Genomic DNA, 56,313 nt, shown 5'->3' with positions numbered 1-56,313 from the left:
ACACAAAATCCTCCGACCGATCCATGCCAACACCATGCTCTCGCCTGAATACCCGCTGCCCGTGGGCAACGGCCGAGCATACGCCGCCGCGCTGACCTACTCCCGCGTACATTTCTACAACGAGTTCAACGACAACATCGACGGCACCACCTACGACTCCGCCAGCATCGGCCCCGGCTACGTACGACGCGGCGCGCTGATGGACATCAACCTCTGGGGCCAGAACCTGTTCCGCTTCTTCACCTACACCGAGGTCACACCTCTCCGGCTGACACCCCCAACCCTGCTCGTGGCGGACGTGACGCACTACTGAGGGCTATCGACATGAACATCACCGAGCAACAGCTGCAGCAAATCTTCCCCAACGCCCGCGAACAAGCGGGCGTTTTTGTGTCGGTGCTGAATGACGCTATGGGGCGGCGGGAGATCAATACGCGACAACGACAGGCGGCGTTCCTGGCGCAGATTGGGCATGAGTCTGGGCAGTTGCGGTATGTGCGGGAGCGGGGGAGTGATGAGTATCTGAGTCGGTATGACACCGGGGCGTTGGCGAGGCTGCTGGGTAATACGCCGGAGGCGGATGGGGATGGGCAGCGGTATCGGGGGCGGGGGTTGATTCAGATAACGGGCCGACGGAATTACCTCAAATGCAGCTTGGCGTTGTTTGAGGATCTGCGTTTGCTCAAGCAGCCAGAGTTGCTGGAACAGCCGCAATGGGCGGCGGAGTCGGCGGCTTGGTATTGGTGGGCGAATGGGTTGAATGCGCTGGCGGATCAGGATGATTTCACCGGGATTACCCGGCGGATCAATGGAGGCACGAATGGCCTGGAGGCGCGTATCGAGTTGTGGATCTGGGCGAGGGCGGTTTTGTGCTGAATGTGCGGGGAGTTGTTCTTGTCGTTTTGTTTATCGTCGGTGCTGCTGTTGGTTGGCAGATCCAGACTTGGCGGTATGAACGGCAACTGGCAGATCAAGCACGGCTCCACGCTGAAACGCTCAAAGAACTGGCCTTCGCCTCATCGTCGCAACAGCGCAGCGAGGTCGACAGACGCTACGCCCTGGAACTGCGACTGCAAACCAAAGACCAAATCCACCAGAGGGCTTTGACCGATGCAAAACAACGCCAAGCACGCCTTATGGATCGCCTGGCTACCGCTGATTTGCGGCTGTCAGTCATCCTCGCCCAGCCGCCCTTTGCCGGTGGTGATGCAGTGCCTGCCACCACCGGCCCCGGCGGCGTGGTTTATGGAGGAGAGAGAGCCGAACTTGACGGAGCGTTTGCTCAACGAATTGTCAGGATCGCCGAGGAGGGGGATGAGGGATTGATTGCGTTGGGGGCGTGTCAGGCATATGTGAGCATGCTACGTGACAATGCTGCTCGATATCAATTTGCACCTGGGCTCTAGCCGTACCTTGAAATCATCAACGATGTGTTGCAATGCTTACTTGCACCGTCAAGATCCGGAAATAATGAAAGATGGTTGACATTCATTCTATTTAAAGACTTAAGGGCAGTGAGTCGGTCAAAAGATGGAATGTATATCTTTAACAGGCAGGCTCCATTTGCTGAAGAGTCATCATAATTTTCGCGTACCCATTCATCTACGGTTACAAAGTCAGGTGTCCTAGTAAATAGCCCTCTTTGGCTGATTAGACGAGGATTTTCATCTGTAAATGGACGGACGAATTGGATGCAGCCCATATTGTTTATGTCATCAGACTTAGGGGCTTTCAGTAAGAGTGCGTTTTTTCTTTCGCATGAAGTACGGCTCAATGCGTAAATTACGACTGACTCGTCAAACTCATTGAACTCGGGTAGAAATGCAAAATAGGCGGAAACAAAAGGTGATTCAGACCAGTCTAGGAGTGGCGTGAGTAAGCCATGATGCTGGCCCAACGCCCACCAATCATTTTCGCACATTTCAAGTTTTGGATTTGCGCCTCTTCTTCCACGTGTAGCGTGCTTGAATTTTTCAAGATGCTCTACTCTTCTGTCTTTTCCAGGTTTGAACTTTCCTTCGTCCGCCAAAATACGATCAATTGTAGGTTCTAGTTTCCAGTCTGCCCGTGCGTGTCCACGGAAAATATATGAATCGTAATCAACTAGGCGTTGATCAACAAATGATGTAAATCCATTCCAGGATTCACAATGAATCTCTCTCGTTCCTGATATGACCTTTGTGGAGGTCCAGCCCTGTCCTTTTAGTTTCTTATCCATAAGGCTTCTCTGTAGAGATATTTATAATTAAATCGAGTTTAAGTTTTTGCTTTTTTCTGTTTGTCTGAAATTAGTGTTTTTAGACCTGGGTGAATTAATACTTTGTTCTCCATCCGTTCTCGCAGATCGAGGCAGGCACACCCAGTGCGAGCCTATCATCCGCATCTACACGCAGAGAAGGCTTTCCATGACCAATCCCATCATCCCCTGGATGGGCGGAAAACGACGTCTGGCCGACCGCCTCATCCCGCTGTTCCCACCCCACGAGTGCTACGTCGAAGTCTTCGCCGGCAGCGCTGCCTTGTTCTTCCTCCGCCCCCAACCCGCATCTGTTGAAGTCCTCAACGACATCAACGGCGATCTCGTGTGCCTGTACCGCGTCGTACAGAACCACCTGGAAGAATTCGTCCGCCAATTCAAGTGGGCGCTCAGCTCACGGCAGGTATTCGAATGGCAAAAGATAACCCGCCCGGAAACACTCACAGACATCCAGCGAGCAGCTCGATTTTTCTACCTCCAACACCACGCGTTCGCTGCCAAAGTCTCCGGTCAGACGTTCGGCACGGCAACAACAGCGCCACCGATCAACCTGCTACGAATTGAAGAAAACCTCTCCGCCGCCTGGCAGCGGCTCGCCGGAACCTATGTGGAAAATCTGCCATGGCTCGATTGCGCCCAACGCTACGACCGGCCACATACCTTTCACTACATGGACCCACCGTACTGGAAGGTCGCAGGCTACGGTGTGGAGTTTACCTTTGATCAATACGAGCAGATGGCCGAGTTCATGCGGCGGTGTGAGGGGAGGGTGATGGTCAGTATCAACGACCACCCCGACATCCGGCGGGTGTTTGATGGCTTTCACTTTGAGACGCTGGATGTTCGATACACCTCAGCTAACCAGCGTCAGGCGAAGACGGAGCCGAGCGGTGAACTGGTGATCATGAACTGGGAGCCCGAGGTGCTGGGCGGCTTGTTTTAAAGCAAGCATAAATCGGATAGCCGCTCTTTGGCGACACGGCTATCCGGGTTGGGTTGCTGTCAGTTCGCAGATGGGCTCTCTCGCTCCAGCACCATGTCGATCAGGAGCCGAGCGTTCTCAACCAGTTGAACGACACCGAACACTTGCTGACGCTGTGCGTCATCCAGCTCGAAGACGCATTTGTAGGCGAGCGCGGTGGCTGAATGGAGAAACTCACTGGCATGAACTAGCGCTTTTTCGGTGGTGATATCTGAGCGGACGGTGAAAAGGCCCTGTGAGGTATCTGCGTTGTTGTCGTTGGTGTTCATACGCAAACCTCCCGTTGCGGGTGGCGGTTTTTATCGCGGGTGGGTGGGAATTTCAGTCGGCTGAATTGGCTGACTGAAAATTCCGATATATGTAACGAAGTATTGATTAGACGTAATGGGCGGTGCCCTGGCGTGAAAGGGGGATAAGTCATCTCCTTAGCTCCTTGGTTTGATTAAGGAACCAACCACCCATCGTTCTGACCCGATGTAGGGTGGCGGACCGCACGGGGGTCAGAATACCGGAACCAAGGGACCGGCCAGGCCGAAGCCTGCCCCGCGCGGGCCGCCATAAGATGCAGCGGAAGGCATAAAAAAACGCCTACAGCTGAGCTATGGCGCATGGGGCCGCGCCTTGGTTTGGTCGGGATCTGACACCCGGTCACAGTAATACTGCAACGTATAAATACTAACGTCCTTGACACTAGATAATCAAGTACCTGTCAGATTAGTATAGTTATGAGTAGGGTTTCGAGTATGTGTTTATTGATAAAATTACTATTACTTAGTAGGACTATTACTTGACCTATAGGTGGACTCCATATCGATATAATCAAGTTGGACAGTCCACCAATATATAGCTTCATCGATCAAATCCCTGCCATCTTCACCCTCATATGTACCGCTACTCATAGGCTTATAAATGTTTTCACCAATCAAAGTTACACGATTTAAGCTGAGGCTTGTATCGCAATCGCCCGGGATATCTACAATTGATACTGGGCCTTCAGTGACGCCGAACTGATACTCTTTAATTATATTGTTTCGTTCTAGTTCTATGAAGTCACGAAATATTTTATTTTCGGCGCTTTCTCCTTTCCAGTTCGTATGCAGTTCGTTTGCTATTTGCTTTACTGTCGGCGATCTTTCTCCGTCAACTTTTAGGAGGACGTGGCCTGTTGCACGTAGCAAAACAATTGCAGTGATCCAATAAATGCGCCATTCAATATCTCTAGTTTCTTCTTCAAGGTGTATGCGCACATGCTTCAGATCTGCGAGGACTTTACGGGCGCTGGATGTATAATTCATATCATGCTCAGTAACATTAAGACAGCGTAAATGCAGATGTTCTATGGGGGAAAAGTAGTAATGAGGGTTTTTTGCAAACCCTCTACTTTATAAAGTCCAGCGCTACTTTTGGAAATAGGTGTTTATATTTACAGCCGCATCATAATGCTCGCGAAGTTTTAGAAGGAGATTTCTCATTTCTACTGGTCCCCAGACTTTCTTCTGACGGTCCTGAAATATAGGTATTCCCTCTATGTTGGTAGTGGTGCGTGCATGCGCAAATTCGATTCGATGCTGGTTTATTTCATTTGCAAAGTTAGAGATAATCTGATGGCAGTTCAGACTGAGCTGTCCTCCATCTTCCTCCAAAAGTTTTAACAGTAAATCTACCTTAACTCTCAGATTAAGTTTTTTTACGATTTTTTCAGTTGTCATGTTATCGAAGCCAGGGAGTTTTACATTTTGAAGTTCGTCGATGAATCCCTGAAGAGAGGCTTTCGCCATGTCTCTGACTTCATCAGTTGAAGGTGAGCCCTTTTTGGCAATTATTGAGTTAATGGTGTCTTCAAATAGCCCTTCAAGCTCGCCTACCGATCCTACTACTAAACCGCGCATATAGTTAGGGTGAACTACACGCCGTATTGCGTTTTGCGCTAACGAAAAAACCTCTTGAGCTAGAGAAGCTCGTTGCATGCAATATACGCCATCTACTTTTTCTCGGTATAACTTTTCCCTAAGCTCTTCATCTGGAGCTGAACTGTAAAACACCATGTCACCATAAGTTTGGCTCCTTATTTGCTTTGTAAGTCGATGTCCAATCTTTCCAACACCGAGATCATAATCAATCATTATGAGATCGTACGGTGAGTGCTTTCGTAAAGACTCAACTAATGAACGGATACTGGCATCATCAAATTTCTCTTGCCATGTAACATGAATTTTTAGTCCGACGCTGTAAAGACGGCTTTCAAGATTTTTCAAAACGCCATGTAGCTCGTCTTTTTGGTCGTCGAGCCAAAGTATGCAGTAGGTAGCGTCCATTAGTTATATATCCTGATTTCAAAAGTAGTGCCGTCAAAGCCGGACTCAATTAATTCAATAGTGCCGTTTATATTTTGTAAAAGCTGTCTTACGTTGTACAAACCTAATCCTGAGCCACTTGTCGTTGTAACACCTTTGTCGAAAATTGTCTCTGGTTTAAATATATCTGCGGAAAGCCCTGTTCCGTTGTCTTTTAGTGTTATGGCTAGTATGTTAGGTTTAGGTTTGCTTATTTCTATATTGATTGATGAGGCCGTCGCCTTGATCGCGTTATCTATCAAGTTGTCTATTATTATAGAGACTTCAATAGGCTTAAATTGGATCTTGAAATCTTTAGCTGTTCTAGACGTGTTGATAGTAATTTTGCTTTTATAAACTTTGCAGATTTTTTCGATATATTGTTCGGCGTATAATGCAAAATCTTCGTTGATAGAGTTTGAGTCTAGTTTAAAGTTTGCTTTCGTTGCAAATCTGGACGCCGCAATGACTTGCTGATTGAGAAGAAGCAGGCTCTCAAAAGTCTCTACTGTTTCCTCTTGAGGTATTTGTCTCTTATGGTGCATGGAGAAAAGGCTTGCCTCAATCAAGTTTATTGCGTTACTTGCGTATATGATCACTTGGTGATGTAGGCTTTCCAATACATCTTTGTCATGGCTTTGTAGTGAGGTTAGAAATAGGTTTCTATCTTTTTCGGTTTTAAGTTCTTTTTCGGCTTTTAAGGCTAGAGCCTCTGCCTTCTGCCGTTCTTCTCGTTCTCTCTCAGCGTACTGAATCGCTTCAGTTTCAGCTTTGAGCATTTCCTGATAGCGAACTTTAGCAATTTTGGCTTCTTCGAAAAGCGCTTGGTTACCAGTTTTTTCAGCGATGTCTGAAAGATTTTCTATCGTTCTATCAAAGTCTTTAGCTTTGCTGTCGATGAGGGTGAGAAAGTCTTCTGCAAAATAGTCAACGGTGATGCCTGGTGAATTTGAAAGTTTGTTAATGACTTCGATTATTTTTGAGCGCATTTCATCTCTTGTGAGATGGCTCGAATCGACTAAGTCTGAATCGTATTTGACTCTCCAGTTTACTCCGACCACATAGTTTTCTAGTCGTGTTAAGCACTTTTTCCAGAAAGCATCTTTAAGTTGAAGGTATGCAGGAGTTTCTATTAGTCCCTTGTCACGACTAGATGATTCTTTGAATTTTGAGTCGTCACCATACACGTCGATTTTTCCAAGTATATCTCGGGTGCCTAGATAGCGTGAGTAACCTTGTTGTTTTCTTCTGTCGATACCAAAACTATCATCAGCTTCCTCACCTAATGGATAAACTCTAAATCCGTTCTTAAATAAAAATACGGATCCAAATGAAATCGAATTTATACCCATTCGGCGAGCAAAGGTAGATTTAGCTGAGCGATTCAGGAAAAATAGATTACATTCAAATCCGGAGTTATTTAACGCTTTATATTCATTGGGCTCTGAAACACGATAGATTATCTTTCCACGATCAATTAGCTCGGTGTGAATTTTACTATCGTCAATCGTGGTTCTAAGCCATGTTGTTTTTTCTTGAAGTGTCTGAAATATAAAATTGTCTACAGGTCCGTTAATTATTTCATTTGGATGAGGATCTTGGTTCTCGTTTAATATGCGTTTGTCTTCAGCAATTTCGCTTTCTGCATACACGTTTACTGAGAAGTTTTCTTTATGAGCCCCGAAAGGATTGATTAGTTTTGCAAGGGATGATTTCAGATCTTTAAGTTTTGCGCGATTCCATTGTTCTCTTAATATTCCTATTTCGAGTATTGTCCCACTTGTATGATTAAATTCTATATTTATTGGTAAGGAGAAGTGATGTCTAGTGCTGTGCTGGATGTCAATGTTTATAAAGTCGTTTTTTGCTGATGTCTCGAAGTCCGACCAGATGACATCCAGCCTGTTGATGTCGGTACTATCATTTTTTTTTGTTTGAAGTGTAAGAAGCTCTCCAAGTCGATCACAGGAAAATCGGCCAACACCTTTGCTTCCTGCGTATCGTTTCGAATTTATTGATTCTCTATAGTTAGCAGCAAAAGAATCCTCTGTACCATCTTGTTTGGCGGAGTATGCGACAAATAGCCATTTATTAATTAGGTCGTCGTAGGACATGCCCTTACCATTGTCAATGATAAATATGCTGTCCTGAGTGAAGTGAATATTTACTTCGCTGGCATTGGCGTCGAAGGAGTTTTTTACAAGTTCAAAAACGGCAACGAAATCATCCGTTATTAAATCTCTACCAATTATAGACTTTAAATGGGAACTCACCCTAAAGTTAAGAGCCTGCATTTATTGCACCTTCCTGAGCTAAGTCATATTCGTTTTCTAATTGGCCGAGGCTCCGAACTTTTAATAGAGAACCTATGGCTTCGGCCAGCAGGGGAGGGACTGCATTTCCGATTTGAGTATAACGTGGGCATTCTATTTTTCTTTTTTGGCCGCCCGTAGTGTATTTTCCCGTAAATTCAAACCAGTCAGGGAATGATTGAATTCGAGCGGTTTCCCTTGCTGTGAGTATTCTTAACTCGTTGTAGTGAATTATGTCGTCAGGAAGAGTTGTAATGGTTGGTGAGGGCGAGTTTTTGGTAAGCACAGTTATAGCGTGTTTTTTTAAGCCAAGTTTATCTCTTGCTTCTTTAGACAAAGATTTTCCTGGTATCGACGCGCGCTGTATTTTACTAAACTGTATGATCGTGTCTGGCTTGTGCCTCGGTAGACGCCTGCTATTTGGAGCCCCAGAATAGCCCTCACGCATAATTGCCAAATAAGGCGAGTGTATTTTTGGGGCGTCGTAAACGGCTTCTACAAATCCAGAAATTCCTGAGTCTTCATTCTGAGTTAGTTTTCTATCCTTAGTCTGTAAGTCAGCAATTGCTTCGTAAGCTGATACAGGTCTAGATGTCGGAAGGCCCTTGGTATCTAAGAATTTTTCTTTGCTATTTAACAGTTCTGCAAGTAGATTTGAATTTTCACCTAGTGTGCAAACTATCAAGTAGCGGTGCCTATTTTGAGGAACTCCAAAGTCTGCGCAGTTAACTTTTCCTCTCGAAACCGTGTAGCCCACTTTTGAAAGTTCGTTGCTTATGAATTCTGCGTAAGACTGTTTGTGGTGCGATTCGTTATTTTCGGAATTGGATTTACTTTCGTTAAATTTAATGTTGAATCCACTAACATTTTCAATGACTATATACTGTGGTAGTATGATCTTTACTATCTCTAAGTATTGCTCAGCCATTTTGTTTCTAGGGTCCGCTGGATTTCTCCGACCTGCGGTAGAGAAGCCTTGGCACGGTGGCCCTCCAACCATCAAATCAATTTTACCTTTAAGGCTACGAATCTCTGTGGCATGGTTGCTCAAAAAATCCTCGCAACTCATTGCTTGTTTTGGGAGCCAGCTTGGCCAACTGAACTGGTATCGCTTCCCATCGATAAGGTTGTGACGTAGAGTTTCAAAAGCCATGGGGTTTTTCTCAATCGCAGCAATACCTTCACAACCCGATTTCAATAACCCTAGGGACAATCCGCCACACCCAGCGAAAACATCAATAAATCGCATGCTTTCTTTTCCTAAAATTATTTCAATAATGAGTTGATAGTGGTGCAGAAATAAAATATAACATTTGACTGATTCATGGTCTCTGCACTATGTCATTTTTTATTAAATATATAGCGCTCATTTTTCTTACGATGCTGAGTTGTAAGGCGTGGCTTCGACCCATGAATTCGTTTAATTCATCTGGTCGCATTGTTTCACATTCGCCATAGGTCTTTATCACATGACCAATTGTGTCTAAATATGTTAGATATGTGTTCGTTAATTCGGTATTTCCGAGTAGCATTACGTATGATTTAACTGTGGTATGTTTGTGGAGTGAAGTGATTGCTGTTTGGAAGCGCAGAGCGATTACTTCCTGCTCTGTTTCTGGCCACGGATCGTCATGAATAAGTGTGTCAACTTTAGCAAATAGCATAATTCCAAAAGCTGTAAAGTTGTCGTGTAGGCTATTTATGTCTAGGATACATGACTTGATAAGGTCTCCTGTTCTGGAGTTTCGTTCTTGTTCCGTGTCGTGTATATACTGCATCTTTTTAACGAATAAATTTTGTTTGTGGCCCCACCAGGCGAGTATCAAACTGCTTAGTGTTCCGGCTAAAGCCACTACTGATGGTATTCCGATTTTAATAAGGTCTGAAATAAGTTCGTTGTCATTCATTTTTATGGGTCCGTCCTGCTGTTGCGCTCCATATATCGGCGCTACAAAGCTTCGCATCCTATTTGAAGCGGAATCCTACCCTCTTTTGTTCAAATAATGCAGGGGGGATGCTAGCATTTTGCCAAGAAATGAATCGAAGGATGATTTAATTCTGGTTTTTGTCAGGAAGTCAATCATAAATTTCAGGCTTCGTAGGTGGTCTGTGTGCGGCTACTTGTGCATTTCCGCCAGAGAATCATGTTCATGCGTTGCTCTACACGTTGCGCTACATCTGAACAGGTTTCTCGGCTATGAGGCTCTTTTTTTCTTTGGAGAACTTACTACGGCCTTCCATTCGATCCTGAAATTCGTTCATCCGCTCAGCTAAACTCCCTGCTTCTAGCGCCTCAAGATAATCCGAATACCACTGCACCATCCTCTGTCGCTGCGCCAGAAAAACCGCCTTGTCATACACCCCCTTCAACCCCGGTTTCTTATGCGCCAGATGCATATCCCGCCAATCCTCCGGCCACCCATGCTCCGAGAGCAACGTGTCGCACGTATGCCGACTCCCATGCCCAGTCATACGCCCCTTATAACCAATCAACGCGAAGCACTTATTGATCGACCCATCAGAGATAACCGGCACCTTTTCCCCACTGGACGGAAACAGATACCGGGAACAACCGGTCCGTTTTTGCAGCTCCCTGAGTAGTTCAACCGCCTGAGTAGGCAACGGCACCAGATGATCCCGCTTCATCTTCATCTTCGCCCCAGGAACGCTCCACAATCCGTTATCCAAGTCGAACTCCGCCCATTCCGCCCAGCGCACCATCCCCGGCCGTGACGCAGTCCACACAGTCAGCCAAGCCGCCGTTTTCACAATGGCGCCGCTGTCTGACGCACGCAGCGCCTTGAGAAAGTCTGGCAGCTCCTCTTCTAACAAATGCGGATACTGGTTCTCCGGTGGCGCCTTCTCAGCAATCGCGAGCAGATTGCTGGCAGGATTGTTCTCCGTCATGCCCTTGGCGATGGCCAGCGCAAATATCTGATTCACCCACACCCGCACCTTTTCCGAAGTGTTATGCGCCCCACGTTTCTCGATACGCGCCTGCAGGTTGGCGCAATCGCCACGGGTGATGTGATCGAGAGGTTTATGCCCAAGGGCAGGGAGGATGTCGTTCTTCAGGGCGCCGCCAATCCCCTTGAGGGTTTTCTCAGCGCGACCATCTTTGATTTTCTTTTCCAGCCACAAATCAGCCGCCACTTTGAACGTATTAGCCTCAGCGACGGCCTGTGCCGCTTTCAGGGCAGCTTTGTGCGTAATGGGGTCTACGCCATCAGCATTAAACTTCAATGCGGCCCGTGCCTTTTCTCGGGCGTATTTTGCGCTGACATCAGGATAGGTCCCCAACCCATGCCAGCTCCATTTCCCATTGGGCTTTTTGTACCGCAGCACCCAGCGCTTACGACCAGCACTGGTCACAAGGAAGTAGAGGCGGTCAGCCCCGTAGTTTTGGTAGTAGTCCTTCGCCTCAGGCTCCAATGCAGCCAACACCGTATCGGCCAGGGGCAGGCGCTTGATATCAGTACGTTTCATGGCGTTTGTATAGCGTGGTTCGATCTAACTCCACTATACAAACCGCTATACAAAAAATTCCAGACTGAAAAGACAAGCGGCGGAGTGCGAGGGAACGTGCGGAATCGCTGAAAGCCCCGTATTGACTGGGCTGGTCGCTGATGTGGAAGCGTGGGGGATGATGCGGAAAAACGAGGGAAAAGCAGAAGTGGAGCGGGTAGAGGGAATCGAACCCTCAACTAAAGCTTGGGAAGCTTTCGTTTTGCCACTAAACTATACCCGCTCAGAGCGGCTGACTTTGTACCAGATGTTCGCCTGGATTTGAAGTTTTTCTTTGAAAAATGTGTGGGTTGCGTTCATCAAGCCAACCGATGAACGGGTACAACGCGCGTGCAAGCTGGTGTGGGAGCTGGCTTGCCGGCGATAGCCTCACCTGAGTGTGACTGCCACACCAAGGTGCCTGCATCGCGGGCAAGCCCGGCTCCCACACAAGCGGTTACTTCAAATCGCAAAGGCATGCTGCGTCTGACCCTGGTGATAGCGCAATCGGCTCACCTGCCGCTCAGGTTTCAAAAACCCCACCACCGCTTCCTTGCTGTCACGGCACGCCGCCTTGTGCTCCATATCCAGAAAATGCCCGGTCGCCTGAATGGTGCTGAAGCTGCTGTTCGGCACATATTGGCCGAACTGCCTGGCGTCCTGGGCGCTGGTGTATTCGTCCCATTCGCCATTCAAAAACAGCACCGGCACGTCGATCTGCCGCGCTGCCTTGAGGTAGCACAGCCGGTCGCTGTGCAGCACCTGGCTGATGTGAAAGTGCATCTGCCCGTATTCGTGCTCGGCCAGGCTGCTTACGTGCTTGTAGTTGAAGCGCTTGAACAGCGACGGCAGGTGTTTGCCGATGGTGCTGTTGACCAGGTGCCCGACGCTGTGGCGGTCGAGGTTGCCGAGGTAGTCGACGCCGCGTTCGAGGTAATCACGCATGGGCGTGTTGATCACCGGGGAGAACGAGCTGATCACCGCCTTTTCCACGCGCCGGGGGCGGTGGGCGAGGGCGACCAGCGCAGCGGCGCCGCCCCAGGAGAACGACAGCACGTGTTCGGCGGCGAAGTGGTCGATGAGTTCCAGGAGGATCTGGCCTTCAACTTCCTTCGTCAGCATTTGCTCATGGCGGTTATGGATCTTGGAGCGACCGGCGTAGGGCTGGTCGTACAAAACCACGTTGAATTGCGGGTACAGGCTTTTCACGGTTTGGGCGAAGGATGCCGTGGTGGCCATGGAGCCGTTGACCAGGATGATGGTCTTTTGAGCAGCGTCCGCGCGATAGAACTCCGTGTAAACCCGATACTGACCCTGTATATCCAACACAGCGATTTCTGGCCTCATGTCGTAAGACTCCTGGCAAGCGGGTAGGGCGCGCAGATCACTCTGCACGAGCTTTGTGACAGGTAGGCATACGCCTGAAAGATGAGGGCCCATGTCGGTCCGATGACGGCTGGCCGACGGGTGTTGTTATGGCGGGCTGGTTGCCTGGGAAGCCCGTGAATCAAGCGCGGGCGGGGCAAGGTGTTTCTTGGAGGTTATAGGCGACTCGCCAGTCATAATTTGGCTGACGTTCTGATTCAAGCAGCAGAGTCGGAATGTCGCAAGTCGCAGAAATAGGTTTTTGCCATCACCGGCCGAACGGTCGTCAGACCTGTCGGATTTCACTGTCAGTCAATGCCCGGTACTCGCCCGGCGCAAGGGCTGCATCCAGCGCCAATGGCCCCATCCGCTCACGATGCAGGCCGATCACCTTGTTATTGAAGTGCCCGAACATGCGCTTCACTTGGTGATAGCGGCCTTCGATGATGCTCAAGCGCGCCGTCCTCGGGCCGAGCAATTCCAGTTCGGCGGGTTGGGTGGTGAGGTCTTCAAACGCAAAATACAGGCCCGCCGCAAAGGTAGTGGCGTATTCGGGGCCGATGACCTGTTCGGTTTCCACCCGGTAGACCTTGGGCAATTTGGTCTGTGGTTGCGTCAGGCGCCGCGACCATTGGCCATCGTTGGTGATCAGCATCAGCCCGGTGGTGTTGAAGTCCAGACGGCCGGCGATATGCAGTTCGTCCGTGTCCGGCTCATCCAGTAAATCCACAACGGTCGGATGCTGCGGGTCCGACGTGGCGCTTACGCAACCCTGAGGTTTGTGCAGCATGAAATACCGCGCCGGTTTGCCCGCCTGCAGCACGTCATCATCCACGCAGACGCGGCTGAATTCGCGCACTTCATGGTGCGGATCGCTGACCGTCATGCCGTCCACGCTGACCCGCCGTTCAACCAGTAGCCGCCGAACTTGTTGACGATTGAACCGCGGCAAATTGCTGAGGAAACGATCAACGCGCATTGCGCATCTGCTCATCGACCTGGGCGCAGCGCGGGCACAGGCAAGCCTTGTTGCGCAACTCATCGGGCAGCGCTTCAAGCACCGCCGGGTCGATGGTGACGCTGTAGCACCAACAGGGCTGGTCGGCCGTGCGCGGGTCGGCCAGGGTGCAATCGTTGCGGGCACCGCAGGCGGGGCAGAGGGTAGGTGTGGTCATGGGTGGTTATGCAGGGTCCCGGAAGTCCCTGCACGATACAGCGCCGCTCAGTCGCGTTCCAGCACCACGACCCGCTGCCCGGCACCGATGCCGCTGCCGGGCTGCACCGGAATCTCCCGCACCACGCCGGCAAACGGCGCCAGCACCGGAATTTCCATTTTCATCGACTCCAGAATCACCAGCACATCACCGGCCGCCACGCGCTCACCGGTTGCCACCTGGACCTGCCAGAGGTTGCCCGCGATATGGCTGTCGATGCTGTACTCATTGGCCTGCAATGGTGTGTCTTGCCCGGGCGGCGGCGCCGCTTCTTCGCTGTCGAAATGCGCCTGGCCGCTGGCAATCCAGCGTTCACGCTCAGCGTTAAAGGCATGCTGCTGGTGCTCACGGAACGCGCCGATAGTCGCGGCCTCGCGCTCCAGGAAAGCCTGGTAGTCCGCGAGGTTCAATACGCTTTCTTCGATGCTCAGCTCGAAGCGCCCTAGGGGGAAATCCTTGCGAATCCGCACCAGTTCCTCACTGCTCACCGGGTAGAAGCGAATCTGATCGAAAAACCGCAACAACCACGGTTTGCCGTCGAATGCCGCGACTTCCCGATAGCGGTTCCACATCTGCAAGGTACGGCCTACAAACTGATAACCGCCGGGGCCTTCCATGCCGTATACGCACAGGTAGGCGCCGCCGATGCCCACCGAGTTCTCGGCGGTCCAGGTGCGCGCCGGGTTGTATTTGGTGGTCACCAGCCGATGGCGCGGGTCCAGTGGCGTGGCCACCGGTGCACCGAGGTAAACGTCGCCCAGGCCCATCACCAGGTAGCTGGCGTCGAACACCGTGTGGCGCACTTCATCGAGGTTGGCCAGGTCGTTGATGCGGCGGATGAACTCCAGGTTGCTCGGGCACCAGGGGCGTCCTTGCGCACGGTGGTCATGTATTTTTCAATCGCCAACTGGCACGCCGGATCATCCCAGGACAGCGGCAAGTGCACGATACGCGAGGGCACTTGCAGGTTTTGTCGGGTGCACACGGCCGTCCAGTCGCTGGCGATCAGGGTCAGCAGGTCGGCCAGGGGCAGTTGCTCGGGTTGGTAGTGGATCTGCAGGGAGCGGATGCCTGGGGTCAGGTCGATCACGCCCTGCAGCGTGCGGCTCTCGAGGGCTTGCATCAGGGCATGGCCGCGAAAGCGCAGCACCAGGTCCAGTTCGGGCGCGCCGATTTCCAGCAGCAGGTGGGTGTCGCCGGCGAGGCGGGCGACCAGGCGGGTGTCGGCGTGGCCGATGTCCAGGATGATCGGGGATGCCAATGGCTTGAGGCTGGCTGGGGACTGAGGTGCTGCCATCGCGGGCAAGCCCGACTGCCACAGGGTTTCAGGGGCCGGTTGATCCCATTTCAGGGCGAGGTCGCGGGCGGCCTTGAGGTCTACCGGTTCAAAGCGAATCTTGTCCCCCGCTTTCAACTGTCCGAGCTGCCAAAGGTCTGCCTCGATCACCGTCACCGGGCACACGAACCCGCCCAGGCTTGGTCCGTCCGGCCCGAGGATCACCGGCATATCCCCGGTGAAATCCACCGCACCGATGGCATACGGGTTGTCATGGATATTCGACGGATGCAGCCCCGCTTCGCCGCCGTCGGTGCGTGCCCACAACGGCTTGGGGCCGATCAGCCGCACGCCGGTGCGGCTGGAGTTGAAATGCACTTCCCACTGGGTGGCGAAAAAGGTCTCGATGTACTCGGGTTTGAAGTATTCCGGCGCGCCATGCGGGCCGTAAATCACGCGCAGTGTGCGTACCGCCGCCAGCGGTTGCGGGGTCAATTGTTGCCCGACGCGCACATCCACCAATGGCAGCAGATGCAACACATCACCGGCCCGTAAAGCCCGCCCGCCATGCCCGCCAAACTGCCCGAGGGTGAAGGTGCTTTTGCTGCCCAGATAGTCCGGCACTTGCAGCCCACCGCGCAGGCACAGGTAGCTGCGCGCACCGGCTCCGGCGAGGGTGCCAAGGCTCAGCACCGAACCTGCCGGGATCAGCAGCGCGGTGTTCATGGGGACCGTTTGATCATTTAGCAGCAACGGAATTTCTGCGCCCGTCACCGCCACCACCGCCGCGCAATTGAAGCGCAACAGCGGCCCGCCCATGGTGATTTCCAGCGCGGCGGCGCCGTCGGAATTGCCCAGCAGACGATTGCCCAGGCGTAACGCCCGGCTGTCCATCGGCCCCGACGGCGGTACACCCACGGCCCAATAGCCCAGGCGGCCCGGATAGTCCTGCACGCTGGTTTGGGTGCCCGCGCTGAGCACCTCAAAGGTGTCGGCGGCGTAGACCAGGTCTTCCAGGCAACGCGTCCATGGCCGGCCACTGGCGAAGGGCGCGGCGAGCAGGATCTGGCGCAGGTAGTCGCGGTTGGTTTCCACGCCGTAGAGTTGGCTGTCGCTGAGTGCCTGATGCAGATCCAGGCGCGCCTGTTCGCGGGTGGGCGCCCAGGTGATGAGCTTGGCGATCATCGGGTCGAAGTACGGCGGGATCTCGCAACCGGCCTCCACCCAGGTGTCGATCCGCAGGCCGTCAGCCGCCGGGAAGTCCACACAGGTCAGCAGCCCAGGGCTCGGCTGAAAATCCCGTCCCGGGTCTTCCGCATACAGCCGCGCCTGAATCGCGTGGCCCTGCGGTTTCAATGCCAGGGTATGCAATGGCGGCATTTCCCCTGCCGCCAATTGCACCATCCAGCGCACCAGGTCCACGCCCCACACCTGTTCCGTCACGCCGTGTTCCACTTGCAGGCGGGTGTTCACTTCGAGGAAGTAGAAGCGGCCATCGGCGCTATCAAAAATAAATTCCACGGTGCCGGCGCTGCGGTAATTGACCGCCTTGGCCAAGGTGATCGCGGCCGAGCACAGCGCCTCGGCCATGCCTTGCGGCAGGTTCGGCGCCGGGGTTTCCTCAAGGACTTTCTGGTTGCGCCGCTGCACCGAACAGTCGCGCACGCCGAGGGCGATCACCGCGCCTGCGCCATCGCCGAACACCTGCACTTCCAGGTGGCGGGCGTGCTCGATGTACTTCTCGATAAATACGCCGGCATCGCTGAAATTGTTCTGGCCCAGGCGCTTGACCGCGTCGAACGACTCGCTCAATTGCGCCGCATTGCGGCACACGCGCATGCCGATCCCGCCACCGCCGGCGGTGCTTTTGAGCATGATCGGGTAGCCCACGTTGTCGGCGGCCAGCAGCGCGGCATCGAGGCTGTCGAGCAGTTCGGTGCCTTCCAGCAGCGGGATAGCGTGTTGCTTGGCCAGCGCACGGGCGGTGTGCTTGAGGCCGAATACGCGCAACTGGTCTGGCGTCGGCCCGACAAAGGCAATGCCTGCATTTTCACAGGCTTCAGCAAAGGCGGCGTTCTCCGAGAGAAAGCCGTAGCCTGGGTGGATTGCCTGGGCGCCACACGCCTTGGCGATGGCGAGGATTTTTTCCACCGTCAGATAAGTACCGGCCGCCGCGCCTTCGCCGAGGCTGTAGGCTTCGTCGGCCTGCTGGATATGCAGGCTGGCCGCGTCGGCTTCGGAGTACACCGCCACGCCCTTGACCGAAAGTTCACGCAAGGTGCGCAGGATGCGGCAGGCGATGGCGCCACGGTTGGCGATCAATAGTTTTTCGAACATGGCAAAACCCTGCGGGCCGTCCCGCAAAGTGGGGTAGGCGCTGCGGTCGTCCGCAGCGCAAATTCCGAAAGCAGTGGAGGTCAACTGTGGGAGCCGGGCTTGCCCGCGATGGCGGTCGGTCAGTTAACCCATTGCTAGGCTGATACACCGCTATCGCAGGCAAGCCAGCTCCCACAGTTGAGCTTCATTGTTTTTAAGGCACTGCCCGGCGCGGGCCTGGCATAGGGTGAATAGCCATTGGCGCAGGCGCTTTAGCTTCAGTTCCATACCAGCACCTGCGCCGGGGTGGGGTTGTAGCCATTGCACGGGTTGTTCAGTTGCGGGCAGTTGGAGATCAGCACGATCACGTCCATTTCCGCACGCAGGTCGACGTACTTGCCGGGGGCGGAAATGCCGTCTTCAAACGTCAGCCCGCCGTCGGCCGTGACCGGCACATTCATGAAGAAATTGATGTTCGGGCCGATGTCGCCTTTCCCCAGCCGCCCGTCGTGGGCACAGGCGCGCAGGTAGTTGTCGCGGCAGCTGTGCATGTAGCGTTTTTCCAGGGCGTAGCGCACGGTGTTGCTCTCTTGTGCACAGGCGCCGCCGAGCGTGTCGTGGCGCCCGCAGGTGTCGTCGACGATGGTCAGCATCGGCTGGCCGAGGTTGGAATACAGCACGCTGCCGGTGCTCAGGTACACACGGTTTTGCCGGCGCAGGGTGCGCTGTACGTCATAACGCTCGCGAGGGTTTTTGGCGCTGTAGAACAGCGTATCCACCGCCTGGTTGCCCTCCAGATCCAGGATGCGCAGGGTCTGCCCGGCCTTGACCTCCATCAGCCATGGCTCGCCCGCGGGAATAGTGGCGCGGTAGGTGGCCGCATCGGGTTGTTTGAGTGCGATAGACATTGGCAGCTCCTCAGGCGAACAGGCGATCGGTGTTGATAAAGCCGCGCTCGTTTTCCGGGCGCGAGGTGCGGCAGTGTTCGGCGACGCTCGGGTCGGCGTTCATCCAGCTGAGTTTCAGCGGCTGCGGGGCGTAGTCGGGGTTTGGGTCCAAGGGGTGTTGCAGGGCGGTCAGCACCACGAGCGTGTCCATCGGTGCGTAGAGTTCGATGTAGTCACCAGCCTTGGAATTGCCCGGCACAAAGTGCAATTGACCGTCGTCGTCCACGCTGACTTTGCTGAACAGGTTGAGGGTCATCAGCAGGTCACTGAGGCCCAGGCCCCACTTGCCCAGTTCCACCAGCAGGTTGTCGGTGCCGTTGCGGAAGAAGCCGTTGCGCAGTTCCTGGTAGCGGCCCTGGCCGTACTTCTCGGCCACTTCGGCTGCGCTCAGGACGCCGCCGAGGCTGTCACTCCAGCCGCAGGTGTCGGTAGTGATCGCGGCCAGTACGCGGCCCATGTCCGAGTACAGGCAATGGCCACTGGTGAGCTTGGCGGTGTGTTGACATTTGAGGCTGTCGGGGAGGTTCAGGCGTTCGGTTTTTTCATCGGCATTGAGCAGGGTCAGGCTCACATTGGCGCCGCCGCGAATGTCGGTGAGGCGCAGCAATTGGCCGCGCTTGAGCACGAAAGAACGATGGCCGCCGCCGGGCAGTATTTCCTCGGCGAACGGGGGGAACAGTGGGGTCGAATCGGTCATTTGGAAGTGGCTCCAAGTTCGGCGGCGAGCACCTTGCGACGCTCGCTGTTCAAAGGGATGTCGTAGGTGATGCGGGCGCCGTAGGCACCGGGGGCGTGGGGGTCGACGCGGACCTTGTCGAACACCAGCAGGCGCGTGCCGAGGCTGAAGCCTTCGCTGAGGTCGTGGGTGACCATGAACACCGTCAGCCGGGTTTCGCGCCACAGCTCCAGCAGCAGTTGGTGCATGTCTTTGCGAATGCCCGGGTCGAGGGCGCCGAAGGGTTCGTCCAGCAGCAATACGCGGGGCTTCATGATCAGGGCCTGGGCGATGGCCAGGCGCTGTTGCATACCGCCGGAGAGTTGTGCGGGGTACTTGTCCAGGGCGTGGCCGAGGCCGACCTTGTGCAGTAGCGCGGCGGCCTGTTCGCGAGCAGCCTGTTTGGCCTTGCCGAACAGCCGGCCCAGCAGCGGCGAGCGCGGCAGTTCAAGGCCGAGGGCGACGTTATCCAGCACAGTCAAATGCGCGAACACCGAGTAGCGCTGGAACACTACGCCACGGCTGGCATCCGGCTCGGCGGCCAGGGGCTGGCCGTCAAGCAGGATCTGGCCCTTGCTCGCGGTTTCCTGGCCCAGCAGCAGGCGCAGGAAGGTGGATTTGCCGCAACCGGAGGTACCGACCAGCGTGCAGAACTCACCTTCGGCCACGTGCAGGTTGAGGCCTTCGAGCACCACCTGGTCGCCATAGCGCTGCCACACATTGTTGACGCTGATAAAGCTCATGCCCGCGCTCCTTCATACCAAGGGAACGCGCGCCGGGTCAGGGTCTTGAGGCCCCAGTCCATCAGCCAGGCGAGCAGGGTGATCCACACCACGTAGGGCAAAATCACGTCCATCGCCAGGTAGCGGCGCACCAGGAAAATCCGGTAGCCCAGGCCGTCAGTCGAGGCGATGGCTTCGGCGGCGATCAGAAACAACCACGCCGAGCCGAGCATCAGCCGCAGCGAGATCAGCAGGCGCGGCAGCAATTGCGGGAGCACCACGCGCAGCATCAGGGTCCAGGTGGAGGCGCCGAGAGTCTGTGCCTTCACCAGCAGCTCGACGGGAATTTCCCGCGCACGCTGTTCCAGGTCTCGCGCCAGGGCCGGGGTGATGCCGATCACGATCAGCATCACCTTGGACAATTCCCCAGCCCGAACACGATGAACAGAATCGGCAGGATCGCCAGTGGCGGCACCATCGACAACACCGTCAACAGTGGCGACAACGGCGCGCCAAACAGCGGCAAGGTGCCGGCGGCGATGCCCAGGCACAGGCCGGCCAGGGCGCTTATCCCCAAACCGATGGCCAGGCGGCGCAGGCTCGACGCGCTGTCTTGCCACAGCACGTACTCGCCGGTGCGGGTGTCGGCGCTGAACGCCAGGCGCTTTATGGCGTCGCCCATTTGCACGGCGCTGGGCAGCAGCTTGTCGTTGGGATTTTCTGCCAGGCGCTCGGCCGAGCCTACAAAGTAGGCGAACAGCAGCAGGGCGAACGGCAGGATCACCAATAACAGACGGCTGGAGCGTTCCGGGTGACGGTTGATCAGGCGCATGGCCGGGTCCTCTTACAGCTTGCCGTCGGCGGCCATCTGCACGTAGCTGGGGTCGAAATGCAGCTTGAGGTTGGCGGTGTCGCCGCTGGTCACGCCATTGGCGAAGCTCATGCCCACGGCGCTGGTGTCCTTGGCGCCTTCGCCGAGCAGGCCGTGTTCAAACGAGAACTCGGCGACCTTGCGCATGGTGGCCGGCAACTGCGCGCTGGTGGCGAAGGCGAGGGCTTCCTTGGGCGTGGCGAACAGCTTGGTGGTGTCCAGTTGCGACTGGAAACCCTTGAGGTCGGTGCCGGACGCCTTGGCCATATGCTCCAGGGCTTCGGTGCTGGCGGCGCCCTTGGCGTTCATCAGCGCGACCACTTCAAACCAGGCACCTGTGAGCGCTTTGCCGAGCTTGGGGTTGTCTTTGAGGGTCTGGGTGTTGACCACCATCATGTCCATGATTTCGCCGGGCACTTTGCTGGAGTCGAACACTTCGCTAACCCCCGGTTTGGCCTTGATCTCGGAGAGCATCGGGTTCCAGGTGGTCACGGCCTGCACCTGGTCGGTGTTGAAGGCGGCGGCGATGTCGGCGTCGGAGGTGTTGACCACTTTCAGGTCTTTTTCAGTGAGGTCGGCCGACTCCAGTGCACGGGCCAGCAGGTAGTGGGACACCGAGAGCTCCACCAGGTTGACGTTCATGCCCTTGAGGTCGGCCACGGTCTTGCCGCTGCCCTTGATCACCACGCCATCGTTGCCGTTGGAGAAGTCGCTGACCACCAGCGCGGTGCTGTCCACGCCACCGGCGGCGGGGATGGTCAGCGCGTCCATGTTGGTCATGGTGCAGCCGTCGAACTGGCCGGCGGTGTACTGGTTGATGGATTCGACATAGTCATTGAGCTGCACCATGTCGATGGTGATCCCGTATTTTTTGGCCCACTTGTCGAGGATGCCCTGGCTGCCGGCGTACTCCCACGGCATCCAGCCGGCATAAATCGTCCAGCACACGCTGAAGTGGTCTTTAGGGGCGGCTTGGGCCGAGAAGCTCAGCACGGCGGCAAATGCGGCGGCGAGCAAGGCGGGTAAACGGATTGAGGGCATTGGGCTTCTCCAGTTGATCGTGGGCGAGCAGGAGCAACGCGGCACCGTAAACGGTGGCTGTCTCCCGGGCTTTTATCCCGCCGTGTAACCTCAACTGGAGGTCGCCAACTCTCGGACCAGCCACTCGCGTGATGCGAGCCGGAACCCTAGTCGGCCATTGCAAATTGTGGTGCCGCGAACCTGTGATGAATCCTGCACGTGTGAGGCAAAGCGAGAGTCGTGCCAAGTGGCGTAGAGGCCCGGCTTTTCAGGCGGGCTCTGCGTAACGGAGGGGGAGGCGGGGAGGGGGTGCGCCAAGCGGGTGCGCCGGCGCACTGCAATGAGGCGGTTACAGCTGGAACTTGCTGACCAGCACATTGAACGAGGTGGCCAGGCGTGAGAGGTCCTGGCTGGAGGCGTTGGTCTGGTGGGCGCCGGCGGCGGTCTGGGTCGACAGGTCCTGGATATTGAGCAGGTTGCGGTCCACTTCGCGGGCCACCTGGGCTTGTTCCTCGGACGCGGAGGCGATCACCAGGTTGCGCTCGTTGATCTTCGCCACACTGCTGGTGATGCGCTGCAGCGCTTCACCGGCGTTCTGCGCCAGGGTCTGGGTGTTGTTGGCCCAGGTCAGGCTTTTGTTCATGGCCGCCACCGCATCGTCGGCGCCGACTTGCACTTCGCCAATCATCTTCTCGATATCCACCGTCGAGGTCTGGGTGCGATGTGCCAGCGCCCGCACCTCATCGGCCACCACCGCAAAGCCGCGACCTTGCTCACCGGCGCGGGCGGCTTCGATGGCCGCGTTGAGGGCCAGCAGGTTGGTCTGGTCGGCGATACCGCGAATCACATCGATCACTTTGCCGATCTCGCGCACCTGGTTGGCGAGGTCTGCGACCGACTGGGTCGAATCGTTGATCTCAACCACCATCGACGACATGCCGGACACCGCCTGTTCAACTTGCTGGCGGCCGTCTTCGGCTTCGGTGGTGGCCTGGCGGGACGCTTCCGAGGTGGACACGGCGTTGCTGGCGACTTCGTCTACCGCCGCTGTCATCTGGTTGACGGCGGTGGCGGCTTGTTGGATTTCGTCGTTCTGGCGGGTCAGGCCGCGGGTGCTTTCATCGGTCACCGCGCTCAGTTCTTCGGCGGCCGAGGCGAGCTGGTCGGAGGCATTGGCGATTTCCACCAGTGTGCTTTTCAGGCCGCCCTGCATATCCGACAGCGCCATCAGCAGTTGCCCGGCTTCGTCGGTGCGCTCGGTGACGATGGCCTGGGTCAGGTCGCCCTTGGCAATCCGCTGTGCGCTCTCGACCGCCTGGGCGATGGGGCGGGTGATCAGGCGGGTGATCAGAACGCCGATGATGATCGCGATGATGAAGGCCAGCACAATACCGGCGATCATCCACGTCAGCGCGCTGCCGCGCAGCTCATCGGCGGCAACGGCGCCTTCCTGGATCTGGCGGTTATTGGACTCGATCATCACGCGGATCAGCTCGCGTGCCTGGCGGAACAGTTCATTGTTGGTGCTGTTGAGCTGAGTGCGCGCTTGCTCTTGCTGGCCGCCATCAAGCAGTGCGATAACGCGTTCGGAGTTGCTGATGTAGTTGGGCCAGAGCTGGTCGAGCTTGTCGCCGGCCGCCCGTTCGTCGTCTTCCAGCGGGGTGGCGCGGTAGGTGGCGTAGGCCGTCTGGGCGCGCTTGAGTTCGTTGGCGATGTCCTGGCGCACGCGGTCGCGGTCTTGTGCGGTGACGTCGCCTTTGCTGGCATCCAGCAGTCGATACAGGCCGCGGTTGTGCGCAACCAGGCCATTGAGGGTGGCGGCCGTATTGCTGACGGACACCAAGTTGTTGGAGAACGTCAGTTCCAGTGCGTTGGCCAACCGAACCACGCCTTTGATGCCTAGCAGGCCGACCCCGAGGGTCACCAGCGCACACAGTAGGAATGAAAGCAGCAGCTTGGTAGAGATTTTCATGGGTCGAATCCGGCAAGAGTGGCTAAGGTCTCACGCTAGAGCCTCCCTGGCCTTACGTGATGTCTTAATGACATCATCGTAACCGAGATAGTTGCAACCCAGGTATATTTACTGAATCGATAAAGCCTTTTGGCGCGAAAACCCTGTGCTGGGGCGGGTTGGCGACGGTGTATCGGAACCCATGCATTCATGTATCAAGTTGTTACCGGTACGCACCAGATTCGGTTTTCGATGTCCGATACTGTGTCATTCAGCAAAAAACTGAGTGCCGCCCTCCCGCGTCGCTGGAGGTGCTCTTCCGCGGTCCAGGAGGCCGCCATGTATCGACGACTGCTGCTCAGCGCTTTACTCGCTCTAACCCTTTCTGCTTGCGTGCCCTACTACGGTGGAGGCCAGAGCTACTACCGTTCCGAGGTCTACACCTCACCGGCGCCGGTGTATTACTACGGCGGTGGCACGGCGTATCAATACCGCCAGGGGTACTATTCCGCGCCGCGTTACTACGCACCGCCACCGCGTTACTACTCGGCACCACGCTATTACCAGCCGGCGCCGCGCTACTACCCGTCCGGGCCGAGGGCGGGTTATCGTCCTTACCCGAACCAGGGCTGGGGCGATCATGGGGGTGGACGCAATGGCGGGCATGGTCGTGGTGGAGACCATGGCGGTGGTCACGGCGGTCACCGTTAAACGGCCTTGAATGCCAACGGCGCAGGAAGCGCCGTTTTTTGTGGGCGCAAACTAATCAGTAATCCGATAAATCCGCCAATGGATGGCGGCCTTCCCACGCCTTGCGGAAATGCGCCTGCACCACTGCCTCTGGCACTGTATTGATGTCCGGCCAATGCCAGTGGGGCTTCTGGTCCTTGTCGATCAACCGTGCGCGCACCCCTTCACTGAATTCCGGGTGCCGGCAGCAATTGAGGCTCAGGGTGTATTCCATCTGAAACACCTGGGCCAGGGACAAGTGGCGGGCCCGCTGGATCTGTTCCCACACCAGGTGCGCGGTCAGTGGGCACCCTTCGCTCAGGGTCTTGCCGGCGCGGTTGAACAGTGGGTCGGCGTGCTCACGCAGCGGGCTCAAGGCCCGCCAGGCACACCGCACGTCGCCCACGTCGAGCCATTCGTCGATCTGCGCCCGGCGCGGCAGCCACTGGGCTTCGGGTTGTTGGTCGACGGCTTCCTGGGCCAGCGCTTTAAGCAGGCTGTTGAGTTGCATCGGTGTTTGTTCCTGCCAGTTCAACTGCAGCAGGCCATCGATCAGTTCGTCCTGTTGATCGTCACGCAGGAAACGGTCGGCCAGGCCCAGGTCCAGGGCGTCACGGCCGTTGATGTGTGCGCCGGTGAGGCCAAGGAACAGGCCGAGCTTGCCCGGCAGGCGCGACAGAAACCAACTGGCGCCCACGTCAGGGTACAGGCCGATGCTGATCTCGGGCATCGCCAGGCGGCTGCTCGGCGTAACGATGCGCACCGCCGCGCTCTGCAGCAGGCCCATGCCACCGCCCAGCACATAGCCATGGCCCCAGCAGATCAGCGGTTTGGGGTAGGTGTGCAGGCGGTAGTCGAGGCGATATTCCGCCGCAAAGAACTGTGCGGCCAGGGCCGGTACTTCACCTGGCGCTTCACGGCAGGCCAGCGCCAGGCTGCGCACCTCGCCACCGGCGCAAAAGGCTTTGGGCCCGTTGCCGCGCAGCAGCACGCAGACGATATTCGGGTCCTTGGCCCAGGCATCCAGGCGGTCGTCCAGGGCCAGGATCATCGGCAAGGAGAGGGCATTGAGGGACTTTTCAGCGTCCAGGCTGGCGATACCGATGCGGGCACCGTCGCTGCCGGTCAGCTCTTCGAAGTGCAGGTTCATCATGACCTCAATCGAGAAAGTGAAGGATGAGTATGATCGCTTCGTGGGAAAGTGCCGATGGTGTGTCAGATCAATTGACAAGCGGGGTCGGCTTTCCTAGGGTTCGCCTCATTCTTTTCCACAAGACATTTCAACTATGACCGAAGGCGACCGTATCAAACTCGAACCCAGCTGGAAACATGCCCTGCGGGATGAGTTCGAGCAGCCCTACATGGCCCAGTTGCGCGAGTTCCTGCGCCAGGAACATGCCGCCGGCAAAGAGATCTACCCGCCCGGCCCGCTGATTTTCAATGCCCTCAACTCGACGCCGCTGGACAAGGTCAAGGTGGTTATCCTCGGCCAGGACCCCTACCACGGCCCCGGTCAGGCCCATGGCCTGTGCTTCTCGGTACAACCGGGCGTGCCGGCGCCACCGTCGCTGGTCAATATTTATAAAGAGCTCAAACGCGACCTGAACATCGACATTCCCAACCACGGCTACCTGCAAAGCTGGGCCGACCAGGGCGTGCTCATGCTCAACACCACCATGACCGTGGAACGCGCCAACGCCAACGCCCATGCGGGCAAGGGCTGGCAGTTTTTTACTGATCGGATTATCGAAGTGGTCAGCGAACATCAGCCGCACCTGGTGTTTCTGCTGTGGGGCGCCCATGCGCAGGGCAAGCAGAAGCTGATTGATGCGACCAAGCACCTGGTGCTGACGTCGGTGCACCCGTCGCCGTTGTCGGCGTATCGCGGGTTTTTGGGTTGCGGGCATTTCAGCCGCACCAACAAGTTTCTGGAACAGAGTGGCGAGACGCCGATTGAGTGGCGGTTGCCGCCACTCTAAAGCCCAACTCAATTTAACAATGTGGGAAGGGGATTGCCCCTCCCACATTTGAATTGGATTGAGACTTTAGGTTTATTCGGGCCGGCGGTTCCAGTGCCGGAACAACGGCTCCGCCAGAAACAGCACAAACAACAGACGCATCACCTGCATCGCCGTCACCAGCGGCACCGACAGTTGCAGGGTTTCGGCGGTGAGGCTCATTTCGGCGATACCGCCGGGCATCATGCCCAACGTCAGCGAGCGCAGGTCCAGATGGGTCAAGGCGCTTAAACCGACTGCCGCCAAGGTCGCGAGGGCCATGGTCAAAGCCGTGCCGATCAAGGTACGCCCCATGAACGACGGCGCCCTGCGAAAGAACTGACGGTTGAAATGGCAACCCAACCCGCTGCCGATCAGCCATTGGCCAATCTGGCTGCCGCCGTCCGGCAGGCCGATATGCAGGTCCCACACCACGCTGGCCGTCGCACTCACCAGCAATGGGCCGAACAGCCACGGGTTCGGCTGGCGCAAGCGCTGCCATCCCCACGCCACCAGCGCACCGATCGGAAACAACAGTGCCAACCAGATCCAGCTCACCGGTGCCGGATGAAACTGCGGCGTGCCGCCTTCGAGCAAATACTTGAAGATCGCCGGCACACACAGCACCACCACCAGCACGCGCAAACTCTGGCCTGCTGCAACCCGGCTCAACACGGCACCATTGCGTGCGCCGAGGTTGACCATCTCACCGGAACCGCCCGGCATGCTGGAGAAAAACGCGGTGGCACGGTCCTCACCGCTGCGGCGCATCAACCACACGCCGACAATGCTCGACAGGCTGGTCACCAGCGCGCCGAAGAAGATCAAGCCGAAATGGCTCATCACCTGCTCGATCACCACCGGGGTGAAGTGCAGGCCGATGCCGATCCCGACCACCCACTGGCCGCATTTGCGCCCGCCGGGAATTTCCGCCAACTGCCACGGCGTGAGGCAACGCACCAGGATGATCGCCAGCAACGAGCCGACCATGTACGGCAAAGGCCAGCCGACGAGGCTGGCCAGGTAACCGCCGGCCAGACCGACCAGCGGTGTTCCCCACCATTGTTTAAAGGTGACCTCAGACATCGGCCACGGCACGACGCTGCAGGGCACGCTTGCGGTAGATGCGCACCAGCGGGAACGCCAGCATCAGCGCGGTCAGTACCCACACACCAAAGGTGATCGGGCTCGACCACAGAATATCCAGCGCACCGTTGGAGATCGACAGCGCACGGCGCAGGTTCTGCTCCATCAGGCCGCCGAGGATAAAGCCCAGCAGCACCGGCGACAGCGGGAAGTCCAGCTTGCGCAAGATGTAACCGAAGATGCCGATACCGACCATCAGGAACAGGTCGAAGGTGGTGGCGTGCACCGCGTACACACCAATCGCGGTGATGATCGCGATCACCGGCACCAGCGCCCAGTTCGGTACGGCCAGGATGCGCGTGAAAATGCGGATCATCGGGATGTTGAGGATCACCAGCATGATGTTGGCGATAAACAACGAGGCGATCAGGCCCCAGACGATGTCCGGTTGCTGTTGAAACAACAGCGGGCCCGGGGTGATGTTGTACAGCGACAACGCGCCGATCATCACCGCCGTGGTGCCCGAACCGGGTACGCCGAGGGTCAGCATCGGTACCAGGGCGCCGCAGGCGGAGGCGCCGATCGCGGTTTCCGGCGCTGCCAGGCCGCGCATGTCGCCCTGGCCGAACTTACCGCTGGCACCGGCCAGGCGTTTCTCGGTCATGTAGGCAACGGCTGAGGCCAGAGTGGCACCGGCACCCGGCAATACGCCCATGATGAAACCGAGCAAACCGCAGCGGATGTTGACGACAAACACCGCGCCAGCTTCCTTGAGGTTGAACATCATCCGTCCCGTGGCCTTCACGGCTTCCTGGCCACGGTGGGTTTTTTCCAGCAGCAACAGGATCTCACTGATGGAGAACAGGCCCAGCACCAATACCACAAACTGAATGCCGTCGGTGAGGTGGATGTTATCCCCGGTAAAGCGGTACACGCCGCTGTTGGCGTCGATGCCGACGGCGGACAGGAACAGGCCGATCAGCGCCGCCACAAAGGTCTTCAGCGGTTTGTCACCGGCCATGCCGCCCAGGCAGACAATTGCGAACACCATCAGTACGAAATATTCCGCCGGGCCGAAGGCAATCGCCCATTTGGCCAGCAGCGGCGCAAACAGCACCATGCCGCAGGTGGCGATAAACGCACCGATGAACGAACTCCACGCCGACAGCGACAACGCCACCCCGGCCAGGCCTTTGCGGGCCATCGGGTAGCCGTCGAGGGTGGTCATTACAGTGGAGGCTTCGCCCGGAATGTTCAGCAAAATCGAGCTGATACGGCCGCCGTATTCGCAGCCCAGGTACACCGCTGCCAGCAGGATCAGCGCCGATTCCGGCGGCAGGCCCAGGGCGAAGGCGATAGGGATCAGCAGCGCCACGCCGTTGATCGGACCCAGGCCCGGCAACAGGCCAACCACGGTGCCGATCAAGGTGCCGCAGAGCGCGGTCACCAGGTTGTAAGGGGACAGTGCAACGCCGAAGCCCTGGCCCAAATAGCCGAAAGTATCCATATCAGTTCTCCAGAACGTCGAGCAGGCCGAGGGGCAGCGGCACATCCATGGCTTTATCGAACAGCAGGTAAAGACCGATGGCCATCAGGCTGACGATCACCACGCTGGGCAACCAGCGGCCGCCATACAGGCGTGCCATCGGGATGCCGATCAGCATGCTGCTGAGGATGAAACCCAGGGGTTCGAAGGTGCCGGCGAACACGATCAACAGACCGACACAGATGCCGATCTTGACCAGGGTTTCGCGGTCCAGTGCGGGCTCTTCTTCGGTGTGCTTGGTCGGTTGTGGACGGATGATCATGTAGATCAGGCCCAGGCTCATCAGCCCGAGCATCAGCAGCGGGTAGGCGCGAGGGCCTACCGGCTCGTAGGAAAATGCCGCCTGATACGGCCAAGCCATCAGCGCGAGACCCGCGCAGACCAGCAGCATCACTGAGGCGAAAATGCGTTGTAAGAGCATGCGGAACTCCTGGGCCACGCCCGCTGTAAGCAAGGCGTGGCCGAGCAAGAAGAGGGGCGATTACTGGATCAGGCCAAACTCTTTGGCCAGCACTTTGTAGTCAGCCACCTGCTTCTTCACGTAGGTGTCCAGCTCCGGGCCGGTCATGGCGAACGGGAACAGTTCGCGCTGGTCACGCAGCTTGGCGAACTCTTCGGAAGCCAGCAGTTTGTCGAAGGCGTCTTTCCACCAGGCGTAGTCGGCATCGCTGACTTTTGGCCCGAGGTAGAAGCCACGCACCACTGGCCAGACGATGTCGTAGCCTTGCTCTTTGGCGGTCGGAATATTCTTCATTTCCGGCTCGTCCAGGCGCTGCTCGGAGAACACCGCCAGCAGGCGCATGTCACCGCTGAGGATGTGCGGCATGGAGTCGGAGATGTCGGTACTGCCCACTTGGATATGGCCACCGAGCAGGGCGGTGGCGATTTCACCGCCGCCTTCGAGGGCTACATAACGCAGTTCGCGGGGGTTGATCCCGGCGGCCTTGGCGATCAGCGCGGTTTGCATCCAGTCCTGGCTGCCGACGGTGCCGCCGGAACCGATGACCACGCTGCCCGGATCTTTCTTCAGGGCTTTGACCAGATCGTCCAGGGTTTTGTAGGGCGAGTCGGCTTTCACCGCGATGGCCCCGTAGCTGGTACCGACCGCCGCCAACCAACGCACGGCGCTCTCATCGAAGCGACCGAACTTGCCCTGGGCCAGGTTCAGCAGCGAACCGCTGGACCACGCCACCAGGGTGCCGGCGTCCGCAGGGCGTTGAGCCACCACCGCGTTGTAGGCCACCGCGCCCACGCCGCCTGGCATGTAGGTCACGCGCATTGGCTTGCTCAGCAGCTTTTCGTTGACCAGCGCGCTTTGCGCCAGTTTGCAGGTCAGGTCAAAACCACCGCCGGGCGAGGCCGGGGCGATGCATTCCGGGCGCTTGGGTTCGTCGGCGGCCAGCAGTTGGCCGGCGAACAGCATGCAGCCGGCGGCGAGGGCCAATTTACGCAGTGAATAGGTCATTTTTATCTCCGTCTTTGTTGTTATAAGTCGCTATTACCAAAGAGCAAGGCTGTAACTCACCAGCACGCGCACTTCATCCGCATCACGGGCCGAGTAGTTGGAACGGTACGTGGCGTTACGCAGGCGCAGCCCCACATCCTTGAACACGCCGCTTTGCACGACGTAGCGGATCTCGCTGTTGCGTTCCCACTCCTTGCCGGTCTCGCCATTCCTGAGCTTGATATTGTCACCCGACATGTAGCGGCTCATGAAACTCAGGCCGGGAATCCCCAGCTTGGCGAAGTCGTAGTCGTAGCGCGCTTGCCAGGAGCGTTCTTCGGCGCCGGCGAAGTCGTTGATCTGTACGAAGTTGATCAGGTACGGGTCGCTCCCGTCCACGTAGGGAAACGCGCTGTCGCCGGACATGTGCTGGTAACCGGCGCTGAGCTTATGACCATTGAGGGCATAGCTGAACAGGCCGTTGAGGGATTTGTTGTCGATTTTGCCGCCACGGGCGCTGCCGGTGTCATCACTGATGGCCAGCCGCAGGTCGGTGCCGAAGGTACCGGGGCCCATCGGGCGTGCGGCCACCAGGCCGAGGAAGTGCTGGCGGTACACATCATCGAGTTGAGCAAAGTGGTAGCTGCCGGTGATTTTGTCGGCAAATTTGTAGTCCACGCCGCCGAAGTCGAAATGCTTGCCGGTGGCACCCGCGACAAAGCGGCTGTTGCGGTTGTTGAGGCCGATGTCTTCGTAGTTGGTGTCGTCGCGGTCCTTGGCCTTGTTCAGGCGGCCGCCGGTAAACACTAGGTTCTTGAACTCCTTGGAGCTCAGCAGGCCACCTTCGAAAGTTTGCGGCAGAATGCGTCCATCATTCGGCTTGAGGGTCGGCAGTTCGGGGATCAACGCACCGATTTTGAGCTCCGTGGCGGAGATTTTGACTTTGCCGGTCAGGCCCAGCTTGGAGTACTCGTTGGCGGCGCGGCCATCGTCATGGGTGGGCAGCAGGCCGGTGCCGGTGCGATCCGGGCTGGAGTCGAGCTTGACCCCGAGCATGCCCAGCGCATCCACGCCAAAGCCGACGGTGCCGTCGGTGTAGCCCGATTGCAGGTTGAGCATGAAGCCCTGGGCCCATTCGTCGCGTTTGGATTGCTGCGCGCTGGTGCCGTCGCGAAAGTCGCGGTTGAAATACATGTTGCGGGTTTCGAGGGTGGCGCTGCTGTCTTCGAAAAAGGCAGCCTGGCTAAGCGGCGAAAAGCCGGCAAGGGCAGTGGCACTGGCAAGGGCGGTCTGGGCAAGGCGAGAAAAACGAACAGGCGGGCAAGCCTGTGGCTGTGTCGGCAGCATCGTTGGAACTCCGGTTATTGTTCTTATTTTGGCGAAAACGCTTCGGGGCGTTTTTCAGTCGCGACCTTCAGGCCGCTCGGCAGGCAATACCTACCGTGGCTGGATGCTAAAGGGCGAAGCTTTCACTAACCTTTCAGCTGTCTTTGCATGTTTTCGGGCTTCACAGGCCAGGCGGCGCCTGTAAACTGCCCGCCAAAGCGTGGCGTCGACCACCCCTGAACGAGGTAGAAATCCATGCGTGTCTTGCTGGTTGAAGACCATCTGCAACTCGCCGAAAGTGTCGCCCAGGCGCTCAAAAGCACGGGTTTGACCGTGGATGTGCTGCACGACGGCGTGGCTGCGGACCTGGCGTTGAGCAGCGAGGAATACGCGGTCGTCATCCTCGATGTGGGGCTGCCGCGCATGGACGGTTTTGAGGTGTTGGCGCGTCTGCGGGCGCGTGGGAAAAATCTGCCTGTGCTGATGCTGACGGCGCGCAGTGATGTGAAAGACCGCGTGCACGGGCTTAACCTCGGCGCCGACGACTACCTGGCCAAGCCCTTTGAGCTGACGGAGCTGGAGGCGCGGGTCAAGGCCCTGCTGCGGCGCAGCGTGTTGGGGGGCGAGCGCCAGCAGGCTTGCGGTGTGCTGGTGTATGACCTTGATACTCGCCGGTTCACCGTGGGCGGCGAGCTGATGACCTTGACCTCCCGCGAGCAGGCGGTGCTTGAGGCGCTGATCGCACGCCCAGGCCGGGTGATGAGCAAGGAGCAACTGGCGTCCCAGGTGTTTGGCCTGGATGAAGAAGCCAGCCCGGACGCCATCGAAATCTACGTGCATCGGCTGCGCAAGAAGCTCGACGGCCAGCCTATCGCTATCGTGACCTTCCGCGGCCTCGGCTACCTGCTGGAAGCCCGCGATGCATAAGCCCAGCAGCCTGCGCTGGCGCCTGCTGTGGAACCTGGCGCTGTTGCTGGTCTTGCTGATGCTTGCCAGCGGCATGAGCGCCTACTGGAATGGCCGCGAGGCGGCCGATACCGCCTACGACCGCACGCTGCTGGCCTCGGCACGCACGATTGCCGCCGGCTTGACCCAGGTGGACGGCACCCTCAGCGCCAATGTGCCGTACGTGGCCCTGGACACCTTCGCTTACGACAGCGCCGGGCGCATTTATTACCAGGTCAATGACATTGATCGCAAGCTGATCTCCGGCTATGAAAACCTCCCAGGGCCGCCGCCCGGTACGCCGCGTACCGATGATTACCCGGCGTTGGCGCGCTTCTACGACGCGACCTATCAGGGCCAGCCGGTACGCGTGGTGAGCCTGCTCAAGGCTGTGTCCGAACCGAACATGAACGGCATGGCGGAAATCCGCGTGGCGGAGACCGATGAAGCACGCGTCAGCATGGCCCGCAGCCTGATGGCCGACACCTTGCTGCGCCTGGGTATGCTGGCGGTCGGTGCCTTGTTGTTGGTGTGGTTTGCCGTCAGCGCGGCGTTGCGCCCGCTGGAACGCCTGCGCACCGCCGTGGAAGAGCGCCAGCCGGATGACCTGCGGCCCTTGCCGCTGGTAGAAGTGCAGCACGAGTTCGGCCCGCTGGTGCGCTCCCTCAACCACTTTACCGAACGCCTGCGCGGCCAGTTCGAGCGTCAGGCGCAGTTTATTGCCGACGCGGCCCACGAACTGCGCACGCCATTGGCGGCGCTCAAGGCGCGGTTGGAGCTGGGGTTGCGCGCTGAAGATCCGGCCACTTGGCGCAGCACCCTGGAGACTGCTGCCCAGGGCACCGACCGCCTGACCCATCTGGCCAATCAATTGCTGTCCCTGGCGCGTATCGAAAACGGCGCCCGGGCGATTGCCGAGGGCGGCGCTCAGTTGCTCGACCTCAGCCAGTTGGCCCGTGAACTGGGTATGGCCATGGCGCCGCTGGCCCATGCGCGTGGCGTGGCGCTGGCACTGGAAGCCGATGAGCCGGTATGGCTGCGCGGCGAACCGACGTTGCTCAACGAGCTGCTGAGCAATCTGGTGGACAACGCGTTGGCGCACACACCGCCCGGCGGCAACGTGATCCTGCGGGTGACCGCCCCGGCGGTGCTGGAAGTGGAAGATGATGGCCCGGGCATCCCGCTGGATGAGCGGGACCGGGTGTTTGAGCGCTTCTACCGACGCAGCCAGCAAGGCATGGGGTCTGGCCTGGGGTTGGCGATTGTCGGTGAAATCTGCCGGGCGCATCTGGCGCAGATCAGTCTGCATGATGGTGCGCAGGCGGGGTTGAAGGTGCGAGTGAGCTTTATCGCCGGCTGATCAGTAGAACATCGAGCGTGCTTCATCCAGCTCTGCGCGCAGGCTTTCGCTGTAGGGGTCGACCCGAAGCTTCTTGATCGCCGGCAGGCTGGAGACCGCCACGCTCGCCAGCGGGTGGTCGGTCCCGCGGTGGCAATACAGCACGGCGATCTGCACCAGATCGATGTAGTCCAGGCTGGCCGAATCGCGCTCCAGGTTCAGGTATTGCCCCGGCAGTTTCGCCAGCATTTCCGGGAAGTCCCAGCCACCCAGCAGCTTGTCGCCCAGCAAGGGGTGGATGCTGTCGATCACATGGTTGAGGCTGACAGGGTCTGAGAGCAGCTCGTAGTGGTCTTCGGCGTAGGTCAGAATCGGCAACACACCGATCTGGTGCACCAGGCCGCCGAGGGCCGCCTGGTCCGGCTTGAGCTGGCTGTGGCTGCGGCACAAGGCATAGCTGACGCCCGCCACTTCGAGGCTGCGGCGCCACACTTCGCGCATTTTCAGTTCGACGACTTCGGAGCGCGCGTGGAAGATTTGTTCCATCACCAGGCCGATGGCCAGGTTGCTGCTGTAGTTGGTGCCCAGCCGGGTGATGGCGGTGTGCAGGTCGGTGACTTCCTGGGTTGCGCGCAACAGGGGGCTGTTCACCACTTTGATCAGGCGTGCCGACAGCGCGGTATCGCGACCGATCACTTTGCTCAAGTGGCTGATGCTGATTTCCGGGTCTTCTGCGGCCTGACGAATTTTCAGGGCCACTTCCGGCAATGTCGGCAGAACCAGGTCATCGTTGTCGATGGCCATCACCAAAGCCTGTTGGACTTTTTCCGCCAGCTTGTTCATTCATGATCTCTAGGGTGTTGCAAGAAGGTACGGCGACTAGCGTTGGATCTCTCGATCACGGTCGAGCGGGTAAGGCAGGTCGAGCATCTGCAAACCGGGGCCTTCGAGTGTGCCTACATGCACATCGCCACTATCGGCTGCTTCGGCTTGCAACACGGCCAGAAGTTCAACCCCCTCGTCAGCTTTTGCGGCAATCACCACTTCGCCGATGGCGCTGTTGTGGCTGGGTGAAAACAGCGGGGTGCCTGGCTCGGGCATTTCGGGCGCATTGAGGCTCAAGCGGTACAGGCGACGCTTGAGTTTGCCCAGATACTGCATGCGCGCAACGATTTCCTGGCCGGTGTAGCAGCCCTTCTTGAAGCTGACACCGCCGACGGCTTGCAGGTTGAGCATCTGCGGGATGAACAGTTCACGCGTCTGGGGCATGACCTGGCCGATACCGGCGCGGATCTGGCCCAGTAGCCACTCATTCAGATCGGCTTGCTTCAACTGTGCAGCCAATTGGTTGTGTAAGGCTTCGGCGTGTTCGGCGGGCACCCAGAGTTCGGCGCGAGCGGGGGAGACGCGAATGGCGATCAGTGCGTCGGTGCGCGCCACGCTGTCAGTCTCGGCCGGTAGCTCAAGATTCAGGCTGGTGAGGGCCTGATCCGCATTCGTCAGGCCGAAACGTACCCAGGCGGCACTTTCATCGGTGAGTTTGGATTTGGAGAACACCGCGTATTTTTTCAGGTCCGCCAGTTGCGGTTCCAGCAGTTCGGTGGCCATGGCCAGCAATACGCCGTCACCTTGCAACACAATGCGAAAGCTCGACTGCATGCGCCCTTTTTGCGTGCAGCGCGCGCCGAGACTGGCCTGCGTGTCGCTCAGGTAATTGAGGTTGCAGGTCAGTTGCCCTTGCAGGAACTTGCCGGCGTCGGAGCCGCGGACGGCGAGAACACCTTCGTGGGACAGGGGGCAGAAGAAAGCAGAGTCAGCCATGGGTCATCGCAGGTCAAAAAGTCATGGGTGCATCATAGAGGGGCGCCCGGTAAATGGATAGTTTCCGTATGGGTCGACCAAAGCCGACTGTTCCGGTGCCGTCGGGCCTGTATACTTGCGCTCTATTTGAGGAGCGCTCCATGGTCGAAGATGTAGAACTCAATCGCCTCTACTGGCACAGCCGTCGCGGCATGCTTGAACTGGACGTGTTGCTGGTGCCATTCGTCAAAGAGGTCTATTCAACCCTTAATGAAGTGGACCGCAACGTTTACGTTCGGCTGCTGGAATGCGAAGACCAGGACATGTTCGGCTGGTTCATGGAGCGCGCCGAGTCTGAAGACCCGCAACTGCAGCGCATGGTCCGGATGATTCTGGATCGTGTCCAGCCCAAGTAATACATTCGAATGCCGCTGGCAGGCCTCACGGCTGTTGCTGGCGGCGTATCTCCTTGCCCAGCTGTTCGCGTTGGGTGCGCTGGTCTTACTTGATCTGCCTTATTCAAGCCTCGGTATATTGGTGTGCCTGGCGCATGCCGCCTGGGTGCTGCCGCGCCATGTCTTGCTGACTCACCGTTCGTCGATTCGTGGCCTGCGACGTGATGAAGACGGCTGGCAGTTGTTCAGTGTCGAACGCGGTTGGCACAGCGTGCAGTTACGCCGCGACAGCCTGGCGCTGCCCCTGATCGTAGTGCTGCGTTACCGGGTGCAGGGCGGGTGGTGGGTGCGTTCTATCTGTGTGCCTGCGGATTCGCAGGCCGCCGATCTGCACCGGCGCCTGCGGGTGCGCCTGAAGTTCAGCCGCCGTAGGTGGTTGGCACCAGAATAGTGTCGCGGGCCTCGGGCAGCATCTGCGGGTAGTCGAGGGTGTAATGCAGGCCCCGGCTCTCCTTGCGCTCCATGGCTGAGCGGATCATCAGCTCCGCCACTTGGGCCAGGTTGCGCAGTTCGATCAGGTCACGGCTGACTTTATAGTTACTGTAGAACTCATCGATCTCATCCAGCAGCAAGCGCACCCGGTGCTGCGCACGTGCCAGGCGTTTATTGGTGCGCACGATCCCCACGTAGTCCCACATGAAACGGCGTAGCTCGTCCCAGTTGTGGGCGATGATCACGTCTTCGTCCGAGTCGGTGACCTGGCTGGCGTCCCAGCGGGGCAGGGCGACCGGCACCGGGATGCACGGCAGTTGTTCAACAATGTCGGCCGCCGCCGAGCGGGCGTAGACGAAGCATTCGAGCAGCGAGTTGCTGGCCATGCGGTTGGCGCCGTGCAGGCCGGTGAAGCTGGTTTCGCCAATCGCGTACAGACCGGGGACGTCGGTGCGGCCGCGCTGGTCGACCATCACGCCGCCGCAGGTGTAGTGCGCGGCCGGTACCACCGGGATCGGGCCTTTGGTGATGTCGATATTGAAGGCCAGGCAGCGCTCGTAGACGGTGGGGAAGTGGCTCTTGATGAAGGCTTCAGGCTTGTGGCTGATGTCCAGGTAGACGCAGTCGATGCCCAGGCGCTTCATTTCATGGTCGATGGCGCGGGCGACGATATCTCGCGGAGCCAGTTCGGCGCGTGGGTCGAAGCGTTGCATGAAGCGTTCGCCATTCGGCAGTTTCAGGTGTGCGCCTTCGCCGCGCAGGGCTTCGGTGATCAGGAAACTCTTGGCTTGCGGGTGATACAGGCAAGTGGGGTGGAACTGGTTGAATTCCAGGTTGGCCACCCGGCAGCCGGAGCGCCAGGCCATGGCGATACCGTCGCCGCAGGCACCGTCCGGGTTGCTGGTGTAGAGGTAGACCTTGGCCGCGCCGCCCGACGCCAGGATGGTGAAGCGTGCGCCGTAGGTGTCGACTTCGCCGCTGCCACGGTTGAGCACGTAGGCGCCCAGGCAGCGTTCGCCCGCCAGGCCCAGGCGTTTTTCGGTGATCAAGTCGACGGCGACGCGCTGCTCCAGCAATTCGATGTTGGGGCGTTGGCGGGCCTGATCGAGCAAGGTCTTGAAGATCGCGGCACCGGTTGCGTCGGCGGCGTGGATGATGCGGCGGTGGCTGTGGCCACCTTCCCGGGTCAGGTGGAACTCGAAGCCGCCGTCGTCGCTGCCGGCGTGTTCGTCACGGGTGAACGGCACGCCTTGGTCGATCAGCCATTGGATCGCTTCACGGCTGTGTTCCACGGTAAAGCGCACCGCCTCCTCATTGCACAGGCCACCACCGGCATTGAGGGTGTCTTCGACGTGCGATTGCACCGTGTCGGTGTCGTCCAGTACAGCGGCGACACCGCCCTGGGCCCAGAAGGTCGAGCCGTTGGCCAGGTCGCCTTTGCTCAGTACGGCAATGCGCAGGTGGCTGGGGAGGGTCAGTGCAAGGCTCAAGCCGGCCGCGCCGCTGCCAATCACCAGGACATCGTGTTGAAACTGTTGGCTCATTTGAAGGATTCCGCAAAAAGCGATCCACAGGGCTGGCGCAAACAGGACGCCTGGGTCGGCGAATCAAAGGGTCACACAGCCCACTAGTATATAGAGGGGGGAGCGGCACAATAGTCGGGCATTCGTGGCAATGTGAGATTACGGTGCACAGCTTGGGTAAAATCGGCTGGTTATTGAAGCGGGAACTTTTTGCATAAGCCCCGACTCAATAGCAGGTTGCCCGAAAGCTGGGAAAACGTTGAGTTTATTGGCCCGTCGGGAGCATTGGACGCGTCAGAAAACCGGCGACAAGATTATTCGCGCAGCCGGCTTTGCCCGGGCTGCGTTTTTCGTGTGTGCCAAATCAGTGCATGCCGGAAACTTGCTTGGAGGGGGAGAACTTTTGCGAAAAGTCCGAGTCTATGTTTGCAAGCCTGATCGTTTAGTTATGCAAGCCTCCTTCAAGTACAACGAGGAGTGTTCATGCTAACCCAGGAAGAGGATCAGCAGCTGGTCGAGCGCGTTCAACGCGGCGATAAGCGAGCTTTTGATCTGCTAGTGCTGAAATACCAGCACAAAATTCTCGGGTTGATCGTGCGTTTTGTGCACGACACCCATGAAGCGCAGGACGTTGCACAGGAAGCCTTTATCAAGGCGTACCGTGCACTTGGCAACTTCCGCGGTGATAGTGCGTTTTACACGTGGCTATACCGCATCGCCATCAACACGGCGAAGAACTATCTGGTGTCTCGCGGGCGCCGCCCACCGGATAGTGATGTAAGTTCAGAAGATGCGGAATTTTACGATGGTGATCACGGCCTCAAAGATCTCGAGTCGCCGGAGCGTGCATTGCTGCGCGACGAGATTGAAGGAACCGTTCATCGCACAATTCAGCAACTGCCAGAAGATTTACGTACGGCGTTAACTTTACGTGAATTCGATGGTCTGAGTTACGAAGACATTGCGAGCGTCATGCAGTGTCCGGTGGGGACTGTAAGGTCACGGATTTTCCGGGCCCGGGAAGCCATCGATAAAGCCTTGCAACCGTTGTTGCAGGAAAACTAAAGACAGCGGCGACAGCCAAGAGAGGAACCGCCATGAGTCGTGATGCCCTGCAGGAATCGCTGTCCGCAGTGATGGATAACGAAGCGGATGAACTGGAACTTCGTCGAGTGCTCAATGCGTTTGATGATGCCGAAACCCGTGATACCTGGTCTCGTTACCAAGTCGCTCGGGCGGTGATGCACAAGGATCTTTTAATCCCTCGTCTGGATATTGCTGCGGCCGTTTCTGCTGCGCTGGCTGATGAAGCCGTTCCGGCAAAAGCCACTCGTGGTCCTTGGCGTAGCCTGGGTCGCCTGGCGGTAGCTGCCTCGGTGACTGTTGCCGTATTGGCCGGTGTTCGTCTGTACAACCAGGACGAAATCGCCGGTGCCGAACTGGCCCAGCAGACTCAGCAACCGGTCATGGCCGGTCCGCAAGTCAAAGGCCCAGCGGTACTGGCCGGCTACAAGGAAAGCTCTGATACCACCGGCCCTATGGCTAACGGTGTGTTGCAAGGGCAATCCGGCTGGCAGGACCAGCGTCTTCCAGGCTACCTGCGCCAACACGCACAGGAATCGGCCTTGAAAGGCACTGAAAGCGCTCTGCCATACGCTCGCGCAGCAAGCCTGGAAAACCGCTGAACCGCTAAGGAGCCCTATGCGCGCCATACCGCTCCTTACGCTTTTGCTCAGTAGTTGGTTTGCACTCCCCGCCCATGCCGATGAAGCCCAAGACTGGCTGACTCGACTTGGGCGTGCAGAGCAACAGCAAAGCTTTCAAGGTACGTTCGTCTACGAGCGTAACGGCAGTTTTTCTACCCATGACATCTGGCATCGTGTCCAGAATGGTCAGGTCCGTGAGCGGCTCTTGCAGCTCGATGGTTCTGCCCAGGAAGTCGTACGGCTGGATGGCCGTACCCAATGCGTCAGCGGCACCCTTGTCGCAGGCATTGGCAACTCACGTGATGCGCCTTCGCGTGCGCTTGATCCGCAAAAACTTAATCAATTCTACGAACTGGCCGTTATCGGAAAATCCCGCGTGGCCGGTCGGAATGCGGTGATTGTGTCGATCACGCCCCGAGACCAATACCGCTACGGTTTTGAACTGCACCTGGATCGTGACACCGCACTGCCTCTCAAGTCCCTGCTGCTTAATGAGCAGGGCCAGTTGCTGGAGCGTTTCCAGTTCACGCGGCTGGATACCTCGAGCGCACCCATTGATCGTGACTTGCAGCCCAGCGGTGAATGCACGCCTATCGCCGTGGTTAACAGCAATGCGCCACAGGTGGCCTCCACCGAGACCTGGCACATGGAATGGCTGCCGCCCGGCTTTCAGCTCACCAATAGCAGCGCCCGCAAAGACACCCAGACCAAAGCGACGGTAGACAGCCTGATGTATGAAGATGGGTTGGCGCGTTTCTCGGTGTTTCTGGAGCCGATCAGCGACGTGAGCGTCACGGAAACCCGCACGCAATTGGGCCCGACGGTTGCGGTGTCCCGTCGCCTGAATACGGTGGACGGTGAAATGATGGTGACGGTGGTCGGGGAAATCCCCATCGGTACCGCCGAGCGCATTGCGCTGTCGGTGCGCGGTGAAAAAAAGCCGACCTCCAAGCCATGAGCCGTTAATCCTATGTTCATCCTGACCTTTCACTGTGTATCCATGCCAGGTTGGCTGCCGAGAGCATGAAATGTCTGGATCAGCATTTTCACTTGCAAAAATCTCTCATGTTTTTTATAGGTCAGGGCTTGTCGGCTCTGGCCTTGTTTTGTTCGCGGAACAAAGATGTCGGTCGCAGTTTTCGGCGTTTCTTGAACCCTGTCGCTCAACCCTGCTCGTCGTAACGGGAGCTGTATGTCGATACCACGTTTGAAGTCTTACCTATCCATAGTCGCCACGGTATTGGTGCTGGGTCAGGCCGTCCCTGCGCAAGCAGTCGAGTTGCCTGACTTCACCCAATTGGTTGAGCAGGCCTCGCCGGCCGTGGTGAACATCAGTACCACGCAGAAGCTGCCGGATCGTAAGGTCTCCAACCAGCAGATGCCGGACCTGGAAGGCCTGCCGCCGATGCTGCGCGAGTTCTTCGAGCGCGGTATGCCACAACCACGCACCCCGCGTGGCGGCGGGAGTGGCCAGCGTGAAGCGCAGTCCCTGGGGTCGGGCTTCATCATCTCGCCGGATGGCTACATCCTGACCAACAACCATGTGATTGCCGACGCCGACGAGATTCTCGTGCGCCTGGCCGATCGCAGTGAGCTCAAAGCCAAATTGGTCGGCACCGATCCACGTTCCGACGTCGCCTTGCTGAAGATCGAAGGCAAGGACCTGCCAGTGCTGAAGCTGGGTAAATCCCAGGACCTGAAGGCTGGGCAGTGGGTAGTCGCCATCGGTTCGCCGTTCGGGTTTGACCATACCGTGACCCAAGGCATCGTCAGCGCCATTGGTCGCAGCCTGCCCAACGAAAACTACGTGCCGTTCATCCAGACTGACGTGCCGATCAACCCGGGTAACTCCGGTGGTCCGCTGTTCAACCTGGCGGGCGAAGTGGTGGGGATCAACTCACAGATCTACACCCGTTCCGGTGGTTTCATGGGCGTGTCGTTCGCCATCCCGATCGACGTGGCGATGGATGTTTCCAATCAGCTGAAAACCGGTGGCAAGGTCAGCCGCGGCTGGTTGGGCGTGGTGATCCAGGAAGTGAACAAGGACCTGGCTGAATCCTTCGGCCTCGATAAACCGGCCGGTGCCCTGGTCGCGCAGATCCAGGACGACGGCCCGGCTGCCAAAGGCGGCCTGCAGGTGGGCGACGTGATCCTGAGCATGAATGGCCAGCCGATCATCATGTCGGCCGACCTGCCACACCTGGTGGGCGCGCTCAAGGCGGGCAGCAAGGCCAAACTGGAAGTGATCCGTGAAGGCAAGCGCCAGAACGTTGAGCTGACCGTAGGCGCTATCCCTGAAGAGGGCGCGACCCTGGATGCCTTGGGTAACACCAAACCGGGCGCCGAACGCAGCAGTAACCGTCTGGGCATTGCTGTCGCCGAGCTGACTGATGAGCAGAAGAAGACCTTCGACCTCAAGAGCGGCGTAGTGATCAAGGAAGTGCAGGATGGCCCTGCCGCCCTGATCGGCCTGCAGCCAGGCGACGTGATCACTCATCTGAATAATCAGGCGATTGACAGCACCAAGCAATTCACTGACATCGCCAAGGCGTTGCCGAAGAATCGTTCGGTGTCGATGCGCGTATTGCGCCAAGGGCGTGCCAGCTTCATTACCTTCAAGCTGGCTGAGTAACTCGCCGGCCCAATAGCCCAATAAAAAGCCCCGCTTTCGTTTAACGAAAGCGGGGCTTTTTGTGGATGATGGGTTTAGCTCATCATCCCTTTCACCAAACGTTCCTGCTCGATCAACTCACGCTGACGTGCGTCGATACGTGACGACAGCGGGAAATTACTGCCGGCGCGACGTTTGGCAAAATCCAGTTGCTGGATGGCCTGCTGGAAGTCGCCCACCAATGCGAAATATTCGGCACGCGCTTGATGCAGGCCAATGATGTTGCCCGACAGGCCGCGTGTCTCGGCGACCTGATACCAGACGTCCGGATCGTCCGGGCGCGACTTTAGCAAGCCATCCAGGGCTTTTTCCGCGTCGGCGGTACGGTTCTGCTTAAGCAGCAGATCCACTCTCACCTGGTTCAATGGGTAGTTGCCTGGATACTGGTTCAACATTCGATCGGTACGCTGTTGCGCATCCGGCAGCTTGTTGTTGTCGATGTCCAGCTGGATCAGTGCGAGGTTGTAAGTGATGTCGTTGGGCGCCTTGGCCAGCAGCGGTGCCAGGTTTTCCCGCGCCTCTTTAAACTGGGAGCCTTTGATCTGGGCAATGGCCAAGCCGTAGCGCGCCACATCGTTTTTCGGGTTCTCGTCCAGCTGTGCCCGGAAACGCTTGGCGGCGAGCCCAGGTGTGTCTTCGTACTGCAGCTGCACCCGAGCGCGAATCAGTTGATAGCGCAGGCTGTCTTCCTTGCCACCGGGCTTGGCTTGCTCGGCGCGGTTGCGGGTGTCGGCGATCCGCGATTCGGTAACCGGGTGCGTCAGCAGGAATTCCGGCGGCTTGGCGTCGAAGCGGTACTGGCGCATCAGGCGTTCGAACATCGTTGGCATGGAGCGCGGATCGTAGCCGGCTTTTTCCAGATTGAGGATGCCGATGCGGTCCGCCTCTTGTTCATTCTGGCGCGAGAAACGCCGTTGTTCCTGGATCGCCGCAGCCTGGGTGCCGGCAATCGCGGCAATACCGGCATCACCTGCGCCGGCAGCGGCGGCAATAATGCCGCCAAGCAGTGCGGCCATCATCGGGATCTGCATGCGCTGTTGCGCTTCAACGCCACGGGCGAAGTGGCGTTGAGACAAGTGCGCCAATTCGTGCGCGAGTACCGAGGCGTATTCGCCTTCAGTCTGGGCATTGAGGAAGAGGCCGCCGTTCACCCCTACGATGCCGCCGGGCGCGGCGAAAGCGTTCAGTTGCGGGCTGTTAATCAGGATGAATTCCAGGCGCCGGTCATTGACTTGGCTGGTCTCTACCAGCTTGTACACGCTGGTTTCGACATAATCCTTGAGCTGTGGGTCGTTGAGCTGCGAGACCTGGCCGCGCAGGTAGGCCAGCCATGCACGGCCCAGCTGGTATTCCTGTTGTGGCGAGACAATGGCAGAACTGGCGTCGCCAAGTGACGGCAGGTCGTCAGCGAAGCCTGGGGAGGCCAGCAGGCAAGCCAGCGTCAGCAGGGTAGGGCGCAAAAAAGTCATGCACAGAGCCTTTCGACAAAGAGCTTACTGTAGCCGGACACTGAGCTTCGGACCAGATATTCTAAGCAACCCGAACGCGTGCCTGGAGTAAAACCATGACCGACGCTGTAGCCTTTGATGCCGAACTCGATGCCAGCGGCCTCAATTGCCCGTTGCCCTTGCTCAAGGCCAAGCTGGAACTCAATCGATTGGCCAGTGGCGCAGTGCTCAAGGTGATCGCCACTGACGCGGGCTCCCAGCGTGACTTTCGCACGTTTGCCAAGTTGGCGGGGCATACCCTGTTGCATGAAGAAGACGCCGCCGGTGTGTACCGTTACTGGTTGCGCAAGGCCTGAACCGTTCGCCCCCACCACCCGAGGTTGATTGATGTTCAAAGTGTTACGAGACTGGATCCAGCGTTACTTCTCCGATGAAGAAGCCGTGGTGCTGGCGGTCCTGCTGTTTCTGGCCTTTACGGCCGTGCTCACCTTGGGCGGTATGTTGGCGCCGGTATTGGCGGGGATGGTGCTGGCTTACCTGATGCAAGGCCTGGTCACTACCCTGGAGCGTTTGCGCTTGCCGGGCGGGCTGGCGGTGGGCTTGGTGTTCGCCTTGTTCATGGGCGTATTGGTAGTGTTTATCGTGGTGGTCCTGCCCTTGTTGTGGCATCAATTGATCACCCTGTTCAACGAGTTGCCGGGCATGCTCGCCAAATGGCAGTCGCTATTGCTGTTGTTGCCGGAGCGCTACCCGCACCTGGTCTCGGATGAGCAAGTGTTGCAAGCCATCGAAGCGGCACGCGGCGAGATCGGAAAATTCGGGCAATGGGCGCTGACGTTTTCCCTGTCCAGCCTGCCGCTGCTGGTCAACATCATGATCTACCTGGTGCTGGTACCGATTCTGGTGTTTTTCTTCCTTAAGGACCGCGCCATGATCGGCCGTTGGGTGCGTGGCTACCTGCCACGCGAACGGGCGCTGATTACGCGGGTGGCCGAAGAGATGAACCGACAGATCGCCAACTACATCCGTGGCAAGGTCATCGAGATCATTATCTGCGGGGGTGTTACCTACATCGCCTTTATAGCTCTGGACCTGAACTACGCGGCATTGCTGGCATTGCTGGTGGGCATTTCGGTGGTGGTGCCGTATGTCGGCGCCGTGGTGGTAACGGTGCCGGTGATGCTGATCGCGCTGTTTCAGTGGGGCTGGAGCGACCAGTTCATCTACTTGATGGCGGTGTACGGGATTATCCAGACCCTGGATGGCAATGTGTTGGTGCCGTTGCTGTTTTCGGAGGCGGTCAACCTGCACCCGGTGGCGATCATCTGCGCGGTGCTGTTGTTTGGTGGGCTGTGGGGATTCTGGGGCGTGTTCTTTGCGATCCCCCTGGCGACGCTGTTCAAGGCGGTGCTGGATGCGTGGCCACGGCAAGAGCCGGTAGTGGCGCCATTGCTTTGAGCGTGGCGGCGCCATCCCCGGCAAGCCGGCTCCTACAGGCAAATGCGACACAAATGTAGGGGCTGGCTTGCCGGCGATGGCGATCAAACGGTCGCCGCAGACTTCAAGCCTTGTTCAACGCCTGCGCCGCCGCTAGAACAGCGTCCACATGCCCCGGCACTTTCACGCCGCGCCATTCCTGACGCAGCACACCCTGGCTATCGATCAGGAAGGTGCTGCGATCCACGCCCAGGTATTCCTTGCCGTACAGCTTCTTCAGCTTGATCACATCAAACAGCTGGCAGACCGCCTCGTCCTTGTCACTGATCAGTTCGAAGGGGAATTGCTGCTTGCCCTTGAAGTTCTCGTGGGACTTCACGCTATCGCGCGACACGCCGAATACTTCGGTATTGGCGGCCTTGAATGCCGCGTACTGGTCGCGAAAGCCCTGGCCTTCGGTGGTGCAGCCCGGGGTGCTGTCCTTCGGATAGAAGTAAATCACCACTTGCTTGCCTTTGAGCCCAGCGAGGCTGAAGGTTTGCCCGCTGGTGGCCTGGGCTTCGAAGTCGGCTACCGGTGTGTCGATGACTACAGCCATGAAAACTTCCTTACATTGGGTTCTGTGGGCGCCAAGGTTCGATCAATGCGTCGAGGTTCAAGGCATCGGCAAAGTCCAGGAACTGGTCACGCAGCCAACTGATCTGCACGCCGGCCGGCAAGGTCACGGTAAACGTGGCGTTGAGCATGGTGCCGCCGGTTTGCGGGGCCTGGTAGGTGTCGCAGGTCAGGTTCTCCAGTTCGACGTTATGGTCGATAAAGAACTGGCACAGCTCATTGACGATGTCCGAGCGATAGGCCGAGCTGACATACGCCACATAGGGCAGGGCCTGTGGGCGGTTTTCCAGGGCGGCGCTGCGCACCACGTTGACCGTGAAGTCATGCTTCTTGGCCAGGCCCGGCAGGCCGGTTTCCAGGCGCGCCAGGGCGTCCCAGGTGCCGGAAATCTGCAGCACCAGCGCGCTGCACTCGCCATGACGGGTCAGGCGGGAAGTCACGACGGCGCAGCGGTTTTCATGGCTGGCGCGGCACAGGACGTTGGTCAGCTCCATGGGGTTGGCGCCGAGGGCACTGATAACAAGGAATTGTTCGCGAACTGTGGGGGTGGACATGCAGCCTTCCTAAAACGATGAGCGGTCGATACGGTGAGGGCTGTATCGATCAAAGGATGAAGGGTAGCGAAAAGCGCCGCCAAGGGATAGGAGGTGGCGTTTTCATTACGTGAACGGCTTGATTTCACCCTGTTGCAACCCGTGCTTTGGCCCAATGATGGCATTGCCCGTCGTTTAGTTGGCCCAGAACGCATCGTCAGGCGGTACTTCGCTTGTACAAGCATCTTGGCGCCAGTACCATTACGGCTCTCTTTTTCCGGCAGGAGCGGTTGCATGATTGCGGGCAGTATGGTGGCACTGGTCACACCCATGGATGCACAAGGTCATCTCGACTGGGACAGCCTTGGCAAACTGGTGGACTTCCACCTGCAAGAAGGCACCAACGCCATCGTGGCGGTCGGCACCACCGGTGAATCGGCCACCCTCGATGTGGAAGAACACATCCAGGTGATCGAATTCGTGGTCAAGCGTGTCGCGGGTCGCATTGCCGTGATCGCCGGTACGGGCGCCAACTCGACGCGTGAAGCGATCGAGCTGACCAAAAACGCCAAGAAGGCCGGCGCCGATGCTTGCCTGCTGGTGACCCCGTACTACAACAAGCCGACCCAGGAAGGCCTGTACCAGCATTTCCGCACCATTGCCGAAGCCGTGGATATCCCGCAGATCCTCTATAACGTCCCGGGCCGCACTGCCTGCGACATGAAGGCCGAGACCGTGATCCGCCTGTCCACCGTGCCGAACATCATCGGCATCAAGGAAGCCACCGGCGACCTGCAGCGCGCCAAGGACATCCTGGCCGGTGTGAGCAGTGACTTCCTGCTGTATTCCGGTGACGACGCCACGGCTGTCGAGCTGATCCTGCTGGGCGGCAAGGGCAATATCTCGGTGACCGCCAACGTGGCTCCGCGTGCCATGAGCGACATGTGCGCCGCCGCCATCGCCGGCGACGCCGTGACTGCCCGTGCGATCCACGAGAAGCTGATGCCGCTCAACAAGACACTGTTTATCGAATCCAACCCTATCCCCGTGAAATGGGCGCTGTTTGAGATGGGCCTGATGCCGGACGGTATCCGTCTGCCGCTCACCCGCCTCAGCGAAGCCTGTCACGAACCGCTGCGACAGGCCCTGCGCCAGTCCGGCGTCCTGGTTTAATTGAGGAAGCACTACGCATGAAGCGATTGGCCGGACTTTCCGCACTTGCCTTGATTATCTCCAGCACCAGTGGCTGCGGTTGGATCTGGGGGCCGGAAGGCTACTTCCGTGACCGCGGCAGCGATTACCTGGAAGCGCAACCTACCAAACCGATGGAATTGCCGCCGGGCGTCAACGTCGCCAAGCGCCTTGACCCGTTGCTGCCGATTCCACGCAACGTCGCCGACGACACCACCAAAGGTGAGTACGTGGTGCCACGTCCGCAGCCGATCTCGGCCGTGGCGGACGCCAGCGACTACAGCCTGCAGAAGAGTGGTGATTCGCGCTGGATCGTGGCTCAGCGCCCACCTGCCGAAGTCTGGCCGGTGGCCGTGCAGTTCTTCCAGGACAACGGTTTCCGCATCGACGAACAGCGCCCGCAGACCGGTGAATTTACCACCGCATGGCAGCAGGGCAGCGAGCTGTCCGCCACCATGGCCAAGCGCCTGCAGGCCGGTGGTGTCGCCGCTGACAGCGAAGCCCGTGTGCGTGTGCGCATCGAGCCTGGCGTGCAACGTAATACCAGTGAAGTCTACGTGGTCAGCGCCGAGCGTCCTGCCGGCAGCACCGCCAACGTTGATTTCACCAACCGCTCGGTCAACACCGGTGTCGACTCGGCACTGGTCGACGAGATGCTGGCCAGCATGAGCCGTATCTCCGAGAAGGGCGGTTCGGTTTCCCTGCTCGCCGCACGTGATTACGACACCCCGAGCCGCGTCAGCCTCACCGAAGATGGCAGCGGCAACGTGGTACTCAACCTGGGTGAAGACCTGGACCGTGCCTGGGCCAGCGTCGGTCGTGCGTTGGAGCAAGGCCCTTGGCGAGTTGAAGACATCAACCGCAGCCTGGGCCTGTACTACATCAACGTGGCTGAAAAAGCCGAGCGCAAAGATGAAGAGCCAGGTTTCTTCGGCAAGTTGTTCGGCAGCAAGCCGACCAAGGAAGAAATCGAGACCCGCGCCGAGCGTTATCAGGTTCGTTTGAGCAAGGTTGGCGAAAGCGTGCAAGTCACCGTCGAGAAGAATATCAATACCGTTGCGCCAGCTGAAACAGCACGCAAAGTATTGGGCGTGATTCAGGACAACCTGGGCTGATCCGATGCGTTTTGCCGTTCTCGGCAGCGGTAGCCAAGGGAACGGCACGCTGGTCGCACATGACGACACGTACGTGCTGGTGGATTGTGGTTTCTCGTTAAGAGAAACCGAGCGGCGCCTGCTGCGCCTGGGGGTTCACCCCGCGCAGCTGAGCGCGATTCTGGTGACCCACGAACATGCCGACCACGTGCATGGCGTGGGTTTGCTGTCTCGGCGCTACAATCTTCCGGTGTACCTCAGTCGCGGCACCTTGCGCGGGATGCGCAAACCCATTGAACCCGCAGGTTTCCTGGCCGGTGGCGAGCAACTGCAAATCGGTGCCTTGAGCATCGATGTGATTGCCGTGGCGCACGACGCCCAGGAACCGACGCAGTATGTGTTCAGTGACGGTGAGCGGCGTTTCGGCGTACTCACCGACCTGGGCTCCTATTGCGCCAAGGTGCTGGACGGTTACCGGAACCTCGATGCCTTGATGATCGAGTCCAACCACTGCCGAGACCTGCTGGCTCGCGGTCATTACCCGACCTTTCTCAAGCAGCGGGTGGGCGGCCAATTTGGACATTTGAATAATCACCAGGCGGCGTACCTGGTGTATGAGTTGGGCTGGCAAGACTTGCAACACCTGGTCCTGGCCCACCTGAGCAGCAAGAACAACCTGCCGCAGTTGGCCCGGCAATGTTTTGTCGACACCCTCGGGTGCGACCCGGACTGGCTGCAACTGGCCGATCAAGATTCAGGGCTCGACTGGCGACACATCGCCTAGCCCACCATTTAGCAAGCGGAGCCCATCATGGAAAAACGTGAAGAACTCTACCGCGGCAAAGCCAAGTCGGTGTACAAGACCGACGACGCCAACCGCCTGATCCTGCTGTTTCGCAACGACACCTCGGCGTTCGACGGCAAACGCATCGAACAACTTGATCGCAAAGGCATGGTGAACAACAAGTTCAACGCCTTCATCATGCAAAAGCTCGAAGAGGCCGGTATTCCGACCCAATTCGACAAATTGCTGGGCGACAACGAGTGCCTGGTCAAGAAGCTCGACATGATCCCGGTCGAATGCGTCGTGCGTAACTACGCCGCCGGCAGCCTGGTCAAGCGCCTGGGCGTGGAAGAGGGCCTCAAGCTCAACCCTTACACCTTCGAACTGTTCCTGAAGGACGACGCCAAGGGCGACCCGTTCATCAACGAATCCCACGTCGTGGCGTTCGGCTGGGGCACCGCTGAGCAACTGGCGCGCATGAAGGAGCTGTCCCTCAAGGTCAACGACGTGCTGAGCAAGCTGTTCGACGACGCCGGCCTGCTGCTGGTGGACTTCAAGCTGGAATTCGGTGTGTTCCACGACGGCTCCATCGTCCTGGGCGACGAATTCAGCCCAGACGGCTGCCGCCTGTGGGACAAGGACACCAAGAAGAAGATGGACAAAGACCGCTTCCGCCAGGGCCTCGGTGATGTTATCGAAGCCTACGAAGAAGTCGCCAATCGTCTCGGCGTACCGCTTTAATCGACGCAAGCATCTGATAGCACGGAAAAAAAATCGCTTCGGCGCTTTGCTTTCCTGATTCACGCTGTTATGATGCGCGCCGTTGGAGAGATGCCAGAGTGGCCGAATGGGACGGATTCGAAATCCGTTGTACCTTCACCGGTACCTAGGGTTCGAATCCCTATCTCTCCGCCATTACATAGAAAAAGCCCCGTAGCTGAATAAGCTACGGGGCTTTTTTGTTTTCGGTGTTTCAAATCTTCTGTTCGCTCAAACGCTCGCCCGCTTTACGGTAAGCCTGTTCACGTTCCCGTTTATCAATGGCCACCACAACCACAGTGACTTCCTGATCGATCACTTGGTAAACCAACCTGTAACCGCTGCTACGTAGTTTTATTTTGTAGCAGCCGGGCAGGTCATGCAGGCGATTAGCTTCAATACGTGGGTTGTTCAGAATTTCCACTAGCTTCTTCTTGAGCTGCTGACGAATGGTGTCGCCTAGCTTTTGCCACTCCTTCAATGCACGTGCATCGAAATCAAGGCTATAGGTCATCTATAGAAACCTTGACCCGTTGAGGGGATGCCAATCGTTCCCGCACGGTGGCCATCAACGCTTCATCTTCCTCTGTCATCAGCACAGGCTTGAACGGTAGTTGGCCGCGATCCGCCACGTATTGCAGGGCCTGGCGCATCAGTTCGGAAGGGGTAACGCCGAGCTTTTCCAGTTCGAGATAGGCGCGCGCTTTTAGGTCGTCATCGATACGGATGCTTATAGACGCCATGGGATAGATCCTCATGTAATGACATTGGTCATTACATTGGATCAAGAGGGGCCTATTGGCAAGGCTGTCGGGACGTATGGCGTTCGCATACACCCTTGTTACCGCATCACAATGTCCATTTGTCATAGAAGCTCCTAAATCCGGTGTCAGTACACCAGCGATCCTTTTGAGGCTAGCCCAGAGGCTTGGGTACACAAGCTTCATTGCACGAACACTCATTACCGAGCATTTCCAAAATCGTGATTATCGTTACACAGGCTCTGCAACCCCCGCACGGGCTTGCACTGGCTGAGGCAGGGCGCCAACCTTCCGCCGTCGCCCTCATGGCGACCGGTTTTGACAGACCGAATAACGTGCGATCTCTGTGCATCCCCAAACTTGGTTCCAGACTCCTATCTGTGCCGATCTGTTATGGCGGCTGTGCGTGGGGCATCTTCGGGTGCGCCGGGTTTCCACGTTTGCGGTCTGTCAACCCGCGTACGGCTGCCATCCAATCCTGTTTGACAGCAGGGAGTGGTAGCTTCTTTTCATGACGTGGAGTTACATCATGAAAAAGATCACCCCCAACCCTACCGATGCTTTCCATGCCACTTCCGAAGACGAGCTTCGCAAAATCTTCCACGGAAACGCCGACGTCGACACCGAAGAAGCCCTGGCCAACGCCTCCGAAATCCTCGCATCAGCACTTCAAACCGCCTACCAAAGCGCCGAAGATCCGGGCAGCACGCAGTCACCCGTGATCATGGGCCTGGCGCAATTGATCGTGAATGCCCAGACGCTGGTAGATGCTGTGCTTGAGCGAACTTTCCCGACGTATAAAACAGGCAAATAATGACCTGAATCTGAAACGGAAAAAGCCTGCTGATCTCAACGCTCAGCAGGCTTTTTATTGGTTTGTGTTCTGCATAGAGCTGCTGGTTTTCTAGCTCCCTACAAAACACTCACTCCTTTCGTACAAATTTCCACAACGATGCCTACAAGTAGCGCGTTGTACCTCCCGCTCGAACTCACTATCTTTCGGTTGCGACGACTTTCCGGGTTGTCATCCTCAAACTGCAAAGGAAATGCACCATGAGCACTAACACCAAAAAAACCTCCGACAAGATGGCCACCCTGGCCGCAGAAACCCTCAATAACCCAAACGCCTCAGTCATCGCCAAAAGCCTGGCCGCGTCAGCCTTGGCGCAGACGGGTACCGACAAGCAGACCAGTGCAGAAATGGAAGAGAAGGCCGGTAAGGCGCTGCAGAGCGGTAAATACAGCGAGGATACGAAGTCCCTGGCGGCCTCGGTGCTGTCCCAAGCCAATAAAGAACGCTGATACTGAGAATGCGCTGCGCCATCGCGTAAAAAAGCCCGTAGCGGAACGCGCTACGGGTTTTTTGTTTCCAAGTGGTGGGGTGTGGAAATCTTATGTAGCACTTTTATTGAGCACCGCTAAAGTCCTGCCCCCGCAGGCCGAAACTCTCATACGACATCATATTTCTTATAAGAGAGTCCCCCGAAATGTCCCTTCGCAGCCTGTCCATCGCCCGCCGTGCGGGTTTGGGTTTTGCCCTGATTGCTTTGCTCGTGGCCCTGTTGGGGTTTTTCGCGCTGTCGAATATGGCCAGTATTCGTGCGAGTGCGGTGCAGGTGGAAAGTGGGCTGGTGCCGAAGATGCGGCTGGTGGCGGACATTCGTGAAATCATGTTGCGCATTCGTACGATTTCTTTGCGTATGGCGTTGGACCCGAACCCCGCGAGCATCCCGCAATACCGTAGCCAGATGGACACTCGCAGCCAGGACCTGACCAAGCGCCTGGCCGACCTCGACGCGGTGATCGACACCCCCGAAGTGCGCACGCTCTATGACCAGTTCCAGGTCTCGCTGCGTCAGTACCAGCAGGGGCTGGCCCAGTCATTTGTGCTCGCCGACAAGCAGCAGGGCGCCGAGCTCAACAAGTTGTTGCTGGTGGACATGAAAACCGTGGTGGACGGCTCCGGTGCCCAGCTCAATGCCCTGTCGGACTACTATAACGCCCAGATCAACCAGCAGGGCCAGACGGCCGAGTCGCAGTACAGCCGTTCGCGCACCATGGTGTTCGGTTTTGTGATCGTCGCGGGTTTGAGTACCGTGTTGCTGGCCTGGTTGCTCACGCGCAGCATCGTCGGCCCGTTGAGCCTCGCGGTGCGGGCTGCGGAGAACGTGGCCCAGGGTGACCTGACCCAAACGGTGGACGTGAGCGGCGACGACGAAGTGACCCGTCTGCTGGTGGCACTCAAGACCATGCAAGCCAACCTGCGTGGCACCTTGCAACTGATTCGCCAGTCGGCGGGGCAGATGGCGTCATCCGCCACCGACCTGAACGGCATCACCGATCAAAGCAGTCGCAGCCTGCAAAAGCAGACCGCGGAAATCGAGCAGGCAGCCACCGCGGTCAACGAGATGACCTCGGCGGCAGATGAAGTGGCGCGCAATGCGGTGTCTACCTCCGAGTCCACACGCCTGTCCAATGAGACGGCGCGCGAGGGCCAGCACCGCGTGGGCGAAACGGTCAGCGCGATTCAGGCCTTGAGCACCAACATCGGTGAGACCTCGACCCTGGTGCAGAACCTCGCCGAGCAATCGCGGGATATCGGCAAGGTGCTCGATGTGATCCGCTCCATCGCCGAGCAGACCAACCTGCTGGCCCTTAACGCGGCCATCGAGGCGGCGCGGGCCGGTGAGTCCGGGCGCGGCTTTGCGGTGGTGGCCGACGAAGTGCGTGCGCTGGCCCATCGCACCCAGCAATCGACCCTTGAGATCGACCAGATGGTGACCGCCATGCGTACCGGTTCCACCCAGGCGCTGACCTCGATGCAATCCAGTACCCAGCGTGCCACTGACACCTTGGCCCTGGCGGAAGGCGCGGGGGGCGCGTTGAGCCAGATCACCGACTCCATCGACCAGATTCACCAGCGCAACCTGGTCATCGCCAGTGCGGCGGAAGAGCAGGCCCAAGTGGCGAAGGAAGTGGACCGCAATATCGTCAATATTCGCGACCTGTCGGCCCAATCGTCGTCCGGGGCGGGGCAGATCAATGGCTCAAGCCGTGAGCTGGCTCAATTGGCGGTCTCGCTGAACGAGGCGGTTGCACGGTTTCAGCTGTAGTGCAGCGTGTCCCTGTAGTCCTGTTCCGTGTGGATAGGTCGGATGTTCATGGGTTACTCCGTTTCAACGGTATCGGCGTCAATTCCAACACCCGATCACGCCCGCCTTCCGCCACCAGATAAGTCCCGCGAGCCGTCGGCACAATCGACTGCGGCGCCTTCAAAAACGACAAGATCGTCTGTTGGCGCCCCTGTTTGTCGATCAGCAACAACCGCGCACGATGGGTGGCGTCTTCGTTGATCCACAAACCCCGCGCATCGCACATCAGGAATGTCGGCTGGTTCAGCCCGCCCACCACCATTGGGTCGCTGCCGTCGTCGGTCAGTTCGCGCACCATGCCTTCTCTTTTCTTGGTGTAGAGCATGCGCCCATCGGTACAGCGGATGATTGATTCGCCCTCATCGAGGCCAGCGCGTACCACGCTCAGGCTCTGGTCGCTCCAGCGATAACGCAGGACGCGTCCTTCGTCGCGGCGGTCTTCCAGGGCGTAGAGGTCGTCACCGTCGTCCCACAGGCCCTGCACGTTTTCGCCTCTGAACAGTTCGGTGACGGTGCCATCCTTGAGGAAGCTGACGGGGGAGTCGAGGGCCTCCTGGCTGAATACCCAGCCGCCACGGGTGGCCAGCATACCGTCGGGTTTGGAGAGGTTGCCCACCACCACTTCGCGGGTGCCGTTGGGGTAGATGCGTACGATGCTGCCCTTGCCCTTGTCGAGTTCCTGGCTGACCATCAGCGAGCCATCGTCCATGGGCATCAGCGATGCGGCCTTGGGCACATCCCTGTGCACCACCTGGTAGCTCCACGCGGTGGCGGCGCTCACGGGGTAGAAACTCTGCCAGGCGAAAAAGCCCAGGGCGGCGACGCACAGCAGGCCGAGTGTGCACACTGCGGTTTTGAAAATTCGGATCATTGCTTAATGCCGGTCACGGATCGAGAGGCTGAACACGGTAGCAAGCATGTCGCCAAACATCACCCCGCAATTCGCCGACGTCCCCGTTAACCGGCGCCTGCAGTCCCCTCCAGCCCACGCCTAATCTTCTCCAGCAACTCGTCGATATGGAAGGGTTTGGAAATCAGGTCCATGCCTTCACCCAGGAAGCTCTGCCGATTCGCCGCATTCTCTGCGTAGCCGGTCATGAACAGAATCGGCAGCGCGGGATGCATTTCGCGTGCGATGTCCGCCAGTTCGCGCCCGTTCATATAGGGCAAGCCGACATCGGTGAGCAACAGGTCGACACTGGGGTCGCTGCGCAGGTTGGCGATCGCTTCGTCAGCATCGGCGGCCAGGCTGCAGCGGTAGCCGGCGTCGATCAGTACTTCGGCGACAAAGCTGCGCACCGAGGGCATGTCTTCCACGATCAGCACGTGCTCGCCGCTGCTTTGGCCGGGAGCCGCCAATGGCTTGGTCGCGGTGCTGGCGGGGCCGCTGGCGGCGGGTAGCATGATGGTCACTTCGGTGCCTTGGCGGGTGACGCTGCGGATCAGCGCGTCGCCACCCGACTGGCGGGCGAACCCGTAGATGGTCGACAGGCCCAGCCCGGTGCCCTGGCCCACGGGCTTGGTGGTGAAGAAGGGGTCGAAGACTTTATCGATGACGCTGTGGTCGATGCCCACACCGTTATCGCGCACCGACAGGGCAATGTAGGGGCCGTTTTCCAGTTTCAGGTTGCCGTTGGAGTAGGCCGGGTATGTGGTCACCCAGATATTGCCGCCCTTGGGCAGCGCGTCGCGGGCGTTGATCACCAGGTTGAGTACCGCGCTTTCCAGCTGGATCGGATCGACCATCGCCACAGC

Annotated in this window: 55 protein-coding genes, 2 tRNA genes, 2 pseudogenes and 1 riboswitch (2 of these 60 running past the window's edge); of the genes and pseudogenes, 24 read left to right on the top strand and 35 right to left on the bottom strand. The window is 58.1% G+C overall.

Annotation, left to right across the window (positions count from 1 at the left end):
* The 3 genes in view from LRS56_19030 to LRS56_19020 are tightly spaced (at most 11 nt apart) and all read left to right on the top strand, a layout consistent with a single transcriptional unit that may run on beyond the window.
* Positions 1 to 313: the 3' end of a hypothetical protein gene (locus LRS56_19030; GenBank protein ID WDU60937.1), read on the top strand. It extends 362 nt beyond the left edge of the window; the window shows 313 of its 675 coding nt (coding positions 363-675); its start codon lies off the left edge, out of view; it ends in the stop codon at positions 311 to 313.
* An 11-nt stretch (positions 314 to 324) separates the two neighbouring features.
* Entirely contained in the window at positions 325 to 876 is a 552-nt protein-coding gene (locus LRS56_19025) for a glycoside hydrolase family 19 protein (protein WDU60936.1), read from the top strand.
* Positions 852 to 1,406 carry a lysis system i-spanin subunit Rz gene (locus LRS56_19020; GenBank protein ID WDU65779.1) on the top strand — a complete coding sequence of 185 codons (555 nt, stop codon included), beginning with the start codon at positions 852 to 854 and terminating at the stop codon, positions 1,404 to 1,406. Before LRS56_19025 ends, LRS56_19020 begins: the two co-directional genes overlap by 25 nt.
* On the opposite strand, the gene LRS56_19015 is transcribed toward LRS56_19020, so the two are convergent.
* Positions 1,403 to 2,218: an FRG domain-containing protein gene (locus LRS56_19015; GenBank protein WDU60935.1), complete on the bottom strand. Its 816-nt coding sequence runs from the start codon at positions 2,216 to 2,218 to the stop codon at positions 1,403 to 1,405. The two genes, LRS56_19020 and LRS56_19015, sit on opposite strands and share 4 nt — an antisense overlap.
* A gap of 187 nt (positions 2,219 to 2,405) precedes the next feature.
* Here LRS56_19015 and LRS56_19010 point away from each other — a divergent pair, with 187 nt between their 5' ends.
* Positions 2,406 to 3,200 (top strand): DNA adenine methylase, encoded by a 795-nt coding sequence (locus LRS56_19010; GenBank protein ID WDU60934.1) that lies wholly within the window; start codon positions 2,406 to 2,408, stop codon positions 3,198 to 3,200.
* 59 nt (positions 3,201 to 3,259) lie between these two features.
* Here the strand turns inward: LRS56_19010 and LRS56_19005 are convergent, their stop codons facing one another.
* From LRS56_19005 to LRS56_18920, 18 genes and pseudogenes are all read right to left on the bottom strand, one after another.
* A complete protein-coding gene (locus LRS56_19005) occupies positions 3,260 to 3,508 on the bottom strand; it encodes a DUF3077 domain-containing protein (GenBank protein WDU60933.1) in 249 nt (82 codons plus the stop codon).
* A 498-nt stretch (positions 3,509 to 4,006) separates the two neighbouring features.
* A complete protein-coding gene (locus LRS56_19000) occupies positions 4,007 to 4,534 on the bottom strand; it encodes a hypothetical protein (protein ID WDU60932.1) in 528 nt (175 codons plus the stop codon).
* Between the two features lie 102 nt (positions 4,535 to 4,636).
* A complete protein-coding gene (locus LRS56_18995; GenBank protein ID WDU60931.1) occupies positions 4,637 to 5,554 on the bottom strand; it encodes a hypothetical protein in 918 nt (305 codons plus the stop codon).
* Positions 5,554 to 7,866 (bottom strand): ATP-binding protein, encoded by a 2,313-nt coding sequence (locus LRS56_18990; GenBank protein ID WDU60930.1) that lies wholly within the window; start codon positions 7,864 to 7,866, stop codon positions 5,554 to 5,556. The genes LRS56_18995 and LRS56_18990 overlap by 1 nt, the downstream gene beginning before the upstream one ends.
* On the bottom strand, positions 7,853 to 9,133 hold the full coding sequence (locus LRS56_18985; GenBank protein ID WDU60929.1) for a DNA cytosine methyltransferase: 1,281 nt from the start codon (positions 9,131 to 9,133) through the stop codon (positions 7,853 to 7,855). The genes LRS56_18990 and LRS56_18985 overlap by 14 nt, the downstream gene beginning before the upstream one ends.
* Positions 9,134 to 9,206: 73 nt before the next feature.
* Complete coding sequence (locus LRS56_18980; protein ID WDU60928.1) at positions 9,207 to 9,791, bottom strand: hypothetical protein; 585 nt, start codon at positions 9,789 to 9,791, stop codon at positions 9,207 to 9,209.
* Between the two features lie 265 nt (positions 9,792 to 10,056).
* Positions 10,057 to 11,370 carry a tyrosine-type recombinase/integrase gene (locus LRS56_18975; protein ID WDU60927.1) on the bottom strand — a complete coding sequence of 438 codons (1,314 nt, stop codon included), beginning with the start codon at positions 11,368 to 11,370 and terminating at the stop codon, positions 10,057 to 10,059.
* Positions 11,371 to 11,558: 188 nt separating this feature from the next.
* Positions 11,559 to 11,632: transfer RNA gene (locus LRS56_18970), tRNA-Gly, on the bottom strand.
* 218 nt (positions 11,633 to 11,850) lie between these two features.
* On the bottom strand, positions 11,851 to 12,735 hold the full coding sequence (locus LRS56_18965) for an alpha/beta hydrolase (protein ID WDU60926.1): 885 nt from the start codon (positions 12,733 to 12,735) through the stop codon (positions 11,851 to 11,853).
* 304 nt (positions 12,736 to 13,039) lie between these two features.
* On the bottom strand, positions 13,040 to 13,732 hold the full coding sequence (locus tag LRS56_18960; GenBank protein WDU60925.1) for a pseudouridine synthase: 693 nt from the start codon (positions 13,730 to 13,732) through the stop codon (positions 13,040 to 13,042).
* Entirely contained in the window at positions 13,722 to 13,928 is a 207-nt protein-coding gene (locus LRS56_18955) for a cysteine-rich CWC family protein (GenBank protein WDU60924.1), read from the bottom strand. Before LRS56_18955 ends, LRS56_18960 begins: the two co-directional genes overlap by 11 nt.
* A gap of 47 nt (positions 13,929 to 13,975) precedes the next feature.
* A pseudogene (uca, locus tag LRS56_18950) lies at positions 13,976 to 17,580 on the bottom strand (urea carboxylase).
* A 257-nt stretch (positions 17,581 to 17,837) separates the two neighbouring features.
* A complete protein-coding gene (locus LRS56_18945) occupies positions 17,838 to 18,467 on the bottom strand; it encodes an urea carboxylase-associated family protein (protein WDU60923.1) in 630 nt (209 codons plus the stop codon).
* Positions 18,468 to 18,477: 10 nt separating this feature from the next.
* On the bottom strand, positions 18,478 to 19,203 hold the full coding sequence (locus LRS56_18940) for an urea carboxylase-associated family protein (GenBank protein WDU60922.1): 726 nt from the start codon (positions 19,201 to 19,203) through the stop codon (positions 18,478 to 18,480).
* Complete coding sequence (locus tag LRS56_18935) at positions 19,200 to 19,964, bottom strand: ABC transporter ATP-binding protein (protein WDU60921.1); 765 nt, start codon at positions 19,962 to 19,964, stop codon at positions 19,200 to 19,202. The genes LRS56_18940 and LRS56_18935 overlap by 4 nt, the downstream gene beginning before the upstream one ends.
* Positions 19,961 to 20,775: pseudogene (locus tag LRS56_18930) on the bottom strand (ABC transporter permease). The gene LRS56_18935 and the pseudogene LRS56_18930 overlap by 4 nt, the downstream one beginning before the upstream one ends.
* A gap of 12 nt (positions 20,776 to 20,787) precedes the next feature.
* A complete protein-coding gene (locus tag LRS56_18925; GenBank protein WDU60920.1) occupies positions 20,788 to 21,855 on the bottom strand; it encodes a putative urea ABC transporter substrate-binding protein in 1,068 nt (355 codons plus the stop codon).
* A 59-nt stretch (positions 21,856 to 21,914) separates the two neighbouring features.
* A riboswitch (guanidine-I (ykkC/yxkD leader) is annotated at positions 21,915 to 22,016 on the bottom strand.
* 167 nt (positions 22,017 to 22,183) lie between these two features.
* The gene (locus tag LRS56_18920; protein WDU60919.1) at positions 22,184 to 23,806 is read right to left on the bottom strand and encodes a methyl-accepting chemotaxis protein; all 1,623 of its coding nucleotides are present in this window, start codon (positions 23,804 to 23,806) and stop codon (positions 22,184 to 22,186) included.
* A 318-nt stretch (positions 23,807 to 24,124) separates the two neighbouring features.
* On the opposite strand from LRS56_18920, the gene LRS56_18915 reads away from it, so the two are divergent.
* Complete coding sequence (locus tag LRS56_18915; GenBank protein ID WDU60918.1) at positions 24,125 to 24,496, top strand: hypothetical protein; 372 nt, start codon at positions 24,125 to 24,127, stop codon at positions 24,494 to 24,496.
* 55 nt (positions 24,497 to 24,551) lie between these two features.
* On the opposite strand, the gene LRS56_18910 is transcribed toward LRS56_18915, so the two are convergent.
* The gene (locus tag LRS56_18910; protein ID WDU65778.1) at positions 24,552 to 25,664 is read right to left on the bottom strand and encodes an enoyl-CoA hydratase/isomerase family protein; all 1,113 of its coding nucleotides are present in this window, start codon (positions 25,662 to 25,664) and stop codon (positions 24,552 to 24,554) included.
* Between the two features lie 136 nt (positions 25,665 to 25,800).
* Here LRS56_18910 and ung point away from each other — a divergent pair, with 136 nt between their 5' ends.
* Complete coding sequence (gene ung, locus LRS56_18905) at positions 25,801 to 26,493, top strand: uracil-DNA glycosylase (protein WDU60917.1); 693 nt, start codon at positions 25,801 to 25,803, stop codon at positions 26,491 to 26,493.
* 72 nt (positions 26,494 to 26,565) lie between these two features.
* Here the strand turns inward: ung and LRS56_18900 are convergent, their stop codons facing one another.
* From LRS56_18900 to LRS56_18880, 5 genes are read right to left on the bottom strand one after another with little or no spacing between them, the layout of a single operon-like run.
* A complete protein-coding gene (locus LRS56_18900; GenBank protein WDU60916.1) occupies positions 26,566 to 27,597 on the bottom strand; it encodes an AbrB family transcriptional regulator in 1,032 nt (343 codons plus the stop codon).
* Complete coding sequence (locus tag LRS56_18895) at positions 27,590 to 29,104, bottom strand: tripartite tricarboxylate transporter permease (protein WDU60915.1); 1,515 nt, start codon at positions 29,102 to 29,104, stop codon at positions 27,590 to 27,592. Before LRS56_18895 ends, LRS56_18900 begins: the two co-directional genes overlap by 8 nt.
* Position 29,105: 1 nt before the next feature.
* A complete protein-coding gene (locus LRS56_18890) occupies positions 29,106 to 29,564 on the bottom strand; it encodes a tripartite tricarboxylate transporter TctB family protein (protein ID WDU60914.1) in 459 nt (152 codons plus the stop codon).
* 60 nt (positions 29,565 to 29,624) lie between these two features.
* Positions 29,625 to 30,614 (bottom strand): tripartite tricarboxylate transporter substrate binding protein, encoded by a 990-nt coding sequence (locus LRS56_18885; GenBank protein WDU65777.1) that lies wholly within the window; start codon positions 30,612 to 30,614, stop codon positions 29,625 to 29,627.
* A 27-nt stretch (positions 30,615 to 30,641) separates the two neighbouring features.
* Positions 30,642 to 31,934 (bottom strand): OprD family porin, encoded by a 1,293-nt coding sequence (locus LRS56_18880; protein ID WDU60913.1) that lies wholly within the window; start codon positions 31,932 to 31,934, stop codon positions 30,642 to 30,644.
* A 234-nt stretch (positions 31,935 to 32,168) separates the two neighbouring features.
* Between LRS56_18880 and LRS56_18875 the strand changes: the two genes are divergently transcribed.
* A complete protein-coding gene (locus LRS56_18875) occupies positions 32,169 to 32,840 on the top strand; it encodes a response regulator (GenBank protein ID WDU60912.1) in 672 nt (223 codons plus the stop codon).
* Complete coding sequence (locus LRS56_18870) at positions 32,833 to 34,218, top strand: sensor histidine kinase N-terminal domain-containing protein (GenBank protein WDU60911.1); 1,386 nt, start codon at positions 32,833 to 32,835, stop codon at positions 34,216 to 34,218. The genes LRS56_18875 and LRS56_18870 overlap by 8 nt, the downstream gene beginning before the upstream one ends.
* On the opposite strand, the gene LRS56_18865 is transcribed toward LRS56_18870, so the two are convergent.
* The gene (locus LRS56_18865; GenBank protein WDU60910.1) at positions 34,219 to 35,040 is read right to left on the bottom strand and encodes an HDOD domain-containing protein; all 822 of its coding nucleotides are present in this window, start codon (positions 35,038 to 35,040) and stop codon (positions 34,219 to 34,221) included.
* A gap of 36 nt (positions 35,041 to 35,076) precedes the next feature.
* Positions 35,077 to 36,018, bottom strand: coding sequence for a folate-binding protein YgfZ (locus tag LRS56_18860; GenBank protein ID WDU60909.1), 942 nt, complete (start codon positions 36,016 to 36,018; stop codon positions 35,077 to 35,079).
* A 140-nt stretch (positions 36,019 to 36,158) separates the two neighbouring features.
* Between LRS56_18860 and LRS56_18855 the strand changes: the two genes are divergently transcribed.
* A complete protein-coding gene (locus LRS56_18855; protein ID WDU60908.1) occupies positions 36,159 to 36,413 on the top strand; it encodes a succinate dehydrogenase assembly factor 2 in 255 nt (84 codons plus the stop codon).
* On the top strand, positions 36,397 to 36,843 hold the full coding sequence (locus LRS56_18850) for a hypothetical protein (GenBank protein ID WDU60907.1): 447 nt from the start codon (positions 36,397 to 36,399) through the stop codon (positions 36,841 to 36,843). The genes LRS56_18855 and LRS56_18850 overlap by 17 nt, the downstream gene beginning before the upstream one ends.
* On the opposite strand, the gene nadB is transcribed toward LRS56_18850, so the two are convergent.
* Positions 36,812 to 38,428, bottom strand: a complete 1,617-nt coding sequence (gene nadB, locus LRS56_18845; protein ID WDU60906.1) for an L-aspartate oxidase — start codon at positions 38,426 to 38,428, stop codon at positions 36,812 to 36,814. The genes LRS56_18850 and nadB overlap by 32 nt on opposite strands.
* Before the next feature lie 462 nt (positions 38,429 to 38,890).
* Here nadB and rpoE point away from each other — a divergent pair, with 462 nt between their 5' ends.
* From rpoE to LRS56_18825, 4 genes are all read left to right on the top strand, one after another.
* A complete protein-coding gene (gene rpoE, locus LRS56_18840; GenBank protein ID WDU60905.1) occupies positions 38,891 to 39,472 on the top strand; it encodes an RNA polymerase sigma factor RpoE in 582 nt (193 codons plus the stop codon).
* 32 nt (positions 39,473 to 39,504) lie between these two features.
* On the top strand, positions 39,505 to 40,092 hold the full coding sequence (locus LRS56_18835; GenBank protein WDU60904.1) for an RseA family anti-sigma factor: 588 nt from the start codon (positions 39,505 to 39,507) through the stop codon (positions 40,090 to 40,092).
* 16 nt (positions 40,093 to 40,108) lie between these two features.
* On the top strand, positions 40,109 to 41,071 hold the full coding sequence (locus tag LRS56_18830; protein ID WDU60903.1) for a MucB/RseB C-terminal domain-containing protein: 963 nt from the start codon (positions 40,109 to 40,111) through the stop codon (positions 41,069 to 41,071).
* A gap of 234 nt (positions 41,072 to 41,305) precedes the next feature.
* Positions 41,306 to 42,745: a DegQ family serine endoprotease gene (locus LRS56_18825; GenBank protein WDU60902.1), complete on the top strand. Its 1,440-nt coding sequence runs from the start codon at positions 41,306 to 41,308 to the stop codon at positions 42,743 to 42,745.
* Positions 42,746 to 42,819: 74 nt separating this feature from the next.
* Here LRS56_18825 and LRS56_18820 read toward each other — a convergent pair whose 3' ends face one another.
* Entirely contained in the window at positions 42,820 to 44,253 is a 1,434-nt protein-coding gene (locus LRS56_18820; GenBank protein WDU60901.1) for a M48 family metalloprotease, read from the bottom strand.
* A gap of 95 nt (positions 44,254 to 44,348) precedes the next feature.
* On the opposite strand from LRS56_18820, the gene LRS56_18815 reads away from it, so the two are divergent.
* Both LRS56_18815 and LRS56_18810 read left to right on the top strand, forming a co-directional pair.
* Positions 44,349 to 44,588, top strand: coding sequence for a sulfurtransferase TusA family protein (locus LRS56_18815; GenBank protein ID WDU60900.1), 240 nt, complete (start codon positions 44,349 to 44,351; stop codon positions 44,586 to 44,588).
* 31 nt (positions 44,589 to 44,619) lie between these two features.
* Positions 44,620 to 45,690 (top strand): AI-2E family transporter, encoded by a 1,071-nt coding sequence (locus tag LRS56_18810; GenBank protein ID WDU60899.1) that lies wholly within the window; start codon positions 44,620 to 44,622, stop codon positions 45,688 to 45,690.
* Between the two features lie 103 nt (positions 45,691 to 45,793).
* On the opposite strand, the gene LRS56_18805 is transcribed toward LRS56_18810, so the two are convergent.
* Positions 45,794 to 46,267 carry a peroxiredoxin gene (locus LRS56_18805; protein ID WDU60898.1) on the bottom strand — a complete coding sequence of 158 codons (474 nt, stop codon included), beginning with the start codon at positions 46,265 to 46,267 and terminating at the stop codon, positions 45,794 to 45,796.
* 10 nt (positions 46,268 to 46,277) lie between these two features.
* Complete coding sequence (locus tag LRS56_18800) at positions 46,278 to 46,838, bottom strand: glycine cleavage system protein R (protein WDU60897.1); 561 nt, start codon at positions 46,836 to 46,838, stop codon at positions 46,278 to 46,280.
* A gap of 273 nt (positions 46,839 to 47,111) precedes the next feature.
* On the opposite strand from LRS56_18800, the gene dapA reads away from it, so the two are divergent.
* The 5 genes from dapA (at position 47,112) to LRS56_18775 (ending at position 50,801) form a co-directional block, all read left to right on the top strand.
* Positions 47,112 to 47,990, top strand: coding sequence for a 4-hydroxy-tetrahydrodipicolinate synthase (gene dapA / locus LRS56_18795; GenBank protein WDU60896.1), 879 nt, complete (start codon positions 47,112 to 47,114; stop codon positions 47,988 to 47,990).
* A gap of 17 nt (positions 47,991 to 48,007) precedes the next feature.
* Positions 48,008 to 49,123 (top strand): outer membrane protein assembly factor BamC, encoded by a 1,116-nt coding sequence (gene bamC, locus LRS56_18790; protein ID WDU60895.1) that lies wholly within the window; start codon positions 48,008 to 48,010, stop codon positions 49,121 to 49,123.
* Positions 49,124 to 49,127: 4 nt separating this feature from the next.
* Entirely contained in the window at positions 49,128 to 49,886 is a 759-nt protein-coding gene (locus LRS56_18785) for an MBL fold metallo-hydrolase (protein WDU60894.1), read from the top strand.
* Positions 49,887 to 49,913: 27 nt separating this feature from the next.
* Positions 49,914 to 50,627, top strand: coding sequence for a phosphoribosylaminoimidazolesuccinocarboxamide synthase (locus LRS56_18780; protein WDU60893.1), 714 nt, complete (start codon positions 49,914 to 49,916; stop codon positions 50,625 to 50,627).
* A gap of 84 nt (positions 50,628 to 50,711) precedes the next feature.
* Positions 50,712 to 50,801, top strand: a tRNA-Ser gene (locus LRS56_18775).
* A gap of 58 nt (positions 50,802 to 50,859) precedes the next feature.
* On the opposite strand, the gene LRS56_18770 is transcribed toward LRS56_18775, so the two are convergent.
* Entirely contained in the window at positions 50,860 to 51,159 is a 300-nt protein-coding gene (locus LRS56_18770) for a type II toxin-antitoxin system RelE/ParE family toxin (GenBank protein ID WDU60892.1), read from the bottom strand.
* The gene (locus LRS56_18765; protein WDU60891.1) at positions 51,149 to 51,388 is read right to left on the bottom strand and encodes a type II toxin-antitoxin system RelB/DinJ family antitoxin; all 240 of its coding nucleotides are present in this window, start codon (positions 51,386 to 51,388) and stop codon (positions 51,149 to 51,151) included. Before LRS56_18765 ends, LRS56_18770 begins: the two co-directional genes overlap by 11 nt.
* 547 nt (positions 51,389 to 51,935) lie before the next feature.
* Here LRS56_18765 and LRS56_18760 point away from each other — a divergent pair.
* The 3 genes from LRS56_18760 to LRS56_18750 all read left to right on the top strand — a co-directional run bounded on the left by LRS56_18760 (position 51,936) and on the right by LRS56_18750 (position 54,519).
* Positions 51,936 to 52,220, top strand: coding sequence for a DUF3077 domain-containing protein (locus tag LRS56_18760; protein WDU60890.1), 285 nt, complete (start codon positions 51,936 to 51,938; stop codon positions 52,218 to 52,220).
* Between the two features lie 239 nt (positions 52,221 to 52,459).
* On the top strand, positions 52,460 to 52,708 hold the full coding sequence (locus tag LRS56_18755; GenBank protein WDU60889.1) for a hypothetical protein: 249 nt from the start codon (positions 52,460 to 52,462) through the stop codon (positions 52,706 to 52,708).
* A gap of 185 nt (positions 52,709 to 52,893) precedes the next feature.
* Positions 52,894 to 54,519 (top strand): methyl-accepting chemotaxis protein, encoded by a 1,626-nt coding sequence (locus LRS56_18750; GenBank protein WDU60888.1) that lies wholly within the window; start codon positions 52,894 to 52,896, stop codon positions 54,517 to 54,519.
* A gap of 46 nt (positions 54,520 to 54,565) precedes the next feature.
* Here the strand turns inward: LRS56_18750 and LRS56_18745 are convergent, their stop codons facing one another.
* Both LRS56_18745 and LRS56_18740 read right to left on the bottom strand, forming a co-directional pair.
* Positions 54,566 to 55,429 carry a hypothetical protein gene (locus tag LRS56_18745; GenBank protein ID WDU60887.1) on the bottom strand — a complete coding sequence of 288 codons (864 nt, stop codon included), beginning with the start codon at positions 55,427 to 55,429 and terminating at the stop codon, positions 54,566 to 54,568.
* A gap of 86 nt (positions 55,430 to 55,515) precedes the next feature.
* Positions 55,516 to 56,313, bottom strand: partial view of a response regulator gene (locus tag LRS56_18740; protein ID WDU60886.1) — the end only. The gene runs 1,137 nt beyond the window's last position; the window shows 798 of its 1,935 coding nt (coding positions 1,138-1,935); its start codon lies beyond the right edge, outside the window; the stop codon is at positions 55,516 to 55,518.

Source organism: Pseudomonas poae, assembly GCA_028869255.1.
Classification (GTDB): Bacteria; Pseudomonadota; Gammaproteobacteria; order Pseudomonadales; family Pseudomonadaceae; genus Aquipseudomonas; species Aquipseudomonas poae_C.
This window is presented reverse-complemented; position numbering and strand designations above follow the sequence as displayed.

Coding starts and splice junctions, on each gene's coding strand:
- LRS56_18835 (WDU60904.1), top strand. CDS start 39,505: ATGAGTCGTGATGCCCTGCAGGAATCGCTGTCCGCAGTGATGGATAAC.
- dapA (WDU60896.1), top strand. CDS start 47,112: ATGATTGCGGGCAGTATGGTGGCACTGGTCACACCCATGGATGCACAA.
- LRS56_18785 (WDU60894.1), top strand. CDS start 49,128: ATGCGTTTTGCCGTTCTCGGCAGCGGTAGCCAAGGGAACGGCACGCTG.
- LRS56_18830 (WDU60903.1), top strand. CDS start 40,109: ATGCGCGCCATACCGCTCCTTACGCTTTTGCTCAGTAGTTGGTTTGCA.
- LRS56_18925 (WDU60920.1), bottom strand. CDS start 21,855: ATGCCCTCAATCCGTTTACCCGCCTTGCTCGCCGCCGCATTTGCCGCC.
- rpoE (WDU60905.1), top strand. CDS start 38,891: ATGCTAACCCAGGAAGAGGATCAGCAGCTGGTCGAGCGCGTTCAACGC.
- LRS56_19005 (WDU60933.1), bottom strand. CDS start 3,508: ATGAACACCAACGACAACAACGCAGATACCTCACAGGGCCTTTTCACC.
- LRS56_18910 (WDU65778.1), bottom strand. CDS start 25,664: ATGAACCTGCACTTCGAAGAGCTGACCGGCAGCGACGGTGCCCGCATC.
- LRS56_18765 (WDU60891.1), bottom strand. CDS start 51,388: ATGGCGTCTATAAGCATCCGTATCGATGACGACCTAAAAGCGCGCGCC.
- LRS56_18760 (WDU60890.1), top strand. CDS start 51,936: ATGAAAAAGATCACCCCCAACCCTACCGATGCTTTCCATGCCACTTCC.
- LRS56_18860 (WDU60909.1), bottom strand. CDS start 36,018: ATGGCTGACTCTGCTTTCTTCTGCCCCCTGTCCCACGAAGGTGTTCTC.
- LRS56_18880 (WDU60913.1), bottom strand. CDS start 31,934: ATGCTGCCGACACAGCCACAGGCTTGCCCGCCTGTTCGTTTTTCTCGC.
- ung (WDU60917.1), top strand. CDS start 25,801: ATGACCGAAGGCGACCGTATCAAACTCGAACCCAGCTGGAAACATGCC.
- LRS56_18960 (WDU60925.1), bottom strand. CDS start 13,732: ATGCGCGTTGATCGTTTCCTCAGCAATTTGCCGCGGTTCAATCGTCAA.
- LRS56_18945 (WDU60923.1), bottom strand. CDS start 18,467: ATGTCTATCGCACTCAAACAACCCGATGCGGCCACCTACCGCGCCACT.
- LRS56_18955 (WDU60924.1), bottom strand. CDS start 13,928: ATGACCACACCTACCCTCTGCCCCGCCTGCGGTGCCCGCAACGATTGC.
- LRS56_18805 (WDU60898.1), bottom strand. CDS start 46,267: ATGGCTGTAGTCATCGACACACCGGTAGCCGACTTCGAAGCCCAGGCC.
- LRS56_18780 (WDU60893.1), top strand. CDS start 49,914: ATGGAAAAACGTGAAGAACTCTACCGCGGCAAAGCCAAGTCGGTGTAC.
- LRS56_18815 (WDU60900.1), top strand. CDS start 44,349: ATGACCGACGCTGTAGCCTTTGATGCCGAACTCGATGCCAGCGGCCTC.
- LRS56_18895 (WDU60915.1), bottom strand. CDS start 29,104: ATGGATACTTTCGGCTATTTGGGCCAGGGCTTCGGCGTTGCACTGTCC.
- LRS56_18980 (WDU60928.1), bottom strand. CDS start 9,791: ATGAATGACAACGAACTTATTTCAGACCTTATTAAAATCGGAATACCA.
- LRS56_18915 (WDU60918.1), top strand. CDS start 24,125: ATGTATCGACGACTGCTGCTCAGCGCTTTACTCGCTCTAACCCTTTCT.
- LRS56_18935 (WDU60921.1), bottom strand. CDS start 19,964: ATGAGCTTTATCAGCGTCAACAATGTGTGGCAGCGCTATGGCGACCAG.
- LRS56_18940 (WDU60922.1), bottom strand. CDS start 19,203: ATGACCGATTCGACCCCACTGTTCCCCCCGTTCGCCGAGGAAATACTG.
- LRS56_18745 (WDU60887.1), bottom strand. CDS start 55,429: ATGATCCGAATTTTCAAAACCGCAGTGTGCACACTCGGCCTGCTGTGC.
- LRS56_18985 (WDU60929.1), bottom strand. CDS start 9,133: ATGCGATTTATTGATGTTTTCGCTGGGTGTGGCGGATTGTCCCTAGGG.
- LRS56_18820 (WDU60901.1), bottom strand. CDS start 44,253: ATGACTTTTTTGCGCCCTACCCTGCTGACGCTGGCTTGCCTGCTGGCC.
- LRS56_18920 (WDU60919.1), bottom strand. CDS start 23,806: ATGAAAATCTCTACCAAGCTGCTGCTTTCATTCCTACTGTGTGCGCTG.
- LRS56_18865 (WDU60910.1), bottom strand. CDS start 35,040: ATGAACAAGCTGGCGGAAAAAGTCCAACAGGCTTTGGTGATGGCCATC.
- LRS56_19015 (WDU60935.1), bottom strand. CDS start 2,218: ATGGATAAGAAACTAAAAGGACAGGGCTGGACCTCCACAAAGGTCATA.
- LRS56_18810 (WDU60899.1), top strand. CDS start 44,620: ATGTTCAAAGTGTTACGAGACTGGATCCAGCGTTACTTCTCCGATGAA.
- LRS56_18825 (WDU60902.1), top strand. CDS start 41,306: ATGTCGATACCACGTTTGAAGTCTTACCTATCCATAGTCGCCACGGTA.
- LRS56_18975 (WDU60927.1), bottom strand. CDS start 11,370: ATGAAACGTACTGATATCAAGCGCCTGCCCCTGGCCGATACGGTGTTG.
- LRS56_18900 (WDU60916.1), bottom strand. CDS start 27,597: ATGTCTGAGGTCACCTTTAAACAATGGTGGGGAACACCGCTGGTCGGT.
- LRS56_18800 (WDU60897.1), bottom strand. CDS start 46,838: ATGTCCACCCCCACAGTTCGCGAACAATTCCTTGTTATCAGTGCCCTC.
- LRS56_19025 (WDU60936.1), top strand. CDS start 325: ATGAACATCACCGAGCAACAGCTGCAGCAAATCTTCCCCAACGCCCGC.
- LRS56_18995 (WDU60931.1), bottom strand. CDS start 5,554: ATGGACGCTACCTACTGCATACTTTGGCTCGACGACCAAAAAGACGAG.
- LRS56_18990 (WDU60930.1), bottom strand. CDS start 7,866: ATGCAGGCTCTTAACTTTAGGGTGAGTTCCCATTTAAAGTCTATAATT.
- LRS56_18890 (WDU60914.1), bottom strand. CDS start 29,564: ATGCTCTTACAACGCATTTTCGCCTCAGTGATGCTGCTGGTCTGCGCG.
- LRS56_18870 (WDU60911.1), top strand. CDS start 32,833: ATGCATAAGCCCAGCAGCCTGCGCTGGCGCCTGCTGTGGAACCTGGCG.
- LRS56_18755 (WDU60889.1), top strand. CDS start 52,460: ATGAGCACTAACACCAAAAAAACCTCCGACAAGATGGCCACCCTGGCC.
- LRS56_19010 (WDU60934.1), top strand. CDS start 2,406: ATGACCAATCCCATCATCCCCTGGATGGGCGGAAAACGACGTCTGGCC.
- LRS56_19000 (WDU60932.1), bottom strand. CDS start 4,534: ATGAATTATACATCCAGCGCCCGTAAAGTCCTCGCAGATCTGAAGCAT.
- LRS56_18875 (WDU60912.1), top strand. CDS start 32,169: ATGCGTGTCTTGCTGGTTGAAGACCATCTGCAACTCGCCGAAAGTGTC.
- LRS56_18750 (WDU60888.1), top strand. CDS start 52,894: ATGTCCCTTCGCAGCCTGTCCATCGCCCGCCGTGCGGGTTTGGGTTTT.
- nadB (WDU60906.1), bottom strand. CDS start 38,428: ATGAGCCAACAGTTTCAACACGATGTCCTGGTGATTGGCAGCGGCGCG.
- LRS56_18770 (WDU60892.1), bottom strand. CDS start 51,159: ATGACCTATAGCCTTGATTTCGATGCACGTGCATTGAAGGAGTGGCAA.
- bamC (WDU60895.1), top strand. CDS start 48,008: ATGAAGCGATTGGCCGGACTTTCCGCACTTGCCTTGATTATCTCCAGC.
- LRS56_18965 (WDU60926.1), bottom strand. CDS start 12,735: ATGAGGCCAGAAATCGCTGTGTTGGATATACAGGGTCAGTATCGGGTT.
- LRS56_18855 (WDU60908.1), top strand. CDS start 36,159: ATGGTCGAAGATGTAGAACTCAATCGCCTCTACTGGCACAGCCGTCGC.